Here is a 49,724-nt window from a genome sequence, read left to right on the forward strand (position 1 = left end):
TCTTTGAGCTGAAATAACTAATTGTCTTAGTGGATTAATAATAGATCTAAGAATGAAGAAAATTATAATTCCACCTAATAATAAAGAAGCTCCTATTATAGCAAATGTTTTATAAAAAATAGGATTAGTAGCTTCTTCAATTTCTTTCGTAGGCATTACACCAGCTATTTTCCAACCTGTTTTTTTATTTGTCTTAAAGCTTATGTTTCGATCCTCACCATTAAGGCTATACGTAATCTCTCCATCTTCTTTCTTATAAAGTTCATCTGCTAAAGATTTATCTAATTTTTCACCAGGTTTTAATGTTGGATGAACAACTATAGTTTTATCTTGACCCACTATAGCTACAAAACCTTGCTTTCCTATCTTTATCATTTTAGATGTTTTTACGATATCATCAATATTTAAGTCCATACCAATGACACCACTTTTATCTGCATTTTGTTTGGCAATCGCTATTACCATATTTCCTGTAGCTTTTGATTTATACGGAGATGAAACAATAATTTCTCCATTCGCTTTTTCTGCATCCTTATACCAACTACTTTCTAACGGATTAAATCCTTCTGGTATTTCTCCAACAGGCGCATGAATAAATTGATTGTTACTGGATGCGGAATAAATTGTTTCTATCTCTGGATGTAACTGTATATATTGTTCAAATTTACTCTGCACATTTTGTAATTGATCAGGATTATAATTGCCTTGTGTGAGTAATTTTGCAAAATAAGTTACATCTATATATTTGTTTTCTAATTCATCATCAACAATCTTATCTAAAATACTTACATTATCTTTTGCTGTTTGTAGAATTGTTTCATTAAGATCTGTTTTCGCCTCATCATAAGATGTTATTCCTACAATAAGACTAGGTATAATTAATATTGTAATAAATGCCATAGACAACTTCGTTTTTAGCTTTATTTGTTCCAATCTTTTTTTTATATTAAACACGATTTTCTTCTCCTTTTCATTCTTACAACTCATATTATTTATTTAAATGTTTACTCCTTTATCTTTTTCTACAATTATTTATGGTATCATTTGAAATGAAATTACTACTACATCCTTTTACATGCATCTTCAGAGATAGCAATTTAGCTTTCACAAGCGGAGTTTTATTTATCCCCCCTTTCAAGTATGTTATTTTTCTATTTTAAGCAAATATAAAAATAAGAATTATTCCAAATAAACCGTATTAAATATATACTTCACTCTATTAAAATGGTTTTTAGTTTTGATTGGATAAAAGGTTTAATTTAGGCCTAATTAAATTGTATGAAATCCTTACCATAAGAAATTCTCTAAAACTTAACTAAGTGAATATATCCCCTGGATAATTCTACTTAATGGCTTTTTAAACCACTCTAACTGCTTCACTTCATTCATACATCTATTTACTACAGCCGCTTGTTGTTTTGTTGGATTACTGAACCATAAATTCTAAATAGAAGAATACAATAAATTGGAGGACTATATTGTAACATGTATACATAAGTTTTAAATATTAAAATCAAAAAATATATAAATTTTTCATTATACGTATCTCCATATATTACAAATAATTTAGTATGAATTTTAATTTGCTACCATCTATATAGAAAAATACTAGCATTAGAATATATAACCGCAGGAACCAATATGTATTTTGGAGAATGGAACACATCGCTATCAAGCTAAGGTTTTGAAGTACCCCCTAAACGAAAATTTTCCTTCTCTACAGGTAGCTACTTTGAGAAGTCAGTTCATTTTTTTCGTTTTTGGGGCGTTTATTTTTCTTAAGTTGATGGGCATGGCCTCACCATATCCAAAAAAGAAAATTGTACGTTTATACACAAAATTAACACGTTTCGATTAGTTCCCTGTACGTTAAAGAATTAGTTTGTATAATTGAGGAGATGTATAAGACAGGTGTAAATGTAGGGGAATCCAATATTTTCTATTCAAATATGATAGAATAGAAAGAAATCTAAAACGGAGGAAAAACAACTGAACTCAAACACAAAACAGTTTATTTATGATATCCAGCAAAGAAAGAACAATTATATGTAAGATATATTAAAAGCAATACAACACCCTAAAAAAGAGCAAGCTGAACAGGTCATTCAAAATATAGTAGAGAAGATGGATATGATGATTAGGTTAGTTACTGCTTACATGACTATTGAATCAGAATCTATGAAAGAATTAAAAGAACTTCAGGAAGACATTATTCATGCTAAAGCATATATTCAAGAACGAAAATTTGAAGAAACACAGAGATAAAACCCTGTGTTTTTATTTGTTGGTCTATGACAACAATCTGTTATGAATCAAATTAGATGTAAAAGGTGCTGAAAAGAGCTTAAACTTATATACGCTTAGCTTAATAGCAATGTGGCGTGATCCCTATTATCTTGCTTTTATTTTTGCTTATTGCCTTTATTCGGATCATATAATACCATTTGAACTTAAAAAATATCACTGTCCGTGAAACCTAAAACATTCATTTCTTCTTTCAATGAACGCCATGGTTCTATTTTAATGAATTTCGTAATTTTGTCCCTTAGCACGCATGCAGATAATATGCTTCTTCTTTCTTTTTCAAAATCCCCCCTACTGCAAGATAATAAACCATATAGCTATATAAAAATTATATAATTACTAAGTGCATTATGAAGTAATATGTGTTAGTTAGGTGGTTCATACTTTACTTTATTTCTTCTCTTTATACTCTTTAATTATAGATTCCAACGAAATAAACAAAGACGAAGTCTTCAATCAGACCTCGTCTTTTCGTCGTATAACGTATTACAAAAATTATTAGCGGCTTCATAAAATTCAATTGTAATTTCCTCACCGTTTTATGTGTTAAGAAACTTTACAACAGAACCGTTTCTAGTTTATCAGAAATCTTTTGGCTGCACCAAACCGAAAGATTTCTCCCACCTATCGTTGGGCTATCCCCCTGTACACGCTTGAGGAAAGAGAATTTTTTCGGATAATGTGTTAAAATTTAATTTCAAAATGAATCCAAATTATCACCATTAGAGGCAATAACATTTTTATACCATGCAAAACTTTTTTTTCTATAACGTTTTAGGGTTCCATTTCCATCATTATCCTTATCTACATAGATGAATCCATAACGCTTTTTCATTTCTGCTGTTGATGCACTTACTAAATCAATTGGTCCCCATGTAGTATAACCTAATAAATCGACTCCATCAGTGATGGCCTCTTTCATTTCTGTAATATGAGATTTCAAATAATTAATTCGATAATCATCATGTACTGTACCTTCTGTATTTAGTACATCTATTGCTCCAAAACCATTTTCAACAATGAATAGAGGTATTTGGTATCGATCATATAACAAATTCAAGGCTATGCGTAAACCTTTTGGATCAATTTCCCATCCCCAATTTGAGACCTTTAGGTATGGGTTTTTAACACCACCAACCTGTAAGTTACCGGCAGAAGTTTCATATTTATCAGGAGATGCAGATGCCGTACCGCTATTATAGTAGCTAAAACCTAGGTAATCTACTTTATGGGATGAGAGAATTTCCTCATCACCAGGTTCCATTGTGATTTGTATTTGATTTTCAGCGAAATATTTTTCAGTATATGACGGATAATATCCTCGAACTTGAACATCAGTAAAGAATACTGTTTCACGATCTAACATCATAGCTTTCCATACATCTTCAGGATTACAAGTATGTGGATAAGTTGGCGCATAGGCAAGCATGCAACCTATCTTACTATTCTTTATCGTTTCATGACCTGCTTTTACAGCTAAAGCGCTTGCGATAAATTGATGATGAGCCGATTGATACTGTATATTTTGCTTATGATCCCCTTCTTTAAACTCGAGTCCCCCACCAGTAAAAGGAGCATGAATTACAAAATTAATTTCATTAAACGTCAACCAATATTTCACGTGTTTATAGCGTTCAAATAAATTAGTGGCAAAATTTAAATAAAAATCAATAAGTTTACGATTTCGCCATCCTCCATATTTTCTCACTAAATTGAGAGGCATTTCATAATGAGATATTGTTACGATAGGCTCAATGTGGTATTTTTTCAATTCGGCAAATACTTGGTCATAGAAAGCTAATCCTTCTATACTTGGTTGAGACTCATCACCATTTGGAAAAATCCGAGTCCATGCTATACTCATACGGAAGCATTTAAATCCCATTTCTGCAAAGAGAGCAATATCTTGTTTATAGTTATGATAATAGTCAATTGCAGTATGATAAGGGCAATCTCCATTTAATAAGAAATTTGGTGGGCTAAAGACACCATTTGGTAGTACATCTGCTGTAGAAAGACCCTTTCCACCTTCTTTATAAGCCCCTTCAATTTGATTCGCTGCTGTTGCTCCACCCCATAAAAAATTTTCAGGAAACGGTTTAGTGAATGGTTTCATATTTAATACCCCCTATTTAACTATTGTTAATAAATTAGCATTAGTTGAGACGGATTGATTCGTCGTTTGAATAATATCTAGAAATTGATTGCTATTTGTCACAATAATAGGTGTCGTTGTTTCATATCCAGCTTCTTTAATTTTATCAATTTCAAATTGAATTAAAGATTGCCCCATCGACACTGAATCTCCTGTTTCTACAAGCTTAGTGTAATACTTTCCATCTAATTGAACAGTATCAATTCCTACATGAATTAAAATCTCGATTCCATCATCTGAGGTAATTCCCACTGCATGTCCAGTTGGAAACATAGTAGTCACAGTCCCGTTTACTGGGGAAATCACCTCACCCTTATTAGGATCAATGGCTATACCTTTACCCATTGCTTCGGATGAAAATACTTGATCGTTTACTTGTGATAATGGGATGACTTGTCCAGATAATGGACTGTTAATTATTTGTTTGTTTAATACTTTTTTCGTGTTATTAGGATTACTCAGCTGCTTAGGTTCCCCTTCCATCTTTCCCTTATGTTTTGAAGGTTTATCTTCATATCCAAAGAAATAAGTAAGCAGTGTAGCTCCACCAACTGTAAGTAAGATCATGAAAAAGTAAGGTAACCATGGAGTGGTAGAACCACCTAGTGTAAAAATACTATGCAGCATAAACGCTTTCGCTTCGGCTTTAAATGACCCAATAAATGCGCCTCCGATAGCACCAACAATAATGACGTAAGCTAGGGTACGTTTATGAGTTAAAATTAAGCCATAAATAATTGGTTCTGTTACACCAGAAAGTAAACCAGTAATTGTAGTAGATCCTGCTAGAGATTTTAGTTTTTTGTCTTTCGTTTTCAGGAAAATTCCTAAAGCGATTCCCATTTGTGCAAATGTACTTGCTGCCCACATTGGATCTATTGGATCTCCACCATTCGTTAAGTTTTCGATACTCATTGGAATGAGTGCCCAATGAAGTCCAAAGACAACTAGAATAATCATTGTACCTCCAATCACTGCACCAGTCAGTAATCCACTGTGTTCGCTTAAAAAGTTAATACTAGAGGTAATCATTTTCCCTACATAAATTCCGAATGGACCAAACACTAGTACTGTTAATGGAACTATAATAATCAATGAAATCATTGGAGAAAGAAATAATTGTAAATCTTTATGGATAACTTTTTTTAGGAACTTCTCCAATTGTGCATAAATAAGTACAGCAATAAAGGATGGAACGATACTTGAAGAATAATCCATTAATAGGACAGGAATTCCCAAGAATGAAGTTGTATCTCCATTGCTCATTAGACTAGTAAAATTCGGTTCTAATAATGAAGCTCCAATAATTCCACCCATATATCCATTAGCACCAAGTTTAATAGCAAGAGTAATACCAATCATAACAGGTAAAAAGTATAAAATAGCATTTCCTGCTGCTGCTAGGATTCCATACGTACCACTTCTTTCAGAAAGAACACCAAACATAACTAATACTGCTAATATCGCCTTTAACATCCCAGCTCCAGCAAGTGGTGCTAAGAGCGGTGTAAACGTACCAGAGATTAATTCGAAAATCATTGCTGTGAGCTTTACCTTTTCTTTTGGTTGATTATTTGATTGAACAGATCCACTATTAAAGTTTCCTACTTGAACTAAATCATTGTACACATCTGCAACATTTGAACCAATTACAATTTGAATTTGTCCTGTACTCTCAACAACACTAAGTACCCCTTCTAAATGTTCTAACTTTTCTTTGTCTAAAAGCGTTTTATTATTTAGTTGGAAGCGAAGACGCGTAGCGCAATGGACAACGCTTTTGACATTCTCCTTTCCTCCGATTCCTTGTATAATCTTTTTTGATAATTTTTCATATTTCATTCTACACACTCCTTTATTATTAAAAATTATTATATATATCAAGATAGCCTGAATTTCCTTAGAGATTTGTACTCAAAAGCTTAACCCCTTGGACACAAAAAGAGGAAATTGGAGAAACAAAAGGTTTCTTCTAAGAGAATTTCTTGGTTTTTGATTAGATAAGGATCAATGCTATAAAATGTAGCATCAGAAATATAAAAAACCTGAGTTGAAATTATGTATATACATAAGCTTCAACTCAGGTTTTGCCTGCCAAACAGTCACAATCCTGTAAATTAATCATTTTAATTTTATTTTCTTTGAGTAACACGGTTTATATGAATAACAAAATAAGTAATCTCATTTTTTGTAAGTTTTTGATTGTAGTTAGATTTTAAAAGTGCCATTATCTTCTTTGCACAACCGTAAGCTTCCGGATAACTTTCCTTAACTTGTTGAAATAATAAGCTATCTTCTTCTACTATTTGTTCATTACGAGAGAGACGATAAGCAAAATACCTTAAATGTGTAACAAAACGATTATAGTTCAGAGATTTTTCATCTAATTTGATTCCAAAATAGTAGTTTACAATTTTTAAAATTTCTCCTACTATTTTTGTTACCATAATGGTTTCTTCCATTACTATATTATCTTGTTGTGCATTAATTACATGCAAGGCAATGGAACCAGCTTCTTCTTCTGGTAGTTCAAATCCAGTATGTTCTTTAATTATTGTAAGAGCTGTTAAACTAACATTATACTCTTCTGGATAAAACTTTTTTATTTCCCAAAATAAAGGATTCCTAATAATTTGACCTTGTTGAAATCGATTAATTGCGAAGTTAATATGATCAGTTAAGGTAAGATAAATATTATCACTAATTGAGTTAGAAATTTGTTTCTTTATATATTCCACAATTTGGGTAGTAAGCTCGAAGTGTTCCGTAGGAATCTCATTAATTAATTGTAATAATTTATTCGATACTTGACTTTCCTTCTCTAGCACAAATACTTTATCCACTATGGATTCATCAATATATTCACCTACTTTTTTTTGAAAAGCAATTCCTTTACCCATGACAATCATTTCTGTTCCAGTTCGGTTTACCAAAGCAACATTATTATTAAAAACTTTTTTTATGAGCATATATCATCACCTTATTAGGTTTTTAGATATTGATTGCTCAGCAGCAGCTACATACTTTAGAGTATAAAAAAACCTAAATTAATTAGAATCCAGTATTTCAAAATCTGGTTTCACCATAATTTAGGTTTTGCCTGCCGAACAGTCACAATCCATTTGAAGTTTTATACCCTGATTATAGCCAACTATGTTAGCGTTTTCAATAAGTTTTTATAATTACATATTATTTCCTGTTTTTTTAGCTAGTTTGACAGTACATGTTGACCATAAGGTTCGTAGCATAAATTGAATACGAATCATAGCTAGCAATACTTCACTATGCTTTGATTTGAACTACTCACCACTTCAAACAGTCCGCGAGGATGTTAAGTGGTGAGTAGTTCAAAGAACCTTACCCTTATTAAAAAACTTTACAATAAAACCTTAATTTGTAATAGCGTATATTTTCACTGTAAATTTGCTAGTTGCGCCACTTGGGTTTGCAATATAGTATTTAGAATTTGTATATGCTTCAGTCTTAGATCCATTCGAAATGTTTCCCCAACGAACAGAATCCGTCCCCAGAGAAACATCGATCATAACATTGAAGGAAATAGTAGATGCATTATCTTTTTCTGTAGGCTCGATAACCCATTTTAACCCCTTTGTTCCTATAGGTAAATTATTAATGCTAAAGTTTTGACTTGATCGATTTTTTTGTCCAGATAATGGATTCGATTCAGAAGAAATTTGGGAAATTAATATTTCTTTTTCACTTGAGTCTATCCCATTTAATCTGATAATACTATCTATTAAACCTGGTCCAGGAAAATCAGCAGCAATAATACCAGAATGCTTAATACCACCTTGTTGTATGAAATCAGTTCCAAGTGTATTCATTCCCCCATAAAATACTTGTCCATTTATGTCTCGAGGGAAATCTCTCCATTCATTTGTTACATTTTTTTGAATCAGTTTTGGATTACTATTAGTATTTCTGCTCTCTTTTCCACTTGCAACAAACCAAGGGTAACAATTATTCAATAATGCTGCTGCACCACCCGTGCCACTAAAATGGTTGAGATAGATCTTACCATTGTTAAAGTTATTATTTGCATTTAGAAGATGGGTTTTCACCGCATTCCATTTCTCATACATTCCGTCTGGTCCAGTGCCAACTTCAAACTTATCTTGGGTATTCAAAGATTCATAATTAATACCATATTCTTGAGATGCCGAGAAATTTTGTAATATTACAATTTTCCCTCGAACATCTCCTAAATTAGGATTATTTTTTTCTGAGGATGGTACAGAATTCGGATCCCAAAAATAGGAAGCATTACGGTCTTTATAATTTTTAAATATTTCCTCGAATGATAGCGAGCCACTTTCAGGATCAGTATCTTCCTTTAAACGCATTAAAATAGTTTCTTTAGGATTATCTCTTAGAAATTGAATTGTCTCTTTTAATACATCTTCAAACATTGCTTTTTGATTTACAATTCCATGGTGCATCGCAAAAGAATCTTTTACACGTTTAACACGCATGTCTACATAACGAATTCCTGCATTGAATTGTTGAGATAGGGTCATTGTTTGATTTCTTGTCAAATTTTCATCAATAAAACTTGCCCCATGTAAAGCCATTGAACCATGAGTCCCCGGGATAGATACTTCGCTTATTCTTTTTGTATCTTCTAGTTTTGACATCCATGTTGGATTTTGATAGCCTATATTGGATTCATAGGAATAACCTGGATGACTATCAGCAAATACTGTAGAAGTCGTACATAAACTTGCAAGTGTAAAACAAGTAAGGATTCCACTTTTTAAGATGTTTTTCATTTTTATTTTCTTCATTATATCTCTCCTAATTTTTAATAGATTCGTCTCATAAAATAAGGTACGTTTTTTTACAATATACATTGCTTCTTTTCCCAGAATAATGAGATTTTCTGCTTAAAAATATTTTTTGATAGCGGTCTGTTACTTGAAATTTTGAAGGGCCATAGCAGTTCATCCAACAACCATCAGATTCATGCATATACAAATTTCATAGAGCCGAACCATAGACATGTAAAGACACCATTCTTCATCATACTTCACGGATCTTAAAAAGAATCGAAGCCACTCATTTTTTATACAAACAAAACAGAAGTCTTAAACAAGACTCCTATTTTGTGACATATAATGATAGACAAGATGGTTAACAAATTAAGAAAATATAACAGGTGTGTTAATACATGGTTTATATTTATTTAAAAGCTTTTTATAAAAAGGATGCTTACGAAAAATGGGCTTCTGCAAAACTAAACAATAACTTATTTCCCCTTCAATTTCTACTCATTAAAAGTTAAACTAACTACAGTGGCAATAGATTGTGCTGCTTGTTCCCAGCTTCCATCTATAACTTTTCCAAGCTGTTGACCAAGTGAGTTTAAATCGTTTGGATTAACTGGGATTCCATTATACGCAGCAAGAATTGATAAAAGCGGAGCCACAAATGGTGTAAAACCACCCCTATCAATATTAAATACAGGCTTATCTATCACCTTTCCATCTTGTACTGTAAACTCATAATAAAATTGATCATCTGGGCGAAAACTTAAATGATGAGAAATTTGTCCCTTAACATATTTCTTCCCTCCACCTAGATTTACTACTTCTATTTCTTTTACATTAAATTCATGCTCAAATACTTTTATTTTTTTGACTTCGGGACCATGTAAAGCAGCATTAACAGCTGTTTCCAAATTATTCTGTGCAAACGGTTGAATACTAATTTGTGACTCTTTTTGTTGAATAGGTGCTTCTTTTTCTGCAGCAAATACCGATGTAGTAGGTAATGCACCTGTAGCTAAAGTAGCTGCAAGCGCTGTTGTCATGATCATCTTACTCTTCATTTTCATAGTTTTCTTCCCCCTTTAAGTTATGATATATAACCTTTTAAATACTGACACCGTACATTGTATTTATCACAATATACGCCAAAGATTATTATAAGAATACCGATAATTAATGTCAGAAAATTAAAATGAATTATATATGTATTTACAATAATATCTATCTACACATACTTTCGCAATTTTCAGATAAATGATTAGATAATAGCCTTTTATAAGATAGTTTATCATCTTAAATCTTTATATATACTCTATAAACATAGTAAAATCATATTGCTAATACTATAATTGAAGCGAAAAATCATATTAAAGTTAATAAATTAACACAAATTTTCATATTTATTTTTAGGTTCTGTTACAAACCTTCTTAACAGATAAAAGATGAGAGGGTTTACAAGGTGAGTATCTTAAATTCATAAGTTATTATCTAACTGCTGGTGTTCACCATCCAATGAAACCAGTAACTACATCAAAAAAAGTGCTCCTAGATTTATCTAGGAGCACTTTTTTAGGAAATACTCTTCTCTCCATGCTTGCTAATCCTTTCATAACAGCCATGTTTGACAACTTGACGAATTTCTATTAATTCATTTTCTTGAATTTGGAGTATTTCTGAAACATCTACAACAATTGTATTTGTTAGAACATTTACCACATATCCAGTTAATTTTAAGGAAGGATTGTCACGATAAGGAAATTGGACATAATCCCCTATTTTTACTGTAATTATTTTTTCCATATAAAAACCTCCCGAGTGTATTTTATATTTATAGTTCATTAGATCTGTTCCATATTCCTTCTCAATATATCCAGGTTACAATAAATATATTAGTCTAAAGACTACCCACATCCTCAATCGTATTCAAAGGAGAAAAAGACGTGTTAAATAGGATTACATTACAAGAACAAGTAGAGAAAAGAAAGCAAAGGTTCCTAATATTAGTAGAACAATACAGCTATACCCATTCTATTTTCCTAGCCCCTAGCTACGAATTGGTTAAATGAGTTTATAAACTCATTTGTTCCCATCATACCTAATAGATATATGCTTCATATGGTTCTCACATCTATCAAGCATACTCAACTATTACTTTTCTCTAGTAAAGTAATAGGAACATCTATGTCCCCATTGACTTCAAACTGAGTTCCCCTCCTTTTCAAATACTATTTCAATAATTGGGATTACAGTAATTTTATATAATTTTTTCATCTACTTTTTGTAGCAATGCTCCTATAAGAAATGCTACTTTGCTTGTTCATATTATTTTATAAAAAGTATTTTTCAGGCCAATTATTTTCATAAATTGAACCCCAATGATTTCACTATTTTGGATAAGTTTCTTCTATAGAAAAATTAAATTTGATATGAAAGATTGGAATACCTTCGCATTATATTTATTTTTTCATTATAATATTCAAGCGAAGTAGGCAAAATGCAACATAATAATTTATCAGACGGAGAGAGAATAATATATGTACCCAAAATTCATTGACAAAATAGCGCTTTCGAAAGCTCATAAAGATTTATTAATTAAACTGTATAATAAAGAAATTTCAAGAAGTGAGTATAATCGGTTGGTAGATACGTTTTATCGGCCACAACAGAAAGAAACTATGAAGTAAGTGTTTATGTAAAAATAAGGAATCGCATATAAAGTAAAATTACATCAAGAACACTTCAAAACCTATATTCCAAGTAACCATTAAAAAATAAAACTTTCAGGTACCATGGCGGATCGACAGAATCAAAGCGTTGCCAGATGTACAAAAAACAATTATGAGCGGTGAAGAAATTCAAAATAATATCAACTTTTGCTGTTTTACCGCCTATATGATGTTATTAATTTAAAAAAAGAAGAAAATGATTACAAAATTTTAACTATTTCATTAAAATATAACGATATTTTTAGTGCGCTATCACAAGCTAGCAAAATTAAATCCCACCTGAAATGAAAAAATACGCTATTCTTTCTGTAGAATCATAGGAAAGGATGGCGTATTTTTGAGTGAATTTATTTCAAATAGCATTTCAAGTAAAATAAGGATTTTTTTATTTTTATTTTTCTGTATTTTCTAATTCCATATGTTATAATGAAAAAAACTTAAATTTCGACATTTTTCGTCAAAAAAGGAGAGTACTCTATGAAACAATCGTTAACTTTTAAAGAAACAATCCCTATTGGACTTATGCTGTTTGCAATATTTTTCGGTGCAGGTAATATGATATTTCCTCCATTATTAGGATATTCATCTGGAACGAATATTTGGATATCAATTTCAGGATTTGTTGTGAGTAGCATTGGACTTCCATTATTAGCCATCGCTGCTATTTCCCTTTTTGGTGGAAATGTTAGTACCCTTGCTAGTAGGATTCACCCCGCCTGTGGTGTTATTATCCCTCTTATCATTTATTTAGCAATCGGCCCTTTTTTCGCCATTCCTCGTACAGGCACTGTTTCATATGAAATGGCAGTTGCCCCCTTTTTAAGTACCACCATGCAAAATCAATGGTATATATTACTCCTATATACTTTTGTATATTTCGGTATAACGTTTTTACTATCTTTAAATCCCTCTAAATTGGTAGATAGAATTGGAAAATATTTAACCCCGCTGTTACTAATCATGATTAGTATTATTATTGTTAAAGCAATTTCTTCACCAGTTGGATCTATTTCAACACCCTCTGATTCATATCAGGAATCTCCTTTTTTCAAAGGATTTATTGAAGGGTTTTTAACAATGGATGCCCTTGCTGCTCTCGTATTTGGAATTATCGTAATTAACGCTATAAAAGAAAAAGGTGTTACAAATAAAAAATCCATTGCTAAATCTACTATAGTAGCAGGTCTTATAGCCGCACTTGGATTATCTATCATATATATATCACTTGCTTATATTGGAGCTACTTCTCAAACATTTGGCACATTTGAAAACGGAAGTGTGTTATTAACAAATGTAGTACAACATTTATTTGGTCAATATGGTCTTTCCTTATTAGGAATCACAATGTTATTTGCATGTTTAACTACATCTGTAGGACTCGTTTCAGCATGTGGGAGATTTTTCACAACACTATTTCCAAAGATTTCTTATAACAAAATCATTTTAATTATTTGCTTATTTAGCTTTGGGGTATCAAACCTTGGTTTGTCTATGCTAATTAAACTTTCCCTACCTATCCTAATTGTTATCTATCCTGTAGCAATTGTGCTAATTATCCTCGCTTTTTTTGATCGGTTTATAAAAGATAAGCAGGCTGTCTATGTTGGATCAGTTTTAGGAGCATTACTGATTAGTATAGTACAAGGATTAGAAACAGCAGAACTTGCTAGTGACTCGTTGCTTACTTTCATGCAATACGTTCCTCTATACAATGAAGGAATGGGATGGATTTTAATAGCCTTACTTGGTAGTTTGATTGGTTTGATGATTTCAGGAAGAACTAAACAATGTTCTACTACCTAAAATCATTAAGGCAATTGTAATCATTGGAACAATGTAACTCTAAAGGGGCGTCTGATTCGTGTACAAAAAGAAAATATATAAACGAAAATAGTATCGGGATTGAATTTTTCCTGGTAATAACATTATGGTAGCTTCTTTGAACTCCCCCCACTTAACACTCTTACGAGATGTTTGAAGTGGGGGATTCCTGCGAACATCGATATATCCACCAGTTATCTTAGCAGGCTCTTCCCGTAGTTCCTACGGGAAGAACTGTAGTGTCTTGTACGTTGACTCATCACGCTTCCTACTTTAGCTTGGTTTTCGCAACTTCGGCAAGCGTGGGACGATGGAACGTTGAAGATTTTACGATTGCAACGATTTTTCTGCAACCAACCTCATATCTTCAGTTTTCAACGAGCAATCTGTACAAGTATATGGTAGCAAACGTTTTGACTTACGCCATCCGACATTTATTTCCCACCTACCTGCTGGTGCTATCACACCTTCACACAAATTGAGGAGGAAGTGTTCTGTCGGAAAAAGATAAAATAATCTTTGCACATCATGTTTCCGCTTATTTTCTTTGTCATACTGAATCCACGTCTTTTTAGATAAATATATTCATTAGAATAAGGAGGAGTAAGCATATGGATTTTATTAAAGATGTAATCACTCCCATCCACAAATTCATTGGAATTACAAATGAATTTTTATGGGGTTACATCCTAATTGCTCTTTTAATTGGGGTTGGATGCTATTTTACAATTCAAACAAGGTTTGTACAATTTCGCTATGTTGGTGAAATGATTCGCTTACTTAGTGATGGTGCAAGTTCCTCAACTCGTAAAGCACAAAAAGAAAAAAATGGAGTTTCTTCTTTTCAAGCATTTTGCATGAGTACAGCTTCTCGCGTTGGTACAGGAAATCTAGCTGGTGTCGCCATTGCGATTTCCACCGGCGGACCCGGTGCAATATTTTGGATGTGGCTTATCGCAATAATTGGAGGAGCTTCTGCATTTGTTGAAAGTACACTTGCTCAAATATACAAAGTAAAAGATGGAAATAAATTTCGAGGCGGTCCAGCTTACTATATGGAAAAAGGATTAAATAAACGCTGGATGGGAGTTATTTTCTCAATTTTAATTACAGTTTGCTTTGGTCTTGTGTTTAATGCTGTTCAAGCGAATACGGTTACGCTAGCATTTGAAAACGCATTCAACCTAGAGCCTACAATTGTCGGCTGTATACTAGTAGGTTTGATAGCACTAATCATTTTTGGAGGCGTAAAACGGATTGCTCGTGTCGCAGAAATGATTGTACCATTTATGGCGATTCTTTATGTTGGTGTTGCACTATTTGTGGTTATTACAAATATTACGCAAGTTCCTATTTTATTCAAAGAAATTTTGCTGCATGCTTTTGGTATTAAGGAAGTTGTAGGCGGAGGGCTTGGTGCTGCGATTCTTCTAGGAGTAAAGCGTGGTTTATTTTCAAATGAAGCTGGCATGGGAAGTGCGCCAAACGCAGCTGCGACTGCCAATGTTACACATCCTGTTAAACAAGGATTTATTCAAACGCTTGGTGTTTTTACGGATACACTAATAATTTGTAGTTGTACTGCATTTATGATCCTTCTATCCGATATGCACAATGCTACAGACCTGAATGGGATTCAATTAACACAAGAAGCATTAAAAACTCATATTGGACCATGGGCACCTACCTTTGTAGCAATAGCTATTTTTCTATTTGCCTTTAGTTCTCTCGTTGGGAACTATTATTATGGGGAAACAAACATTGAGTTCTTAAGTGGTAGTAAGACATTATTACTGATATATCGTATTTCGGTAATTGGTATGGTAATGCTAGGTTCTATAGCAACGGTTAAAATTGTGTGGGATATTGCAGATTTATTCATGGGGATTATGGCCATTTTCAACCTAATTGCAATCATCCTCCTTGGAAAATATGCTTTCTCCGCCCTCAAAGATTATATAAGGCAAAAGAAAGCCGGAAAAGATCCGATTTTCTATGCAACTAATATTCCTAATTTAAATAATACTGAATGCTGGAACAGCGAAAGCACCCAAGAAAAGATTGGATAACAAAAATCTTTTCTTAAATACAGAGGAGTCAATTTTTAGAATACCGAAGATGCACCTTTATTCAGGTCGTTTATTAAATACAGATTATATGAACACAACTAAAAAGTTGTGGAAATAGGAGATTATGAACTTGCACGTTTATAATATTTCAGACAATATCTATCCATTTCACCAAAAATTTTATTAACCTTCAGATGAATTAGAGAGAATACATTTAATAAAAAGGAAAAGGACGTATTAGTTATGCACTGTATTCAAACAAATAACCTAGAACAATTACTAGAGCAAGTACAATCATATACAAAAAAAGGGAAACTGGCTACTTATATCCCAGAACTAAGAAATGCAAATCCAGATGATTTAGGGATTGCAATTTATCATAAAGAAACAGATTATATCCATGCTGGGAACTCCCAAACGCTTTTTACCCTTCAAAGTATTTCAAAAGTAATTACGCTTGCACTTGCACTTTTAGAGCGTGGCGAAGAGTCTGTATTTTCTAAAGTTGGAATGGAGCCAACTGGTGACCCTTTTAATTCTATTATAAAACTAGAAACAGCTAACCCTTCTAAACCACTCAATCCAATGATTAACGCAGGAGCACTAGCGATTACAAGTATACTAACAGGGGATAGTAATGATGAGAAGATGGAACGGATTCTTTCCTTTGTGCGTGATATTACGGACAATCCTACGATTAATTACTCTTCAAAAGTAGCCGGCTCTGAATTAGAAACAGCTTACTTGAATCGTTCTCTTTGCTACTATATGAAACAAAATAACATTATCAATGGCGATGTAGAGGCGTTAATGGACTTATACACACGTCAATGCGCAATTGAGGTAAACTGCATTGATTTAGCACGGATTGGTTTGATTTTTGCAATGGATGGATATGATCCATATAGAAAAAAACAAATCGTTCCGGAACATATAACAAAAATTTGTAAAACATTTATGGTCACATGCGGCATGTACAACGAATCTGGTGAATTTGCAATTCGCGTCGGAATACCCGCCAAGAGTGGGGTTGCCGGTGGGATATTCGGATGCGTAAAAGGAGAAATGGGAATTGGTATTTTTGGACCCGCTCTAGATGCTAATGGAAATAGTATAGCTGGTTTTAAAATACTAGAACTACTTTCCGCACAAGAAGGCTGGAGTATGTTTTAACGAATTCCCCGAAAGAATTCTCCTTCCTCAAGCGTTGGACATCTAGGGGTGGAACACCCCGAAGTAAAGCTCAGGGAGACGAAAGGTTACTTTCGTCGTGGAACTAAGAAGCTCCCTCTTCAAACTTTGCTAAGTGGTGAGTAGTTCACATTCATAAGTTATTATCTAACTGCTGGTGTTCACCATCCAATAAAACCAGTAACTACATCCAAAAAAGTGCTCCTAGATTTATCTAGGAGCACTTTTTTAGGAAATACTCTTCTCTCCATGCTTTGCCTCACACCCAAAAATAAGGGAGCAGATTCTACTCTATAGGTTGACTGTGAATTTGTCGATTCATGGTAACCCAAGTGATTGTAAACAATATCATTAATAGCATTACAATGATATATAATCCGGTTTGAGGTATCATGGTACCAATCATTACGCCCATCAATAAGAGGGTTGGAATTTGAATAGTCTTAAGTTTTTATTTTCATACATCTAAAGAATCCACGATACCTCTATAAAAGTGAATTCATTACTCAAAAACCTCCCTAAACAACTCATGTACTGCTTTACCTTGATGAAAACGAATTTCCTCTACGTTTTCATGTAATACAATATTTCCGTCTTTTTAAAAAGATTACCTCATCAAATGTATTTTCGATTTCTTCTATTAAATAATTTTTTACACCATAACACAAAAAAGACATGAGTCTATACTTCTCAATGACTCATGTCTTTTCTTTTTAAAGTTTATTCTACCGTTTTTATTAAAAGCAAATACTTCTACTTTGTGCTACTATATCGAAACACATACTTTATTTTATAAAAAGTATTATTTTAATTTTGTCAATTCCCAACATTGAGCATCTGTACCATTGTCTGGCCATTGTTGAATATTAGCACCATTGTTTTGTATACTACTCTTCAGATCAAGTAATTGACCGCTATGCTTAGCTATCAATTTAAGCGTTCCATCCGAATTTTTTTCGATTTTCCATTTTTGATTATCTCCACCAATGTCTTCCCATTGTTCTACATTCGCACCATCACTGTTTGAAGCTCCGGACACAGTAAGCAATTTCCCACTATGAACTGCTTTGATTTTATAATACCCATCTGCCATCTTCTCTAGTTCCCATTTTTGATGATCTCCGTCGTTATAATCCCATTGTTGGACGTTTACACCATTATCCATTGAGGCGCTACATATATCTAATACTTTTTGACTTCCTTTATTTTTGATGATATAGACACCACTGTAGTCAATCCCTTCAATACCATCGCAACAAAGTATTTTTGCTTTTTGCAATGTATCTTGTTGCAATTTTTCGTCTAAAATTATTTTTGTTAGTTTGTGGGTCAACTGTTCATTCTCATTGAGTAATTCTTCTGCACTCTGCTTCCCTTCGTTGAAGGCCCGAATTGCATCTTGTATTTTTAATTTTTCTGCTACGATTACTCCTGCAGCCGCTAACTCAGCTTCTCCAATACCTGTCACGATTTTCTTCTGTGCTTCTTTACAATTGCTTTCGTGAATAGCTGTCACTTCATTCGTCATTTCTACTTTACGATAAATTTGTCCATCAGGAATAAGCTTATATTTATAATCAACTTTTGCTTTGTTTGTCACTTTCTTAGGCACTGGGTTATCAATCAACACTTGGAAGGTGACTCTTGTCGTCGTCCCGGGCTCTACCGTACCAATATTCACGCCACTTTCTATATTGCCTGAGAGAGGGCGCCCATCTATCTGTAAACTGCCTGGAACCAACTTCGTTCCATTTGGAACTTGATCCTCAATTACGACATCGGTCAGTTGTGTATCACCTGTATTAGCAACTTCAATGGTATAGGTTACAATGTTACCTGCCTTGACATAAACTGACATGTCTTGCCGTTTCACTACCTCTACCTCTACTTTTCGAATGACCGTAATGGCTTCATTACTATCTGCTGTACCTGAAGAGACCGGTAAGCCTGGGGCACTTTGGAAATCATACACGACAGTAGCTTTATTCACCGCTCTATTGTCTGGTGGCACTTTTAATACTAAGGCTTGAAAGGTAACTTCCGTCGGGCCTTCGATAGATATGGAACCAATGTCTACTCCTTTTGTCGGATCTCCACCAGGTATAGGAACGCCATCGATCTGTAAGCTGCCTTCAACAAACTTTAATTCTGGTGGAAGAGTGTCTTTTAAAATAGTTTTTTGTGCTTCGGTCATTCCACTGTTTTCAATTAATAGAGTGTAAGTAAGGATTTCACCCACGATAGCTGCTTCTTTATCTACTTCTTTATTAATTTTGATTTCTGGACTATTCACATCAATTTGGACACCCAGACCTGTCACTATATAACCATCTGATTTCGAAGTCAGTTGAACTAATGCCTCCGTTTGTGAATTCTCCATAGCTGTAGAAGCGTCCACATTGGTAATATCCCAATTATAACGAACTGCTGGTCCGGCACTTCCTGGTATGACATTTACATTCCCATAGGTACCACTCGTATCTAGATTCCCTGCATCATCATTAATTTGTGAAGCAAAGAAGTTGTCAATCGGATTATTGGGACCTGAAATGGGCTTTAAAGAAGAGGCATCTTTTCCAAAAAGTAACTGATCTCCTGGAATCTTTGAATCTCCTTCCATTGCGGTTAGCAACAATCTTGCTTTGACATCACCAAGTTCAGGCGTAGAGAAGCCAGAAATTTTCTGGCTTACTGATCCCGTTTTCTCAATCGATGCAGTTCCGACATGAATGTTCATATTTCGAAGAGGCAATGTAGGATCTTTATAAACCACAGATAAAGTCCATCCCCCCACGTTGTTCCCTTTATATCTTTGTACTGTCGCTGGTACACCACTGACAGTATAATTACCAGCCCCACCTGCATCTATAAAACTAGTAACATTGGCAGAGCGAACATAAAATATTTGGTTCGCCTGAGCTACTTGCTGACTCGTAGTCGGATCTGGCGTAATGAGGGTGCTCCCTTTTGGTGAGATTAACGTTATGGTCCGATCTATTTCACTCGTCACATCCTCGGTACTCGTTTTTGTTGATCCACCCCAAATTAGCTCTGCATATAATACTATGCTTCCCGTTGGTAAGCGAAGCTGTGCAGCAGAAGCATTTTCTTTCCAATCCAGTGTGGTACCTGTAGGATATCCTGGTACCTGCTTAGACAAATCTAATGTGATAAATGCACCAATATCTGTATAACTGATATTGGTATTACTTAGACCCAGTGTGTTGCCAGTAAAAGTAACCGCTCCGTTAGTCGTGGTTGAATATCGCTGAATAAACGCCATGATTCTCACCCTTTCTCTATTTATCTATTCCTATCCCTACTTACAACCACAACATAGGTCTTTAACTTGATCTAACTTTTTCTTCAACTCTTTTTCCAGATTAGCAATTTGCTGAACTGCTTCCTTTGCACTCTTGTTAATTGCTAGCAAATCCGTCACTTTAATCCGGCCACCTCGGAATGAATTAATTGCTGCTTGAATCTTTTCGCCTTCCATGTAAAGAATCATGGCTAGACTTTTTTCCTCTTGTGCGATGGAATGAATGATTAAGTCACGTGACCATTCACAGGTTGTTCGTCCTGCTGGCACATTGGTTTGTACTTCGTTACTGACCGCATCTACATAACCACCTGAATACTGAGAGCCCATGTAAGCTTTATTCCTAATCACTCCACTAGAATGAGGTTTAATCACTTCAACTTTAAATGTAATGATGATAGGCCCTTCAATGGATAGTCTATCAAGTACAATCGTTTTCGTTGGATCTTCACCAGGTTTTGATTCACCGTCAATTTCCACACTATTCGGGACAAACTGCACCTCTTCTGATAGAAAATCCTTAAAATGACAATTAGTAACATCAATTAGACTATCATTGGAAATGGTAAACGTATATGTTAGAATATCTCCTACCACCGCATCAATTTTGTCTACTTCCTTTTCTATACTCACTTTCGGAAAATTAGACATGTGCCTCTCCCTTTCTTTTCTGTAATTCATACCTTATTAGTGATGAATCAGATTCCCTATTTTTCAAAAGCATCTGAGGGAAAGTAAGACATCCTCTTCTTCTCTACTTACAACCACTACATAAATCCTGAATCGTATTTCTCTTGTTCTGTAGTTCTTGTTTCAATGTAGATAATGTTTGAGAAACACTATTTTCACTCTGAATAATCAAATTCTGTTCATTTTTTGTAATCCTACCACTATTAAAGGCTTGATTTGCCGTCTTTATTTTTTCTGCCTCTGCATCCAGTAACTCCTGAATGGCCTTCTCTTCCTGTTTAATTGAAAATTCGATGGTACTTTGATTGTTCTCACAGTTAGTAGGAGGACGCACAATCACTTTTGTCTCTGTTATATTACTGGCTGCTTCTCCTTTTTTGATAGGCGATCCAGAAGCACTTTCAAATTCATAATTTAAGGTGGCTTTATTTTTCACTAGCTCATCTGGAGGAATATTGATTACTTTCGCTTGGAATGTCACTTCAATCAGTTCTCCTGTTCCTACCATTCCTAGCTTAATCCCATTATTTACATTCACACTAGGTTGAGGCACACCATCCACAAAGACACTACCTGGAACAAACTTCAACTCTTTTGGAAGGATATCTTTCAAGATAGTGTTTTGTGCGTCAACAGGATCCATATTTGTTACAAGAACGGTATAAGTCAAAATATCTTTTACTTTTGCCTCATTTTTGTTTACTTTTTTATTTATTTCCATCTTCAGACTATCCTCCATTAATCTATTCGCCTCAGTTTTCATATTTACATACCCCCGACTTTGAGACATATTTCATCACCCTTTCCATCATCGAATCAAATTATATATGGATGTTATGAGCAAAAATCACAAATTTCTTGGATAACAGCGAGTTTATCTTTAAGCACTGATTCTAGTACGATTAGGCTGTCTAACATATCCTCCACACTTTCATTGACAGCGATGAGATCTTGGACTCCTATTTTCTTATCTCCAAACGCACGAGCAGCTACTTCAATTTTTTCTGCTTCTGCCCGCATAATCCTAGCAATGCTTTGTTCCGCCTCAGCAATCGTTTGGATAATCTGATTTTTCCCTTCTTCACAGGTAGGTGGCTCAATCACTTCAATCCCAGGTTTGTTACTAATACTCGTCGCTGTCGATATAGGTAAATCTGGTCTACTCTGAAAATCAAAGATCATCGATGCTTGATTATGCACCACTTTATCATCAGGCTCTTTCATGATTTTCGCTTGATACGTGATGAGGACTGTTTCTCCTACAGCCAAAGTACCAATGTTCACACCCTTAGCAATATCTTGTCCTGGCCATGCCGCACCTCTGATTCGTAAACTATCTGGTAAATATTCAAGTTCTGGATCTAAGTAGTCCTGAAGAATCACATTAGTCGCATCTACATAGCCATCATTTTTTACTTCCAAAGTGTAAGTTACTATTTCACCTACTACAGCTTGTTTTTTATCCCCCGACTTATTCATTTTTACGATTGGGCTATTGGCGTCAATCTGTACTCCATATCCACTCACCAAATAGGTATCTTGCGCCGTCGCAATACGGGCGATTGCCTCGGTTTGACTATGATGCAACGTGTGAGAAATATCTACATTCGTGATATCCCAACCCGATCGTACGCCAAATCCGTCTGATCCAAGAGGCTTATTGAGCGTTCCAGCAGTTCCACTAGTATCTAAATTTCCTAGATCATCGTTAATCTGCGACGCAAAAAAATTATTTCCAGGATTATTCGGACCAGATATCACCGAAAGCGACGAACGATTGGGACCAAATTCAAAGCGATCGCCAGGAAGATTAGAGTTTCCTTCCAGTGCCGTAAGCATGACACGTCCCTGGATATCCCCACCTTCTGGTGTTTTAAAATTATAAATCAACTCATCCACTGGAGGATTAGACATAGAAATCACTTGAGACCCAACATAAATATTCATATTTCGAATTTTAAGTAATGGATGTTTATAAGCGACAGCCAACGTCCATCCCACTGTATTGGTAGAAGCTAGAAAAAAAGTACAATCTCTTACCGTTCCGGGAATACCACCTACTATATAAGTTCCAGCTCCACCTTTTTGTACAAATTCAGTTACATTCGCAGAGCGAACATAGAAAACTTGACCGCCAAAGACGGACTCTTCTCGTGCAGTGAAGGCATCTGGTGCGATGGATACAGTAGCAGCTGGGGTAGTAAAAGTAATCGAAGTATTGATAGCTGAACGAACATCAGTATATTGATCTTTAGTCGATCCACCCCAGATCAACTCGGCATACAATATTTCACTGTCTGCAGGGATTCTCAGCATAGCCAAAGAGGAATTTTCTTGCCAGTTCATTGTACTTCCAGCTGGATAGCCTGACACTTGTTTAGAACTATCTGTTGTCAAAAAAGCCCCGATATCTGTACTTCCATCTGCATAACCTAATGTATTTCCTGTAAATGTAATCGCACCATTGGTTGTTTGGGTGAAACGATGAATAAATGGCATATTCTTCCCCCTTTTCAATCTAAATAAAGCTATAAATTCTTGTGCTTCTTTCTCATTAATCTACTAACAACAAATCTGCTTAGCAATTTCTAATTTATCTTTTAATAATTTCTCCAACTGTGTAGCTTTTTGGACTACTTTTTCGACACTCTGATTAATCCTAGCAAGTTCTTGGGCAGAGATTCGTTCTTCTTCAAATGCCTTTACCGCTTCTTGTACCTTTACACTTTCTGCTTGAAGGATTTTCATCAAACCGAGCTCTTGTTGTGCTACTGATTCAAAAATCTGATTTTGTGCTTTTTGACAATCGGTCTCCAACCACGCCGTAATTAGGTTACTTGTTACTATTTCCTCACGCACATTGCTACCTGGTTTCAGCTGAAATTGATAAATTGCCTCTGCTTGGTTATCTACTTTCACTGGCAACGGACTCTGTAACGCTACTTGAAATGTAATCACAGCTGTTTGGCCAGGAATTAATGTACCAAGAGGAATTCCTGTTGTTAAATCATCAAGCACCGGTGCACCATTTACTTTTAAACTCCCTGGAACGAGTACCGTTCCTGTAGGTATGACATCTTTAATAGAAATTGCATTTACTGAAGTATCTCCATTATTGGTAATATCGAGCGTGTAGGTGATAATATCTCCCTTTTTATCGTAAACCGAACGATCTTCACTTTTCACGAGATCGACTTGTACATGCTTAATGATAGTATTTACTTCATTTGAGCTACTAGATCCTGATGTGAGAGGTAAACCCGCTGCACTTTGGAACTCGTAATCCAGCTTACCCGTATTAGTCACCTTTCCATCTGTAGGGACTGCAATCACTTTCACTTTAAATATGATCTCGACTGGCCCTTCTATGCTTACAAATCCGATATTGACTCCTTTAGCTGGATTTTCCCCGGGTTTGGCTTGCCCATCGATAGTTAAGCTGTTCTGCACAAATTCTAACTCATCTGGAAGAATATCTTTAAAAATGGAATTCTGAGCTTCTACTAGTCCACTATTTTCTACTAAAATTGTGTAAGTTAACTCATCTCCGACTATTGCTATATCTTTATCCACTTGTTTGTCTATCTTGAGCTCCGGACTATTCACATCAATTTGAATCCCTAATCCAGAAAGGATGAATCCGTCCATATCTGTTTTGAACCGAGCAATCGCTTCAGTTTGTGAGATTTCCATGGCGTTTGAAATATCCACATTCGTAATATCCCAGCCATAGCGCTGTGTAGACTGTTTTTGCCCTGGGGTTACATTACTATTTCCCGCTGTCCCACTAGTATCTAAGTTTCCACCATCATCATTAATCTGTGAAGCGAAAAAGTTATCCACTAAGTTATTCGGTCCAAAAATGGCTTGTAATTGGCCTGGGGATGGACCAAATAAAAATTGGTCTTTAGAAATGAAACTATCGCCTTCGATAGCAGTCAATAAAGCTCTTGCCTGAAATGGCTTGGATTCAGGTGTCCCAAAACCTTTAATTTTTTGATCCACTACATTCCCTCTTTCAACAGATGCCACACCAACATATAAGTTCATATTTCGTGAAGGTAAAGAAGGATTTTTATATATAACAGCAAGTGTCCATCCTGCTGCATTACTTTTACTTGGCCGTTGGATTGTGGCTGGTACCCCACTTACAGTATAAGAACCTGCCCCACTCGCCTTTATTAGTTTAGTAACATCAGCTGTACGAATATAAAATGTGTGATTTTCATGCACTACTACTTGGGCCGTTGTAGCATCAGGAGATATTGTTTGTATTGAACCTTGTGGGGTAGTTAAGGAAATGGGAACGTTAATATCTCCTGTAACATCCACTGCATTAAATTTTGAGGTACCTCCCCAAATCAACTCTGCATACAGCACTTCACTAGCTACAGGAAATTTCAGAACTGCTTGAGAAGCATTCAATTTCCAATTCAATGTACTACCTATTGGATAACTTGGGACTTGTTGGGTAAGATCCAACGTAATGAATGCTCCAATGTCATTATAGCTAGGATTATTCGAACCAAATCCTAGCGTATTACCTGTAAACGTCATCGCACCATTTGTAGTCGTTGTATAACGCTGAACTATTGACATTCTCTTCGTCCTTTCTATAACAACTAGAATAATAACTATTATTTTATTTTTTAATAAAACTTAAGCGGGGATTTTAATTCATATAATTGCCTCCTATGTAAATATTTGATAAAACAAATTATATTTCACTCACTGAAAAACTATATCTATAATTAAATGTTCTTTCTATTTATCATTATTTATCTGATTTTTCAGGTAAATATATTTCAAATCCAGTTCTGCTGTGAAAATCATTTAATAGGAATACCACCACATCTCTATTTGGCTAATAATAAAAAAATGATATCATTCAAATTTTTCAGTTAACAATTATAAAGATTTTGATATTTGGACAGATTGTAACTCCTAGCATTTATCGTTTGAAGGTTGAAACAAAACATACTGATGATAAAATAGGAATATTTTACACTGATCCAATCGAATTGAAGAATAGGGATTGGTGGAACAATACAGACAAAAAAGCAACTAATTGAAATTGGTCGCTTTTTTGTCTTCTATTTACTTGGCCTCTTATAGGGAACAGCCGAGATACGTGTAAAAATAGGTCATAGACTTACTTTTATGGTTCTAGTGCAAAAACTATATGACTTATGTAACTAATCTCTGAAACTTGGACATACTGATACTAGTACTCTAAAAAAGGACGTGATTAGTATGGAAAAGCAAAACCTATTCAAGTGGAAACAGATTATTCATTATTTTCTTTAGGGGATTGAACAGGCATGCACGATTGCCCAAACTGTTCAATTGGACAAAACATTGGAGGAATGGCCTGGTGAAACCCCGGGCGGTGTGCTACGCAATATTGCATCTCACAACTCCTACCATTTAGGAGAAATTGTGCTGATTCACAGATTATTTAGCGCTTGGCCACCGCCAGCATTTCGGAAAAAAACCATGCTAAGAGCATGCAAGGTTTTATACAGTTTTTCGGCTAATCCAGTAACAAACAAGAACCCTAAAACCGCGCCAGGATAGGAATGTATAAAAAAATGCATAGATCCGTAGAACAAAAAAAGGAGGTTCCCTTGTGAGAGTAGGGATCCGCCTTTTTCTTTCTACCCATAATAGGACTTTATGTTAACTTCTATGAATACAATATACATCCATCTCATAAGAAAAACCGCTAGGAAAACATCTTGACGGTCCTTTTGTGTATAAATCCCATGAGGAGTGATAGATATGATCCGGCACTCGTAACCATGTATAGATCGGTATGTTTTCGTTTTCCAAGCAGGTCAAACATATATAATTCACTGTCTGTTTAGACTTGCGTAATGGCTAAATTCCTTATTGATTATTTTATCGTGAGCTGGCGCTACTTGTGGACCTACCGAGTTGATGCACGTTACCAGAATATGCTTCCCGTCTAGAGATCCGACGGCTCTCGATTCATATCCGAAAGTACCTCCGGCATGCCCCCAGTAAGATTGCCCGTCCGCTGTTTTAAATTCATAAATCCCTAGTCCGACTTTACCAAAAGGTCCATCTACTGTTGTGTGCATCTGGTCCATCATCTCTTGAGTCAGAAGCTTCCCGCCCAACAACGCACTGAAGAAGGTAGTCAAATCATTAACTGTTGAGACTATATCTCCCGCCGCATTTGCCCATGATTGATTCATTTCTGTTAAATCATACAAATGACCCGATCTATCCATATTATATCCTGTGGCATGCTTACCCGGAATTTCGTGACTATTTCCCATCACAAATGTCCCTTTCATTCCAAGCGGTATGATAAACCGTTTCCTGATCTGCTCCGCATACGTTTCTCCTGTTACCTTTTGAATAATTTGACCGGCTAGTACAGTATTCATATTGGAATAATTCCAGCCCTTCCCTGGTGCAAATACAGGTGGCTTTGAAAGTCCAAGGTCGATAAGCTCATCGACGGAATAGTAACGGTATGGATTTTGAGGCAAAGTAATATCTCGGAAATCCAAATCTGTATAGCTAGCAAGCCCGCTTGTATGATTCAATAACTGACGGATCGTAATTTTGTTGCCATCATACCCTTCACCTTTTATGACACCTGGCAGCCATTTTTCAACCGAATCATCCAGATTCAATTTTTTCTCGTCAGCCAACTGTAATACAACGGACGCTGTGAAAGTCTTTGAAATACTTCCAATACGGAATGAAAAATTGGACTCCACCGGGTGTGGTACTTCATAACTGGCTGTACCTGTAGCGTAAGACCAGCGTTTCCCGTTCTGTAACCCGCCAGCTATGACACTTGGGACTCCTTTGATGGTTACCACCTCATCAATGACGCGTTTGACTTCATCCCGATGCTTGCTTTTCTTTTCCTTCTCTGTCTCCACTTGTACCGCGCCTTTAGTCTGTACCGGGTTTACAGACCCATAAGCAGAAAATACCAGTGTACTCGCCGATATAGCTGTTAATGCAAGTACAGCTCCTTTTTGAATCTTGAGTAATTTCATAACGTATCGCTCCTATTATTTTGGAATGTTGTGTTGCTTTACATCCTCACCTTACCCCCAAAATTGTTAAATCGGATAGTGATGAAACCGCCAAACTTTTGTTGACACTCGGAATTGGACTTGTCACATATACCATATGACAAACTGTCAAATATCTCATGTGACGTGCTTGTTACAGTAAATTCTAACTGTTTACCCTCTCTTTCGCTTGACGGATCAGAAGTTTATGGTGCATGATAGGTTTGATTTATTCAGAATTTATTTTAAAAAATACAAGTAGGTGTGCATAATCCGTGTTCTCTATAATAAAAAAATGGTTCTGGTATGATTGGATATTTGTGGCCATACGAACGCTTTGGATGGTCATTATCATAAGCGCTAGTTTTATCAAACCGTCATTAATCGATGCGTCTTTTTGGTTCTTATTTTCTTTTGCTTTCGTCGTTTATCTCGTTCCATTAATCGCCTGGTGTAGAAATGCAGATTGGTATCTTGCAGTCGACGTCATGGCAGCGGGGGTTTTTCATCTTTATTTAGCCTATACAGCACCGGAGTTACTTTGGTCTTTCGTTTTACTTGTGATGAATATCGGCTTGGCCAGCAATCGAAGAACCTATGTATGGACAGGTATCCTCTGTGGAATCATATTGCCGGCATTGAACGGTTGGATCGCTGGTCGTCTCCCGTATGAATTTATCGTTAGCAACGGTTTTGGATTCGCCATCGGCTTCACGTTTAATATATTAATTCAGTCCCATAAGCAAGCCCTAATTATTCATGAGCAAAAGCTATTGTTGGAGCAGCATATTGAGCGGATTGAGGAACTTACGCTGATGGAGGAGCGCAGCCGGCTGTCACATGAGCTGCATGACACGATTGGCCATACGCTTACCTCACTCATCGTCGGCGTCGAATCGCTGCGATCGTCCGTACCGAATTCACAGATAGAGAGGATCGATTCGCTTGTCGGAATCGCCCAACACAGTCTGGTTGATATCCGAAAACATCTGCATCAGCTCTCTCATACTCCATTGAACCATTCGTTAAGTGAATCTCTACGGCAATTTACCGAAGATTTTATGAAGTCAACAGGTATAATGGTCAAATTCCGTGTGATCGGCAGCGAGACTCTCGTTATGCAAAAAATAAACTTTTGTCTATATCGTTGCCTTCAAGAGTCTCTGAACAACGCGGTTCGGCACGGTTCGGCGAGCTTGATATCCGTTCAGTTGTATTTCGAGAGTCAGCAGCTCAGGTTACAGATCGAAGATAACGGCATCGGAATGGAAGAAATCCAATTTGGATTTGAACTTAATGGGATGAAGGAACGACTTAAGCTATTTCACGGCACGGTGTCCGTGCATTCCGAGCCAGAACAAGGAACTTTCGTCATATGTAATATTCCGTTGCAGACAGAGCCTGCACATGATACAATCCGCCTGCTGCTCGGTAACGACCAGGTGATCATTACCGACAGTTTGAAGCAAATTTTGGATCAGCATACTGATTTTAACGTAGTTGGTACAGCCAGGGACGGTGGCGAAGCATTAGAACATTGTGAGCGGTCCCAACCGGATATCGTGCTAATGGATATTAGTATGCAGGGAATGAGCGGGATTGAAACTTTACTTGAGATGAAACAACGATGGCCTGATATGAAGGTTGTGTTCATGACAACGTTTGAGGATTCCTTGCAGGCAGCAACTGCATTGGAGCACGGGGCGGAGGGCTACATGCTGAAGTCGATTCATCCGCGAGAGATGAAGGAAGCCTTGAAACTAATTTATAACGGAGGAATCTGGATTGATCAATCGGTCGCTACGCGAATTTTCGAAGAGATGAAAAGTCAACGCGAGCAATTGGAGAAGATCGGTTCAAGTCAGGAAAACTTCCCGTACGGGCTTACGAAACGTGAAATGGAGATTCTGGAGCATCTGTCAGGTGGACTGCGTTATAAGTCGATCGCCGCCAAATTATTTTTATCGGAGGGAACGATCCGCAATTATTGCTCGACTCTCTACTCGAAGCTCAGCGTCAACAACCGCGAAGAAGCAATAACAAGGGCCCGAAAGGAAAATATTGTGTAGATGGTACTCAAGATATAATCATTTTTCCGTATTCGGGGCACGGCAACGATTACTATTTTTTGGGCCACTAATTATTTTAAGTAACAGAATTAGAGTTCCGTTAACTTTTGGAATGAATTTAACAAAATTTGTTTACAGAACACCTGTAAATATTGCTGGAAAATAAGTGGACGGAATACATTTAAAGAAAATCTTCTTGAAAACTTCAAATTTAATTACCTTAAAGTCATTGTTTTATCATACATTTCAAAGTTTTTTACAAGTGGTCCGAAAAAGAACGAATCGTTGTTATCCCCCATGCCCATCAACCCCCCAAAAAACAAATACTCTAAAACGAGAAAATTGGCATCTTTAGGTGAAAATGTACAATTTTTTTGTTTTTGGGGCGTTATAAAATTCTTAAGTTGATGGGCATGGGGTATTTGCATTTCTTAGGTTGATAGCGATGTGGTGCTACCCCATCGCTATCAACCTAAGCTCATAAAACGTCAATTATAGTGGAGGCTGTTGCTTTTTTCTAAAGGCTATGCGTAGGGAATATAAAAAACCCCCTAGGAACCAACGAATTCCTGAGGGGGTAACTGCGTAATGTAATATATTTACAATTATATTGCGTTTGGGTTTAAAATGCGCATCTTTTTCATTTACATAATAACCACCATATTTAAGTTTATAATAGTTATGCTTTTTAGATAAAAGCAATTACTTGTTTTATAAACTCGTAACCAAAATAACCACTAAATCCGAATAGTACTATTGCGGCAGATATAGATACCCATTTAATAAAGATTGGATTTAGAAAACGTCTAGTAAAATGAACAAAACCCAATAAGACCATATCATGCATAAAGATACCTAATAAAATACCTACAGCTATTAATATAAATGTAGATGCACTTGCATTACCTAATGAAGAGACTAGAACCGGACCAAAGACCCCTATCCAAAATACAATATTAGCCGGTGATATAGCAATCTTAAAACCAGATAAGTAAGCTGTTAATAAAGATTTATTAGGATTTTCTCCCTCTATGTTAACTTCTGATTTTGCTTCTTTAATACTTTCTATTCCAATAAACATTAAAAAACCAAAACCTAGTAACCACATAACTGCTTCTACCCATGGATTGGTTAATACACTAGAGAACCCTAGATAAATCAGGACAATTAAAGATAAATCTACAGTCATTCCTCCTATACCTACAAACCAACCATGTACGAAACCATTTCTCATTCCTTGTTTGGTCATTTGGACAGTCATAGCACCTGCAGGTATTGATAAAGATAAACCTAATATAATATACGTAAAAAGTGTTACAATCATAAAAATTCTCCTATTTTAGTCAAGTACTATTCTTTTCGCTTGGTTCAACAAATAAAACTAGAGCGTTGCGATTTTTCACATTACTTCTAGCAATCTCCAAAAACTCATAAAGTACCCCTTTGTTGAAGATCAATGCCTATAATCCCATAAGATCCCTTACATGTTTAGCGTTCTTTTTAGATGTTAGTTTTTCAAGTAATAAAAATGCAACATCAAAAGCTGTACCTGGATTAGAAGATGTAATAATATTTCCATCTTGAACAATTAAATCATTTTGTACTATTGCACCTAAATTCTTTAACTGCTCTTTTCGTTTACTCGTTGGATGACTGTATGTGGTGGCTTTTTTATCTGTAAGAATCCCACTTTTACCAAGCGCTAATGATGCAACACAAATACTGGCAATAGGCTTCTGCTTGACATAAAAATGTTGAATGACATTTAAGAATTCTCTACTGTATGCATCCCGATAAAAACCAGCTTCTTCAAACCCTCCTGGAATAGCTAGTGCATCAAACTCATCTAATTGAATATCATCAACTGTTTTTTCAGGTATGACAGTAAAATTCCAAGTACAGGTTAATTTATTCCGAAGACCAACTGTTACGACCTTGGTTGATCCATCTCCCTCCCATTTATTCCAACCTAGTACGTCTGTAAATACACTAGCTTCCACTGCTTCAAATCCGTCAGCTAATAATAATAAAATCTTTTTCATATCGTAAATCGCCTCCTGATATCCTTATTTTATACAAATATAGAAGGCTGATAAATAAGTTTAATAAGGATATTCGATCGTTCGACTTTATTATATAAAGAATTTAGTTTATTCTAGTTTATAAAAAAAGGTTGGATACTTTATGGATCAAATTGATAAAAAAATCGTGGGATTATTACAGTCAAATGCAAAAATTTCAATGAGGGATTTAGCAGAAGCCGTTCATTTATCTTCTCCGTCAGTAACTGAGCGAGTACGGAAGTTAGAGGAGCAACAAATTATTGAAGGCTACCATGCACATGTTTCTCTAAAAAAAATAAACCGTCCAATTTCTGCACTTATATTGTTTAAATCAAAGGATTGTAAATCATTAGCTAACTTTTGCTATAATCATCCAGATGTACTTGAGTGTTACAGAGTAGCAGGGGAAATTAGCTATATTGTCAAATTAGCAACATATTCTGTAGAAAGTTTAGAACAATTTATTGATGATACAATGCAATATGGTACGCCATCAACGAATATCGTGTTATCTTCTTATGAAAAAAAAATAATTGCTCCCTTTATTAGTGAAGAATAAAAATACTGGAATAATCAATTAACTATTGCTTACTCAATAATCCTCAATCCTTTAAAAATAACCCTGATTTTTCTAACTTGTATAAAAAAATCAAGGTCTCTAATCATTTTTATCGTTTTGGGGTAACCCATTTTTATTAGCTTGATGATGATGTGGTGATCCCTAAATAAAAAAGACCGTCTAATGACGGTCTCATGAAGTAAAGTCCCCCTTTAGTTGAACAAAAGCAGGTAAGTTTCTCATTATTTCTCACTTCTTAAAGTTTTTTTGTTTAACAAAGATAAAGTGGTCTTCAGGCTTCCAAACGTGCAGATGGTCAGCAATGTATCCACGTAGCCACAACACGCCGTTAATTCGTCTAAGATAAAAGCCTTTCGGAAAATCATCGTCTTTAGTTAATATCTCCGATGCTATTGTGATGGAGCCAGATGGAGCTTGATGTTGTTGTGAGGCATTCCCAAAATAACCTTCAGGCTGTACCAGATACTCCAGTCTTAGTTGAGGTCCCAGCTCAAGTGGACACAATTCCAAACCAAGTTCGCTCGCTCTTCTAAAGAGCTGAGCCGTAGTAGCTCCATCAGGAAAGCCAAGGTCTATAACGGTTAGTTCAACGGTCTCCAGGCTGTACTTTGTATTAGAAGTCGTAAATTTATCATCAGCTAACAGTCTTTCTCCATACTCATTCATCAAAATGGAGTATTGTTGCAATTTCTGAATAAGCTGCGATTTCGTAAGTCCGCCAACCTCTACTGTTCTGGTGATAATTGGACAATCAGGATATATTCGCATTTGTAGTCACTCCTAAAAAATTGGGTATAAGAATTTCAAATTATTACATTCTACAATTTTCCATAAATCCCCTTGTTGGAGTACAAACCCATCGCTATCAAACTAACAAAACTAAATTTTCTTAAAATAATATACTTGTCCCTTAATAGTTTGTAAGCCTGTTTGCATAACACCATCTTTATTAAAGTAGTATTTGTATCCATTTATAGATTGTAGGCCTTTAACCAGAGGGCCCTCTTTATCACGATAATACCAGTTTCCATCTTTTTGAAACCATTTAACCCAAGGATATTTCTCACTAACTTCTTTTATATTAAAATATTATATTTTTAAAAACAAATAACATCCAGGCTAACTAAAAAAGATAGATGTAAGTTAATATACTACTTTTACGTTTTTATATAATTCTAGTTTTTTATTAGTCCAAACATTTCATATTGTTACCACATACAATATGAAATGTTTGAATTGAATTGTATTATATTAATCAAAACTTAAAGTTAGGAGGGCTTAATATGGCAGAATGTACAGGTTTGGCTTGCTTTTTATTCTCTTCGTGGCCAACAGGAACGGTTGTTACAATTACCACTAAATCAGGACAAATTATTGGACCTGCTACTTTTTCATTGTTCTTTCCGACTATTTGTGCGGTTGTATTAGTTGAAGAAGATGTGATAACCCCCTCTTCTACCAATACCATATTCATAAGTTGTGAAGATATAGAAAGTGTTACTTTAACCACCCCTTAAGATGCTTCAAGTGGTTAAAGTTCAATCCATAGTTAAGACATTCTAATGAATGTCTTAACTATGGATAATCTAATCAAAATGTATTATTCCATTGTATCTATCATTTCAATAAGTTGCTTTAAACTGAATTTTTTCCCTTCTAAAGGTTACTTGTCTACACATCCCTCTACATACTTTCATATGATATAGTATATTGTTTAAAGGAGGGATAAATTTGTTCTTATGTAATTTATTTCGTTGTTCAGGTGGAGTCTGTAGTATTTTTAAAAATTTACAACCAGGCGAAGTCGTTACTGTGACTGGTAAATCTGGAAATATTATTGGACCTGCTATTTTTACAAATTTTAACCCTAATACTTGTATCGTCACATTAGAAGAGGAAAATTCAGTTACTCCTCCTACTACAAGTATTACTAAGATCAGTTGTAAAGAAATAGAAAGTGTTACATTTATCTGATAATATATTTTAAACCTAAAGCAGGGATTGAAATATGAAACTCTTATACATTACTTCTGGTTACTCAAAAATCTATCAATATCTAGATCAAAGCATACAGAGAACACTTATCGATCAAAATTTCGAATGGTTAGCAGTACAGCCGAGTGAATTAATAGAGCAATTGGATTTCATTACAACAACGTTTCATCCTGATATTGTTTTCACCTTATTAGGTAATCATCTACCACAAAAAGCAATTCAATATTTTAAAAAAAGGAACATTAAATTAGCTGTCTGGTTAACAGAGGACCCATTTTATATAGATACCTCTCTTCTTCTATTAAATAACTTTGATTTTATATTTACTATTGATAGTGAAGCACTTAAATATTATTCAGGTTTAGGATATACCAATGTATACCACTTACCATTAGCAACTAATATAGATGTATTTAAGCCTGGTCTAAGAAATTCGAAATATAAAAGTGAAATATTGTTCATTGGATATCCTTATCCAACCCGAGTAAAATTGATGCAATTTCTTTTGGAAAAAACCCCTTATCACTATACCGTTATTGGTCAACACTGGAGAAATAAGTTAATTAAAAAATGGAAAAATCACCGGAGAATTAAAATTATAGAAGAATGGATTCCACCTCAAGAAGTTGCACTCTATTATAATAACGCTAGTCTTATATTAAACCCTCATCGTAGTCATCTATTTTCACAGAATAAAAATAAAAATAAAGTAAAAAATAATACCATTAATAATCGTACGTTTGATATTGCAGCTTGCCAAGGCTTTCAAATTATTGAAGAAAAATCTGACCTTTCATCTTTCTTCAATAAAGATGAAATTATATCCTATAATAGCTTTGAGGACTGTTTAAATAAAGTATCTTTTCATTTGAATGATACGATTTCGAAAAGATTAATGGTCGAAAAAATTCATACAAAAGTTATTACACAGCATACTTTTCATGAGAGAATCCATTTTATTACGACTATTTTACAATCACAACTTTATTAGGTTATTAAATTAAAAATATCTTTTTTTCTATAATCATTCTGAATAAATTAAAATGCCTTTTCATTAAATTGAAAAGGCATTTTAATTTATTCAACGAATTCCTAGTAGTATCTAATTGTACCCTATCAAATAAGATCCCACGAAACAGGCGTTCCTTTTTCAATGTCCTTATTCGCTTTCTTTCCGATAATTTTGGATAGGTGTTTTGGTAATAAGCCATTACCTGGTCTAATAGCTTTAATATTTTCTATCGTGAAAGCCTCTCCCGCTTTTATGTTTTCTACAACATATAATGACCTTCTAAATTTTAAAGAATCTTTTTCTAAATCAGTAGGGCCATAATATACTTTCCCCAAAGATTCCCATGCTTTTTCAGTTTCGCTTACTAATAATTTAAATTCAGCAGGTTCCATTGAAAAATCAGCGTCAACTCCTCCATCCGATCTCGAAAGCGTTAAATGTTTCTCTATTACTGTGGCTCCCAAGGCGACACTCGCTACAGATACTCCTACTCCAAGTGTATGATCAGACAAACCTACTTCACATTTAAATAACTCCTTCATATGAGGTATCGTAGCTATATTTGTAGATTTCGGCGATGCAGGATACGTACTTGTACATTTTAATAGAATTAATTCTTTACATCCCTCTTCTCTCGCAGCTCTTACTGTTTCATCTAATTCAGCAATAGAAGCCATACCTGTCGAAATGATTATTGGTTTTCCTGTCGTTGCTACTTTACGTATGAGGGGAATATCAGTATTTTCAAAAGATGCGATTTTATAACAAGAAACATTCAATGATTCTAGAAAATCTACAGCAGTTTCATCAAATGGAGTACTAAATGGTATCATTCCTAATTCTATACAGCGATCAAAAATGGGTTTATGCCACTCCCATGGTGTATATGCTTCTTTATATAAATGATAAAGTGTTTTACCTTTCCATAAGCTTTTCGTATCCTGAATTAAAAAATCACCATTTTCTATATTTAAAGTCATTGTATCTGGTGTATATGTTTGAATTTTAAATCCTTGTGCTCCAGCCTCTGCTGCTGCCTCTACGATTTGCAAGGCTCTATCTAATGATTGATTATGATTCCCTGACATTTCTGCAATAATAAATGGTGGCGAGCTATTGCCAATCTCTCTACCCCCGATATATAAATTACTCATATTTTTCACCTTCAATTTCTGTTTTTATAGCTTCTTTCCTTTCCATCCATTGTTCATAAAAAAGGGTCATTGTAATAACGTCGATAAATTCATTATCCCTGAAAATATGGTTCACATATCTTCCATCTTCCTGGAAGCCGAGTTTCTGATGAAAGTTTAAACTAATACGATTTGATTCTAATATTTCTGCACATACTTTTTGTATGCCATTTGTTTCAAAAATATAGTCTAATGCTACTATACCTAATACAGTTCCAGCACGCCTTACACTCTGTTTATCTCCTATATAAAATCCCCAATTACAAGTTCGATCTATTTTATTTATTTTTGTAAAATTAACAAATCCAATTGGCTTTTCTTTATATATTAGTAATCTTGCAATCATTGTTTCATCATATTTTAGTTTTTCAAACCATTTATAGTGTTCGTCTATTGTTATTTTATGATCTTCGTACATAACAGAACGAATTTCTTCTGTATTCCTCCACTTTAAAATAAGATTTAAATCTTTCTTTTCTATACATTTCAAATGGAATTTTTCAATGTTTAACATACTATCCTCCTAAAATAATTTTTGTTATTTCATCCGAATTACTGGCACACTTTATGGCAAGAGCTTTATTAGACATTTCTCTCACTTTATCTGAATCTGTTAAAAGTTTGTTTAGACATTTCGTAATGGTTTCATCTGAAACACTTTCAGCTGTACCGATATTCCATGTAGCTCCGGCCTCCGCCACAGCTTTGGTTACTTCTATTTGATTTTGTGCAGTTGTAATTGTTATAGAAGGTAATCCAAGAAAACAGCGCTCCCATGTTGTTGTGCCCCCAGCTCCTATCCCTAAATCCGCTCGTATCATAAACTCTTCAATATTCTCTATTTGACAATAAAATGAAGCGTTTGAAATGCTCTTGCAATAATTTTGAATATCTTTCTTATGAGGATTTTGGCTTCCTACCACTACATCTATTTTTAAAGTATCACTATTAATATTTTGTATAGCTCTTAACGTTTTTAATGTCTCATTCGTTACATCGTGCCCACCAAAAAATATAAAAATATGTTCAACCGCACCCGTTCTTTTTCGTAAAAATTTCTTAGCAGAATGGAACTCTGGCCGTAATATGGCATATTTAGGTCCTAATTTTATTAAAGAGTGCTCTGGTATTAATTCTTTATAGCGTTCATTAAGACTCTCGTGTAGATTTTGATCTAATAACAATTCACAATCATGTACTCGATCTGCAAGATCATCGATTACCATAATCTTTTTTACAGTTTTTTTTAAAACAGTCTCCCACTTTTTATCTAACCCATAATGATCAACTATTAACCAATCAAATTGGGGGAGTTGAGACAAAATGTCATTGGTTTGTTGTGCATCAACAAACCAATGACATTTTAGCCAATTCAAATAACTCCCATATACTGTACTTGAGAATTCAGTATTTTCATCATTTGTATCTAATAAAAATACGTGGAATCCTTTACTTAAAATATATCGCTGAAGATCACCTTGTAGCTTACGACAAATGAAATAAATTTGAGCACCTTTATTCTGTAACTCCTGAGCCAATGTTAAACAACGCATAATATGACCCGTCCCTATTTCAATAGATGCATCAGCACGAAAGACAATTTTTTTCTCAAGCAAGTTACTCCCTCCTCACTAAAAGCACTACAATTTATTAATTTATAATTTCGTTTCTCTATTTAACTCATCCACTAATGATTGTTGATTTGCCCATTTCAATTTCACATGACTATTGATTTGAATAAGTTCAGGATTTCGAAGGATATAATCTTTTATTTGATGAAAAAATAAAGGTTTAGATTTTACATTCAGACTTTTATAAAGTTCATTGAACATATCTAAATCTGGTTGTTCATCTAATGTTAACCTCCAAGTAGGGTAACAAAATGGCGGAGGGAGTTTTACTATATTGACCCGGAATAAATGTGGATTATTAATAAAATAAAACGGAAGGTATTCTGCATAGGTTAAAGTTTTTGGGGTTTGTAGCAATCGTTCGATTGCCTCTAAAGTAAAAATATCGCCTGCTGTTCCGACAGGTAACGTACTTAACTCTGCCTGTGTATAGTCTGCACCGCTTTTCAAATGTTGATCTAGTAAAAAAGTATTAATTTCTGGTGATACAACTGGGCAATCTCCGGTAATCCGTATTACAATATTTGCATTTTCTTGTTTTGCAGCTTGGAGTATGCGATCTGCGGTATTTCCTGGATCACCTCTGAAAATTTTAACCTTCCCACCTAGATCAAATTTTTCTAAAGGATCATCTTGTGCTACATCTGAAGTAGCAAGTATGACCTGGTGTTTCCCTGGAATAGCTAATGTATTTATAAGACATCGTTCAATGGAAGGAACTCCATGTATTGGCAATATTGCCTTTAAAGGTAACCTAGTAGATTTTAACCTACAAAGTACAATAATTACTACTTTAGGAGGTTCAATAACCTCTTTCGTTAATGGAGTTCCTGCTTGCAAATTATATAAAGCTACTTGAGGTAATAATTCCTCAAACTGAAGCTGGTTCAGTGCATTTTCAACGATACCTAGTTCCATATCAACTTTATTAGCTGTAATGATTTCTCCTTTTTTTATATCAACTTTTGTTACTGCTCTTAACAACTTTTTGTTTCGCAATTCTAATAACACCCCTTTCATTTAATGTTTAGCAACTCTATAAAACGAAAGAACTTTTCTTACTGCTTTTATTACATCCCCTACATCACCTTTTGTCATTTTAGGAAATAGAGGAAGTGTAATAATTTCCTCATATAAATTTTCGGCTTGTGGACAAAGGCCTTTTCTATAACCCAAATTTTGATAAAACGGTTGTAAATGTACGGGTATATAGTGCACATTCACACCAATATTTTCTTTTTGTAATGCCTCATAAATTTCTTTTCGATTACCCTTTAATAATTTAGTATTTAACCGAATGATATAAAGGTGCCAACTTGAGTGGGTTTGGGGCAATTGCTTTGGTATGATGATTTCAGGTAAACTATTAAATTCTTTATTATAAATGTCTACATATTTCTTTCTAATCTTAATAAAAGAATCTAATTTACTTAACTGTGATAAGCCAAGAGCAGCCTGTATATCAGTCATCCTGTAGTTGTAACCCAAAAATTGCATTTCATAATACCAAGGCCCATGATTATCAAGAAGTTTTTGAGGATTCCTTTCAATTCCATGTGTACGAAATTGAACAAGCTTTTCATAAAGCAAAGTATTATTTGTAGTAATTACTCCACCCTCTCCTGTTGTAATATGTTTCACAGGATGAAAGCTAAACATTGTCATATCACCAATTGAACCAATCTTTTGGTTTTTATAAGTGGCTCCTAATGCATGTGCTGCATCTTCAATGATAATCAAGTTATTCTCATTTGCTATTTTTTTTATTTTATCTAATTCTACAGGCTGCCCAGTAAAGTGTACGGGAATAATAGCCTTTGTTTTGTTTGTAATCTTTTCCTCTATAGACTTAGTACTGATATTGTATGTTTCATAGTCTATATCAGCGAAAACTGGCTTTCCACCCTGGTATAAAATACAATTTGCACTTGCTACAAATGTCATTGAGGTTGTAATTACTTCGTCTCCCTCTGTGATTCCAGCTGCATAGCAGGCAGCATGCAAAGCAGCTGTACCACTTGAAAAAGAAACAGCGTAATTTGCCCCAACGTATTTTGCTATAGCCTCCTCAAACTGTTGAATCGTTGGTCCTGTCGTTAAAAAGTCTCCTTTTAATATATCTATAACTGCCTGAATATCATGGTCATCAATTTGTTGTTGACCATAAGGCAAATATGTTCCTCTAACAGGATTTCCCCCATGTATACCGAGAATTTCCCTGGCCATTATTCTTTCTCCTTAGGGTTAATTTTTAAAGATTTAATCCACTCTTCTGTTTTAATAACTCCATCTTCTAAAGAAACTTTCGGTTCCCAATTTAATATTGTTTTTGCTTTTTCATAGTTACATAATAATTTTTGAATTTCACTTTGTGGATGGATATGAGTTACATGTTGAATACTTACTTTATTTCCCGAAATCAATTCTGCTAAATTATTAATTGATATATCTTGTCCTGTTCCTGCGTTGATAATATGACCATTTGCTTTAGAAGAATAGCCTGCTTTCACAACGAAATCTGCACAATCCTCAACGTATAAAAGGTCTCTCGTTTGTTTCCCATCCCCATAAATATTTACTGGTATTTTATCTAATTTATTATTTATAAAAATGGCAACAACCCCACCTTCACCTCCAGTTTTCTGGAATGGCCCGTACGTATTAAATGGACGAATTACCACAACTGGAAGCTTATAAGCATAATAGTAAGATAGAACCATATTTTCAGCAGCTATTTTTGATCCAGCATATGGAGAAGCTGGTTTAATGGGGTCTAATTCTGATATTCCTTGTGTATTAGTAGCTTTATCATATACCATACAAGTACTCATAAAGACCATTTTGACATTATGCTTATGACATTGTTCTAACAAATTAAAAGTACCTATTGTATCATTTTCAAAAGTCGTTCTAGCATCATCTATACTATCTTGAACATTAATACTTGCTGCTAAATGATAACAAAGGTCAAATGAATGATTTTTAAATAATTGGTCAACCAATTTTTTATCTTTAATATCTCCTTGTATACATTGCTTCAAGTTTAAATCATAAACGAACTCGATAATATTTGCTGTAGTTGAATTCGCTAAATTGTCTAATATCCATACTTCATGCTTATCTTGCAATAATCGCTTTACAACCCACCTACCAATAAATCCTGCACCACCAGTTACTAATATTTTCATAATTTCTCCCCTCCTGCTAGTAGTTGCTGGTTTATAATCAAATTTCTAAGTTCTTCTTTTGAAATCGCATCTTGATGATCTGAGCGATAAAATCCTGGCTTCGCTCTATTGGCATTTTCATATTGAGCACCCTTTTTTAGTGGACTTGGTATGATAAACATATCCGGTAATTCAAAAGCCTGTAAAGATTCATCATGTGTCATAAGTTCTTCATACATTTTTTCACCAGGTTTTAATCCAATTTCTTCAATCTTAATACTATCCTTGGACAAACTATACAACTTTGTAACTTCTTCTATCATCACTTCACTTAAATCTTTTAATGAAATAACTGGCATTTTCAATATGAAAGTTTCACCGCCCTTTGCTATTTTCATTGCTTCAATGGTTAACATCGTTGCTTGTTTCAGTGTCATCATAAATCTGCTCATACTAAGATCAGTTACAGTTATTTTGTGATTTTCTTTAATTTGATTTTCAAATAAGGGAATAACAGAACCTCTCGATCCCATAACATTCCCGAAACGTACACTTGCAAATATTGTTTCACTAGATCCTTTTGAATATTCCGCTGATGTTATCAATCTTTCAGCTGTTAGTTTTGTTGCACCATAATTATTTGTTGGTGAAATTGCTTTATCAGAGCTTGTGAAAATCACCTTTTTTACTTTCTGGGCAATTGCTGCTTTTATTACATTTTGTGTTCCAAAAATGTTGGTCAATACCGCTTCAAACGGATTATATTCACAAAATGAAACATGCTTCATCGCCGCAACATGGAACACATAATCAATATTTTCCATTGCGCTATATAGGCGATCATAATTTCGAATATCCCCAATTAAATAGCGAATATTTTGATTTTTACCCCTAAACTCTTCTTGTAATAAAAATTGATTATATTCACTTCTACTAAAAATTCTTATAACTTTTGGCCTTCCCTCTAAAACATTAGAAAGAATGCTTTTTCCAATTGTTCCTGTTCCACCAATAATTAAAACGTTTTTATTTTTAAAAAACATAGATATGAATACCTCCTCTTTTTAAAATAATGTTTATCCTTGTGCGCTTTGAATTAAGCCTTGCAACTTTTTGGTGCTTACTTCTTGTGGATAATTTTCACTAATAAATTGTTGTCTTAATTCTTTTGCTAGACTTGACTGCAAAGAATCGTTTAGGACCTTTTCAATCGTGCCCACCATATCTTCAATAGAGTGATTTACAAGCCAATCTAATTTATCAAAATACTTATAATCTCTATCCTCTAATAACGATTTATAAACAACTACAGGTATATCTAATAACATTGCCTCTAACCCAACTGTTGAATTAGAAATAACCACAAGATTCGCATGTAAAATAACATCATACATGTTCACTTCATTTGTTATATATTTAACATTAGGATATACGTTACTTAACCGAACATATTCTCCCACTAGGTTACGCCCTTTTTCCCAAGGATGAGGCTTTATAATAACTGTGATATTTTTGCCTTTAACTAATTCTTCTGTCAATTCGATATAAAATGAAGTTTTAAATGGCTGGGTTGCAATAAAAACTACTTTTGTAGAGGGGTCTATTTTTAATTGTTTAAAAAGATTCTTTTTATCCATATATACCCTATCGAAGATATCATCATATCTGGGATGCCCTATAACCTCAATTTGAGATTCACTGACCCCTTTTTGAAGGTACCAATCTCGTTCATATCTTCCATATACAACCTGTTTTGTAGCGAAAACTGGAAAGTATGCTTCTTCACCCATTATCGCACCATGCTGAAGACAATAACTCGGTATCCCTTCACTTTTAGATAGAAAAGTAAGAGCTCTGCTTGCTATATCCTCCGTTGTGCCAACAATCACACCAGAAATAAATTGTTCTTTAAATATGAAATATGCCATATTAAGTTTCTCAATCATAATAGGGAGGTCGCTGAGTAATTTTTTTTGAAAAAACATGTTTGAAAATAGTGGATGTTTATTAAACTTTGAATAGATTTTTTTAGCCTTTTCGATGAAAACATGTGCAGTATTAGGGGCTTTATTTATATAATCTGGTGCACAAATTGTAGGAAGACCATAAAGTTCTGTCTTTTTTGATCTAGTTAATATCTTTGTATGATTTGGATTAAAGTGAGTAAAATTACTTACTGAAAAACGGAGATAATCTGAATTCAGGAGAATCACTCCATTTTGATTTATTCTTTTTATCTTTGATTGAAATGAAGACATTCTTTTTTCAAACTCTAACTGCAACTGTGTTTCCTCTATAGGTTCAATTGACAGTTGTTTATAAAAATCTTTTTCTTTCATTTTATTTTTTACATCTTCGTCCAAATATTGATAGAAATTACTCAGTAATGGTAAAGGAACATTATAATGCTTTAATTCAGAAAAAACATTTATATATTCTAGATTTAATAACCAGTAATTTTTCAAATAGATGTCACTCAATATTTCACCCTCTTTTTTTCCTTAAGTCTTCTCTTAATTCTTTACATGTTCTTTGTGATGGTAATAATTGTACAAATTCATTTTTTTCTTCCGCAAATAACTGCGCATGTATTGAATGTGAAGTAATATAATTGATATCTAAAATTTCATCTAAAGGATAAAAATCCCAATAATGATTTAATCTCCAAAAAAAGCGTGCATCTCCTATACGATAAAACTGAGGGTCTTCATCCCAGTAAGTACTCCACCTTTTTTCAAGAATCGGCAAAACAGATGCTCTATGCATTATAGAACAATGATCAATTGCGCATGGCGCATTATTAGTGACTTTTTTTGCAGGCCTTTCAACAGTTTTGATAGGTAAATCTGATTCATCTAGATGGATCGTTTTTGATGCAGAATATACAATTTGAACATCTTTATTCTCATCAAGATAACTAGACATCATTTTAAGTCGCTCTTTTTCGTATTGATTATCATCTGTAATATAAGTAATATACTCCCCTTTTGCATGTTTAAGTGCCTCGTTAATTAAAGCAGCATATCTGACTTTTTTTGTTCGTTCAGAAATATGGGCTACATTACTTTTATAAAAGTGTACATTTTTCTTGTTTATGAATGGCTGAATCACTTTCTGAGTCAGTTCGTTAGAATCATCATCCATAATAAAAAGTTCAAAATCTTGGAAAGTTTGGTTTAATACACTTAATATCGATTTTTCTACAAATGTGGGCTTATTATAACTCGTCATAATAACTGTAATTTTAGGCAAATATTACTCTCCTCCTTATCATTAAATAAAAAATAGTTACGTTATTATATAAAGAGAAAGGACGAACCGTTCCGATAATTTTAAAAAAGATTTATATATGTAATAAAATGATAAAGTAGCTATTTTATTTGCCCATGCATCTTTTTTATAATCCGCTATAGTCTATACCATATCTATGAACAAGTAATAAACTATTTAAGTACAAAAAAGAAAATATCAATAGTTAGAAACAACTAACTCCAAAGATTCAATTAATATTCACCTGAAAATATTAAGCTATCCAAAATTCTCACAAGAGGTGACAACTTTGAAACCCCTAATTTCAATTATCCTCACTAGCTATAATAAACCTTCTTTAATTAATCAAGTTATTGAAAGTGTTCAGATGCAAACTTTTAAAGAATGGGAACTTTTTATTATGGATGATAACTCTTATCCAGATACTATAAATATCATAAAAAAGTATTTAGATGACCCTCGAATTTATTATAAGAATAGTTTTATACAAGGTAATGAAAGATATAAAACCACAAGATATGCAACGCTCATTAATGAGGCGCTTCCATTAACATGCGGAGATTATATTTGCTATTTAACCGATGATACTATGTACGTTCCAAATAGATTAGCTGAAATGTTATCTTTCTTACAAAAAAGTCCTGAAATAGATGTGGTGTATTCTTCTCAGCACGTAAAATGTGTTGATTATAATCTACAACCTACTCATGAATATGTAAGAAAAGCCTCGGAAATTTTATATACAGCTGCAAATGTTGTGGATCACTGTTCAGTTATGCATACAAGAAGAATTTTATTAAAGGTTTATCAAAAATACAGTAATTATTGGGAGACCGATCCTCTATATTGGTTTAACGGAGATGCAATGTTTTGGAAACGTCTAAATACATTCCAACCTTTCTATCCTATTAACAAAGTGCTCGATATTACTTTCAAAACACCTTTTTCCTTCCAAAATCTATATGCCAACCTCCCATCTAAAGATTTAAATGGTATATTGCTTAGAAATTCACAAGGTGACGTATTTTTAGTTGATAATTATAAACGTAGGCCCATATCAAAAGAAATGCTTTCTTACTTCAAATATAATCAAAATCAAATTGTCCCAATACCTGAACCATTTATTTACAAATACACAGAAGGACCACCTATATCTCTTACAGAACCCATTCCAAATTTACGTGTTGTAAAAAATGAAAAAGGAGAATTATTTTATATAGAAAATAATCAAAAACGTCCATTTATTAACACTACAGCATTTCGCAAGTTTAAATTTTCAGCTCAAGAAATTATTAAAGTTTCGCAACGTAGTTTAGATGAATTTTCAGATGGACCACCTATTTACCCGAAATTATCTAATTACACGATTCTACCTGAAGGGAAAGTATTTATCTATCATCACAATTATTTCATTATGACAGATCGCATGCTTCACCCAATAGATAAAGACATGTTACAAAAACTGTATCTATTAAAGAACTGTATACCGATTTCAAAAACTAGCTTATCCTACTTTAAAATTGGTCCTCCTATTTCATCATATCCATCTCACTTAGCTGAAGAGTACCAAGAAGACTGACAAACGAGATTGTGCCAAGAAGGACTATCCCCATGCCCCATCAACTTAAGAAAAGTAAGCACCCCAAAACAAAAAAATGAGCTGTTTTCTCAAAATATCTACCTGTAGAGAAAGAAAGTTTTCATTTAGGGGGTACTTCAAAACCTTAGCTTGCTAGTAGGGGTCACCATCTATCAATATTAGTAATGCAGATAACATCATCCTATCGAATAATAAGAAATATATATAATGCCATACTTCATCATTATTGCATGCTTGTTTCTTTCATCTTTCACAACAAATTCTATATGATAATAGGTGCACTTCTTCTCTTCATGAAGTTTTGATGTACCATTATGACTCTCTCAATTCTGTCAAAACAGTCACTTCTTTTTTTTATTTTTCCTTTCTCAAATAGTTCTGATTTTCCCATTGATTCTTTTAGGTTCTGGTGCAAAAATAAAGTAAAAGAGAATAAAGCATATATATTCCTAACGGAATCGTATCTTATGCTACAAGTCCAAACAATTGATGAACGAATTCTTTCTGATTTTGGATAGACTGGTTCCGTAAATTAATCTGTTCTTTTTTAATCATATGCATGGCTTCTACTCCAGAAAGAATGGATATAGCTGTGTCAAAAGATTTGAGCCCTAGCATAGAACGGATACGCTTCTTTATAAAGCGATGATCTTGTTCTACTATATTATTCAAGTACTTTTGTTGTCTAAGTTGCATACCATCAGGTATGCTTTTTTCTTTTTTCAACAGTTCAATTTCTATTGGATAAGCCGGATTCTTATCGACTGTTATCACACGTGGCTTTGATACATGAAAAGACCGCAAAGCTTTCTTGAAAAAGCGCTTTGCAGCCTTTCGGTCTCTTGTTTTGCTTAGACAAAAATCGATTGTATTTCCTTTCGAATCAACAGCACGGTACAGGTACATCCATTGCCCTTTAACTTTTATATATGTTTCATCAACTCTCCAAGAGTCATTAGGTTTGCTTAAGGTGACGACGAATTCGTTTGTCCAATTCCGGGCCATACTGATGAACCCAACGCATAATCGTGGTATGAGAAATAGATAAGCCCCGTTCCTTCATCATTTCCACCAAATCACGAAAACTGAGGTTATACCGTAGGTACCATCTTACCGTTAACAAAATTATATCAGGCTGATAATGCTTCCATTTGAACAAATTTTCCTTTTTCATACTGATCACACACCTTTTCTAGAGTAGTAATATCAGTATGTCCAAGTTTTATAGATTTTTTGCACCAGAACCAGCCAACCCGTTCCTAATCCAAGTGAAAATACTGGAATCCCTATAAGGAAGTAGTGTTTTGAAAAACTCCCACTTGTAGTACCAAATAATCTCTAAAACATCCTTAAAACTTGTCGGACCCCACATTCCCCTCACCCCTTATCATCCCCTTAACAACAAACAAGACGGCAGCGCCTACGATAATTGCTATTGGTTTAATCACTACTTCACCAACAATCCTAATTCACGTAGGATTCCTGAGAACTAATAACCATACGCAAAACCTACAATACAAATTCCTGGAGTGTATCTATGTTCTAAATCTTCATTGTACGTTTTCTTATAATAAGCTAGTTTAGAATCAATGTTATGTTTGTCGTTAATAATTACTTCATCGCTAGGAAATCCATCCATTTCAATCTGAACAGCTACATACTCTGCTTCTTCATTTACAGCTTCATTAAAACACTTTTCTAATTCCTCTAATGTTACACCCACCATTAACCTTCTATTTAAATGTACATTTTGCTCAATAAAAAAGAGCACCCACGTCAGTAGATGCTAAAATATGTGAATGGACTTCTCGATGAGCATTGAATAGGATATAAGCGGTTAACTTGTCCTACACTATACTATATGATTTCTTTATCAAAATAGTTCATCAAAAAGGCACCTTATCCAGGTGCCCTTTCGTGAACATAGAGGTAACACTAAAACGCAGCAATAAACTTGATATCGTGGTGTGTCAATATCATTCTATGCTCGATATTCCCTAATATGCTTAATGGTTAATGTGTAATTTCTATATAACAAAGAAAAAAGCACCCGTTTTGGATGCTTTTTTTGTATTTAATCCTTCTTCTCTTTTACCACTAAAGAGAATACATTGTCCAAATTAACCATACGATCTCCAAATCTGAAGAATCTAGCTTCTCTTGCTTGTATAGAATTTTCTATAGCAGCAACTGTTACTGTCTTTTTATACTCAATTTCAAATTCGTGTTGTTTACCATCGACTGCTTCTATGCTTATTATAAATTTTTTCATTTACTTATTCCCCACCTCTCCCAATCTATCTATTCGACAGAAAAGAAGAATATCCTACAAAACAAAAAGCCATCACCGAAGTGACAGCCCCTGAAGGGGAAGAGAGAGAACAAATGGCAATAAGTATCTCTTCAAGCCTCTGCTATTCTAGATACTCTCAGTCTTCTCGTTTATACTCCGTAGAGTCGGCTACTTAATGTCATTTTCGCCAATGTCGAATTATAAAAGATTTATATCCAGACGCATATGTTTCTTCCTACGCCTTGTTTGAACCAACACATAAAACTGAGGGGAATGTTCAGCTGTATTGGCTCAAACAAAGAGCGGAAGCTCTCTGCTCGGTTAATCGTTTAAGAAGAACAGCCTGACTTATATCGGTGATTGTCGGTAGCAATTACTAATATAATTTAGACTTTCCTTCTTTTATGACATGCAGTTCATTCAATCAAACCATCATATCCAATTGGTGCCGATCTAGTTTTAAGTACATGTAATACTCCAACTCAGTTTTAGAATCAAACTATATACCATCAATCATGATCGGCTTGCTCTTAATCTTCGGTTTCCTCTTTTTCTGTACTTTCACTTTTTGTTTATTTTTAAGAGGTTTAGTCTTTTTCTTTTTAATCAACTGCTAATCTCACTTTCTAATAGTTGCGATAGGTAAGACTTTGAAGTTATCTCCATCTTTTCCCCCGCTTAGCACTGTACGTGCGACTTTCATCGCATACAGCGCCCCATCTTAT

At 34.5% G+C, this 49,724-nt stretch carries 37 protein-coding genes and 4 pseudogenes; 11 read left to right on the forward strand and 30 right to left on the reverse strand.

The features are described 5' to 3' along the window. On the reverse strand, window positions 1-954 hold a 954-nt coding region (locus tag ABH959_RS27975), incomplete at its 3' end, for a cache domain-containing protein (protein ID WP_404493446.1). 1,035 nt (window positions 955-1,989) lie between these two features. Here ABH959_RS27975 and ABH959_RS27980 point away from each other — a divergent pair. Then, window positions 1,990-2,265: pseudogene (locus ABH959_RS27980) on the forward strand (hypothetical protein). A gap of 736 nt (window positions 2,266-3,001) precedes the next feature. On the opposite strand, the gene ABH959_RS27985 reads toward ABH959_RS27980, so the two are convergent. The 6 genes from ABH959_RS27985 to ABH959_RS28010 all read right to left on the reverse strand — a co-directional run bounded on the left by ABH959_RS27985 (window position 3,002) and on the right by ABH959_RS28010 (window position 11,046). Further along, entirely contained in the window at window positions 3,002-4,420 is a 1,419-nt protein-coding gene (locus tag ABH959_RS27985) for a 6-phospho-beta-glucosidase (protein ID WP_113938460.1), read from the reverse strand. Window positions 4,421-4,432: 12 nt separating this feature from the next. Further along, window positions 4,433-6,301, reverse strand: coding sequence for a beta-glucoside-specific PTS transporter subunit IIABC (locus ABH959_RS27990; RefSeq protein ID WP_113938461.1), 1,869 nt, complete (start codon window positions 6,299-6,301; stop codon window positions 4,433-4,435). A 290-nt stretch (window positions 6,302-6,591) separates the two neighbouring features. Then, the gene (gene licT / locus ABH959_RS27995; RefSeq protein ID WP_033707505.1) at window positions 6,592-7,428 is read right to left on the reverse strand and encodes a BglG family transcription antiterminator LicT; all 837 of its coding nucleotides are present in this window, start codon (window positions 7,426-7,428) and stop codon (window positions 6,592-6,594) included. 420 nt (window positions 7,429-7,848) lie between these two features. Continuing rightward, entirely contained in the window at window positions 7,849-9,264 is a 1,416-nt protein-coding gene (locus tag ABH959_RS28000; RefSeq protein ID WP_404493449.1) for a phosphatidylinositol-specific phospholipase C, read from the reverse strand. Between the two features lie 479 nt (window positions 9,265-9,743). Further along, on the reverse strand, window positions 9,744-10,313 hold the full coding sequence (locus ABH959_RS28005) for a hypothetical protein (RefSeq protein ID WP_002016969.1): 570 nt from the start codon (window positions 10,311-10,313) through the stop codon (window positions 9,744-9,746). 502 nt (window positions 10,314-10,815) lie between these two features. Then, window positions 10,816-11,046, reverse strand: a complete 231-nt coding sequence (locus tag ABH959_RS28010; protein WP_404493451.1) for a DUF2187 domain-containing protein — start codon at window positions 11,044-11,046, stop codon at window positions 10,816-10,818. A gap of 1,403 nt (window positions 11,047-12,449) precedes the next feature. On the opposite strand from ABH959_RS28010, the gene brnQ reads away from it, so the two are divergent. The 3 genes from brnQ (at window position 12,450) to glsA (ending at window position 17,035) form a co-directional block, all read left to right on the forward strand. After that, on the forward strand, window positions 12,450-13,775 hold the full coding sequence (brnQ, locus tag ABH959_RS28015) for a branched-chain amino acid transport system II carrier protein (protein WP_404493453.1): 1,326 nt from the start codon (window positions 12,450-12,452) through the stop codon (window positions 13,773-13,775). A 629-nt stretch (window positions 13,776-14,404) separates the two neighbouring features. Beyond that, complete coding sequence (locus ABH959_RS28020; RefSeq protein ID WP_002166563.1) at window positions 14,405-15,862, forward strand: alanine/glycine:cation symporter family protein; 1,458 nt, start codon at window positions 14,405-14,407, stop codon at window positions 15,860-15,862. 243 nt (window positions 15,863-16,105) lie between these two features. After that, on the forward strand, window positions 16,106-17,035 hold the full coding sequence (gene glsA, locus ABH959_RS28025) for a glutaminase A (RefSeq protein WP_002016963.1): 930 nt from the start codon (window positions 16,106-16,108) through the stop codon (window positions 17,033-17,035). Window positions 17,036-17,555: 520 nt separating this feature from the next. Here the strand turns inward: glsA and ABH959_RS28030 are convergent. From ABH959_RS28030 to ABH959_RS28055, 6 genes and pseudogenes are all read right to left on the reverse strand, one after another. Next, window positions 17,556-17,697, reverse strand: a pseudogene (locus tag ABH959_RS28030) (ABC transporter ATP-binding protein); the annotation flags it as partial. 158 nt (window positions 17,698-17,855) lie between these two features. After that, window positions 17,856-20,336 (reverse strand): RICIN domain-containing protein, encoded by a 2,481-nt coding sequence (locus ABH959_RS28035; RefSeq protein WP_201039808.1) that lies wholly within the window; start codon window positions 20,334-20,336, stop codon window positions 17,856-17,858. 36 nt (window positions 20,337-20,372) lie between these two features. After that, on the reverse strand, window positions 20,373-21,026 hold the full coding sequence (locus ABH959_RS28040; protein ID WP_113938464.1) for a DUF11 domain-containing protein: 654 nt from the start codon (window positions 21,024-21,026) through the stop codon (window positions 20,373-20,375). A 103-nt stretch (window positions 21,027-21,129) separates the two neighbouring features. Then, window positions 21,130-21,855 (reverse strand): DUF11 domain-containing protein, encoded by a 726-nt coding sequence (locus ABH959_RS28045; RefSeq protein ID WP_002169677.1) that lies wholly within the window; start codon window positions 21,853-21,855, stop codon window positions 21,130-21,132. Window positions 21,856-21,899: 44 nt separating this feature from the next. Continuing rightward, window positions 21,900-23,564, reverse strand: coding sequence for an alpha-helical endospore appendage domain-containing protein (locus tag ABH959_RS28050; RefSeq protein ID WP_113938465.1), 1,665 nt, complete (start codon window positions 23,562-23,564; stop codon window positions 21,900-21,902). A gap of 63 nt (window positions 23,565-23,627) precedes the next feature. Continuing rightward, entirely contained in the window at window positions 23,628-25,664 is a 2,037-nt protein-coding gene (locus tag ABH959_RS28055; RefSeq protein WP_002068929.1) for a DUF11 domain-containing protein, read from the reverse strand. 675 nt (window positions 25,665-26,339) lie between these two features. Here ABH959_RS28055 and ABH959_RS28060 point away from each other — a divergent pair. Then, window positions 26,340-26,642, forward strand: a pseudogene (locus ABH959_RS28060) (hypothetical protein); the annotation flags it as partial. A gap of 275 nt (window positions 26,643-26,917) precedes the next feature. On the opposite strand, the pseudogene ABH959_RS28065 reads toward ABH959_RS28060, so the two are convergent. Next, window positions 26,918-27,979: pseudogene (locus ABH959_RS28065) on the reverse strand (serine hydrolase domain-containing protein); the annotation flags it as partial. A 422-nt stretch (window positions 27,980-28,401) separates the two neighbouring features. Here ABH959_RS28065 and ABH959_RS28070 point away from each other — a divergent pair. Continuing rightward, window positions 28,402-30,195 carry a response regulator gene (locus ABH959_RS28070; RefSeq protein ID WP_404493458.1) on the forward strand — a complete coding sequence of 598 codons (1,794 nt, stop codon included), beginning with the start codon at window positions 28,402-28,404 and terminating at the stop codon, window positions 30,193-30,195. Between the two features lie 688 nt (window positions 30,196-30,883). On the opposite strand, the gene ABH959_RS28075 is transcribed toward ABH959_RS28070, so the two are convergent. Further along, entirely contained in the window at window positions 30,884-31,519 is a 636-nt protein-coding gene (locus tag ABH959_RS28075) for a LysE family translocator (RefSeq protein WP_404493460.1), read from the reverse strand. A 136-nt stretch (window positions 31,520-31,655) separates the two neighbouring features. Then, a complete protein-coding gene (locus ABH959_RS28080; RefSeq protein WP_002069624.1) occupies window positions 31,656-32,237 on the reverse strand; it encodes a DJ-1/PfpI family protein in 582 nt (193 codons plus the stop codon). A 142-nt stretch (window positions 32,238-32,379) separates the two neighbouring features. Between ABH959_RS28080 and ABH959_RS28085 the strand changes: the two genes are divergently transcribed. Beyond that, window positions 32,380-32,817: an Lrp/AsnC family transcriptional regulator gene (locus tag ABH959_RS28085; RefSeq protein ID WP_113938467.1), complete on the forward strand. Its 438-nt coding sequence runs from the start codon at window positions 32,380-32,382 to the stop codon at window positions 32,815-32,817. Window positions 32,818-33,066: 249 nt separating this feature from the next. Here the strand turns inward: ABH959_RS28085 and ABH959_RS28090 are convergent, their stop codons facing one another. Then, window positions 33,067-33,606, reverse strand: a complete 540-nt coding sequence (locus tag ABH959_RS28090; protein WP_002069623.1) for a hypothetical protein — start codon at window positions 33,604-33,606, stop codon at window positions 33,067-33,069. A 111-nt stretch (window positions 33,607-33,717) separates the two neighbouring features. Then, window positions 33,718-33,918 (reverse strand): hypothetical protein, encoded by a 201-nt coding sequence (locus ABH959_RS28095; RefSeq protein ID WP_113938473.1) that lies wholly within the window; start codon window positions 33,916-33,918, stop codon window positions 33,718-33,720. 203 nt (window positions 33,919-34,121) lie between these two features. Between ABH959_RS28095 and ABH959_RS28100 the strand changes: the two genes are divergently transcribed. The 3 genes from ABH959_RS28100 (at window position 34,122) to ABH959_RS28110 (ending at window position 35,824) form a co-directional block, all read left to right on the forward strand. Continuing rightward, window positions 34,122-34,355: a hypothetical protein gene (locus ABH959_RS28100; protein WP_002016601.1), complete on the forward strand. Its 234-nt coding sequence runs from the start codon at window positions 34,122-34,124 to the stop codon at window positions 34,353-34,355. Window positions 34,356-34,569: 214 nt separating this feature from the next. After that, entirely contained in the window at window positions 34,570-34,812 is a 243-nt protein-coding gene (locus tag ABH959_RS28105) for a hypothetical protein (RefSeq protein WP_033707502.1), read from the forward strand. 34 nt (window positions 34,813-34,846) lie between these two features. After that, window positions 34,847-35,824, forward strand: coding sequence for a CgeB family protein (locus ABH959_RS28110; RefSeq protein WP_002069618.1), 978 nt, complete (start codon window positions 34,847-34,849; stop codon window positions 35,822-35,824). Window positions 35,825-35,949: 125 nt separating this feature from the next. Here ABH959_RS28110 and pseI read toward each other — a convergent pair whose 3' ends face one another. Genes pseI through ABH959_RS28155 form a run of 9 tightly spaced genes read right to left on the reverse strand, consistent with a single transcriptional unit; the run spans window position 35,950 to window position 45,088 of the window. After that, entirely contained in the window at window positions 35,950-36,999 is a 1,050-nt protein-coding gene (pseI, locus tag ABH959_RS28115) for a pseudaminic acid synthase (protein WP_002169371.1), read from the reverse strand. Further along, window positions 36,992-37,552, reverse strand: coding sequence for a UDP-4-amino-4,6-dideoxy-N-acetyl-beta-L-altrosamine N-acetyltransferase (pseH, locus tag ABH959_RS28120; protein ID WP_002069616.1), 561 nt, complete (start codon window positions 37,550-37,552; stop codon window positions 36,992-36,994). The genes pseI and pseH overlap by 8 nt, the downstream gene beginning before the upstream one ends. Before the next feature lies 1 nt (window position 37,553). After that, complete coding sequence (gene pseG / locus ABH959_RS28125) at window positions 37,554-38,654, reverse strand: UDP-2,4-diacetamido-2,4,6-trideoxy-beta-L-altropyranose hydrolase (protein WP_002069615.1); 1,101 nt, start codon at window positions 38,652-38,654, stop codon at window positions 37,554-37,556. A 39-nt stretch (window positions 38,655-38,693) separates the two neighbouring features. Next, a complete protein-coding gene (locus ABH959_RS28130) occupies window positions 38,694-39,689 on the reverse strand; it encodes a cytidylyltransferase domain-containing protein (protein ID WP_113938469.1) in 996 nt (331 codons plus the stop codon). After that, window positions 39,690-40,895: a UDP-4-amino-4,6-dideoxy-N-acetyl-beta-L-altrosamine transaminase gene (gene pseC / locus ABH959_RS28135; RefSeq protein ID WP_002069610.1), complete on the reverse strand. Its 1,206-nt coding sequence runs from the start codon at window positions 40,893-40,895 to the stop codon at window positions 39,690-39,692. Further along, window positions 40,895-41,857 carry a dTDP-glucose 4,6-dehydratase gene (locus ABH959_RS28140; RefSeq protein WP_404493463.1) on the reverse strand — a complete coding sequence of 321 codons (963 nt, stop codon included), beginning with the start codon at window positions 41,855-41,857 and terminating at the stop codon, window positions 40,895-40,897. The genes pseC and ABH959_RS28140 overlap by 1 nt, the downstream gene beginning before the upstream one ends. After that, complete coding sequence (locus tag ABH959_RS28145; RefSeq protein ID WP_404493465.1) at window positions 41,854-42,879, reverse strand: SDR family NAD(P)-dependent oxidoreductase; 1,026 nt, start codon at window positions 42,877-42,879, stop codon at window positions 41,854-41,856. The genes ABH959_RS28140 and ABH959_RS28145 overlap by 4 nt, the downstream gene beginning before the upstream one ends. Before the next feature lie 33 nt (window positions 42,880-42,912). After that, a complete protein-coding gene (locus ABH959_RS28150) occupies window positions 42,913-44,316 on the reverse strand; it encodes a CDP-glycerol glycerophosphotransferase family protein (RefSeq protein WP_404493467.1) in 1,404 nt (467 codons plus the stop codon). Window positions 44,317-44,320: 4 nt separating this feature from the next. Beyond that, the gene (locus ABH959_RS28155) at window positions 44,321-45,088 is read right to left on the reverse strand and encodes a glycosyltransferase family 2 protein (RefSeq protein ID WP_016093944.1); all 768 of its coding nucleotides are present in this window, start codon (window positions 45,086-45,088) and stop codon (window positions 44,321-44,323) included. Window positions 45,089-45,395: 307 nt separating this feature from the next. Between ABH959_RS28155 and ABH959_RS28160 the strand changes: the two genes are divergently transcribed. Next, complete coding sequence (locus tag ABH959_RS28160) at window positions 45,396-46,685, forward strand: glycosyltransferase family 2 protein (protein WP_016093943.1); 1,290 nt, start codon at window positions 45,396-45,398, stop codon at window positions 46,683-46,685. A 486-nt stretch (window positions 46,686-47,171) separates the two neighbouring features. On the opposite strand, the gene ABH959_RS28165 is transcribed toward ABH959_RS28160, so the two are convergent. From ABH959_RS28165 to ABH959_RS28175, 3 genes are all read right to left on the reverse strand, one after another. Next, window positions 47,172-47,880 (reverse strand): IS6 family transposase gene (locus tag ABH959_RS28165; protein ID WP_404493468.1). Its coding sequence is split into 2 segments (ribosomal slippage): window positions 47,172-47,669 and window positions 47,671-47,880, totalling 708 coding nucleotides; the frame shifts between segments, so codons are not numbered across the junction. 315 nt (window positions 47,881-48,195) lie between these two features. Beyond that, window positions 48,196-48,429 carry a hypothetical protein gene (locus ABH959_RS28170; protein ID WP_016097159.1) on the reverse strand — a complete coding sequence of 78 codons (234 nt, stop codon included), beginning with the start codon at window positions 48,427-48,429 and terminating at the stop codon, window positions 48,196-48,198. Between the two features lie 351 nt (window positions 48,430-48,780). Then, window positions 48,781-48,978: a hypothetical protein gene (locus ABH959_RS28175; RefSeq protein WP_002069589.1), complete on the reverse strand. Its 198-nt coding sequence runs from the start codon at window positions 48,976-48,978 to the stop codon at window positions 48,781-48,783. Between the last annotated feature and the right edge of the window lie 746 nt (window positions 48,979-49,724).

The organism is Bacillus sp. RC51 (assembly GCF_044908115.1).
GTDB lineage: Bacteria > Bacillota > Bacilli > Bacillales > Bacillaceae_G > Bacillus_A > Bacillus_A mycoides.

Coding starts and splice junctions, on each gene's coding strand:
- ABH959_RS27985 (WP_113938460.1), bottom strand. CDS start 4,420: ATGAAACCATTCACTAAACCGTTTCCTGAAAATTTTTTATGGGGTGGA.
- ABH959_RS27990 (WP_113938461.1), bottom strand. CDS start 6,301: ATGAAATATGAAAAATTATCAAAAAAGATTATACAAGGAATCGGAGGA.
- licT (WP_033707505.1), bottom strand. CDS start 7,428: ATGCTCATAAAAAAAGTTTTTAATAATAATGTTGCTTTGGTAAACCGA.
- ABH959_RS28000 (WP_404493449.1), bottom strand. CDS start 9,264: ATGAAGAAAATAAAAATGAAAAACATCTTAAAAAGTGGAATCCTTACT.
- ABH959_RS28005 (WP_002016969.1), bottom strand. CDS start 10,313: ATGAAAATGAAGAGTAAGATGATCATGACAACAGCGCTTGCAGCTACT.
- ABH959_RS28010 (WP_404493451.1), bottom strand. CDS start 11,046: ATGGAAAAAATAATTACAGTAAAAATAGGGGATTATGTCCAATTTCCT.
- brnQ (WP_404493453.1), top strand. CDS start 12,450: ATGAAACAATCGTTAACTTTTAAAGAAACAATCCCTATTGGACTTATG.
- ABH959_RS28020 (WP_002166563.1), top strand. CDS start 14,405: ATGGATTTTATTAAAGATGTAATCACTCCCATCCACAAATTCATTGGA.
- glsA (WP_002016963.1), top strand. CDS start 16,106: ATGCACTGTATTCAAACAAATAACCTAGAACAATTACTAGAGCAAGTA.
- ABH959_RS28035 (WP_201039808.1), bottom strand. CDS start 20,336: ATGGCGTTTATTCAGCGATATTCAACCACGACTAACGGAGCGGTTACT.
- ABH959_RS28040 (WP_113938464.1), bottom strand. CDS start 21,026: ATGTCTAATTTTCCGAAAGTGAGTATAGAAAAGGAAGTAGACAAAATT.
- ABH959_RS28045 (WP_002169677.1), bottom strand. CDS start 21,855: ATGTCTCAAAGTCGGGGGTATGTAAATATGAAAACTGAGGCGAATAGA.
- ABH959_RS28050 (WP_113938465.1), bottom strand. CDS start 23,564: ATGCCATTTATTCATCGTTTCACCCAAACAACCAATGGTGCGATTACA.
- ABH959_RS28055 (WP_002068929.1), bottom strand. CDS start 25,664: ATGTCAATAGTTCAGCGTTATACAACGACTACAAATGGTGCGATGACG.
- ABH959_RS28075 (WP_404493460.1), bottom strand. CDS start 31,519: ATGATTGTAACACTTTTTACGTATATTATATTAGGTTTATCTTTATCA.
- ABH959_RS28080 (WP_002069624.1), bottom strand. CDS start 32,237: ATGAAAAAGATTTTATTATTATTAGCTGACGGATTTGAAGCAGTGGAA.
- ABH959_RS28085 (WP_113938467.1), top strand. CDS start 32,380: ATGGATCAAATTGATAAAAAAATCGTGGGATTATTACAGTCAAATGCA.
- ABH959_RS28090 (WP_002069623.1), bottom strand. CDS start 33,606: ATGCGAATATATCCTGATTGTCCAATTATCACCAGAACAGTAGAGGTT.
- ABH959_RS28100 (WP_002016601.1), top strand. CDS start 34,122: ATGGCAGAATGTACAGGTTTGGCTTGCTTTTTATTCTCTTCGTGGCCA.
- ABH959_RS28110 (WP_002069618.1), top strand. CDS start 34,847: ATGAAACTCTTATACATTACTTCTGGTTACTCAAAAATCTATCAATAT.
- pseI (WP_002169371.1), bottom strand. CDS start 36,999: ATGAGTAATTTATATATCGGGGGTAGAGAGATTGGCAATAGCTCGCCA.
- pseH (WP_002069616.1), bottom strand. CDS start 37,552: ATGTTAAACATTGAAAAATTCCATTTGAAATGTATAGAAAAGAAAGAT.
- ABH959_RS28130 (WP_113938469.1), bottom strand. CDS start 39,689: ATGAAAGGGGTGTTATTAGAATTGCGAAACAAAAAGTTGTTAAGAGCA.
- pseC (WP_002069610.1), bottom strand. CDS start 40,895: ATGGCCAGGGAAATTCTCGGTATACATGGGGGAAATCCTGTTAGAGGA.
- ABH959_RS28140 (WP_404493463.1), bottom strand. CDS start 41,857: ATGAAAATATTAGTAACTGGTGGTGCAGGATTTATTGGTAGGTGGGTT.
- ABH959_RS28145 (WP_404493465.1), bottom strand. CDS start 42,879: ATGTTTTTTAAAAATAAAAACGTTTTAATTATTGGTGGAACAGGAACA.
- ABH959_RS28175 (WP_002069589.1), bottom strand. CDS start 48,978: ATGAAAAAATTTATAATAAGCATAGAAGCAGTCGATGGTAAACAACAC.